We start from the raw sequence: 57671 nt of genomic DNA on the forward strand, positions 1-57671 counted from the left end.
CTTGACAGCTTTGGCCTCTGTTCCGGCAAACCTGTCACAATAACTATGCTTTCTTGACAGCTTTGGCCTCTGCACCTTCAAACCTGTCACAATAACTATGCTTTCTTGACAGCTTTGGCCTCTGCACCTTCAAACCTGTCACAATAACTATGCTTTCTTGACAGCTTTGGCCTCTGTCCGGCAAACCTGTCACAATAATGTGCTTTTCTTGACAGCTTTAGCCTCTGTTCAGACAAACCTGTCACAATCAGGCCTTATTGCCCTTTCAATGGAAAGTATAAAATGTATCTTCACTTTTTCGACCCGTACTAAAACATTTTGGTCAAAAGGATTATGACAAACTTCATTCTTCAGTTCACATCTCGTTCGCTTTTCCTATTTTGTATACCTGTTCGCATAACTGGAGGCCACAAATGAATCAGGCTTGATTTGTGCTTCGAGCCCGACTGATTCAATTCGCTTAATCATTTCATTCACATAAATTCTGGTTTTGTTTTTCGTTCCCCGGCCCAGGTCCAAATGCCCCACCATCTTGAAACTGGCCCCTTTTTCGACATATGGAATCAATAGATCGATTATTTGTTTTTGCTTTTGCGGAGTGAACATGCAGGCAACTTCCTGAGTGAAGTTAGTTTCCAACGAAATCTTCTCCTGTAAGGTTTCAATTCTCCTTGCTATATCAACGGACCGGTAACATGCCCATACACCTTTGCATTCTCGTTGTATCACAACTCCAGTGATGAATCGCGTGTACGAACTATGTACTTGAGAGTCCGTGCCAATGATCAATCTGTGATTGCCATTTGGCTGCACTTTGATGAATGACAGGATATGCTGGAAGACCTCCTCAAAATTCATATTCCGCTTTGACAAATTCTGAAAACCTTTTTGAAGTTTCATTTCATCCACCTGCCATTTGCAGAATAGTTGTACTCATTTATATGCTACAACAGAGGTGGTTATCAGCATTTCTGCTTCTTTCTAACGTGATTCATTAATCAAGCATGTGTTTCATGCCTTTCAGGATTAAAATTGAGTATTATAAATACAGCGGCCATATGTTGAATAAGAAATGATCTACTCAAACATTGGTGGTGCAGGGTAGGTCATTTCTTTTTTAATTACAGAAATACCCTATCTGACTGCCGAAAATGATCATCTTATCGCGGCAGGTTAAAGCCATAATATTTACTTTCCGCTTTAAAAATGTTTATAATATAACTATATAGTCCATATATTAAAAAAGAGCTTCCGGCGGCAACCGGAAACTCAATGTACAGCAAGCTGCTTGAAGTGCAGCGGCCATAGGTTGAATAAGAAATGATCTACTCAAACAATGGGCTTTTCTTTTTGTTTGCAGAAATACCTAATGCGATTACGGCAATGATTAAAGTTGCAAAACTAATCATCATGTTCATTGCTTCGTACGTAACCATCAGCGTCACCCTCTTTCCTAAGAAAGTGAGTAATGACCGCTGCCCACCCCGCATTTGCTGTACAAATATAAGCATATAACGAGAATGTATGTTTGTATATCTATTAGGGCTTTTCGCAGAGGTTGTAAGTGATTTGAACAGCCTTCTGCTTTTTCCGCTGATCTTGTCTGAAGTTTCACCTGCTTCGGATAATTTCTAGCACTTGTACCTTCCTGTCTCCTACATCCTGCTGCTCAACTGCTTCCCAATAAACTCCTTAAATGCCTTTATCGGTTTTCTTTGCAAAGAACTCCTCCACTTTACATATTCCAACGCAAGGATACAGAGGATGAGCCAAATGCCTCCTGCCAGGTAGCCGGCGATGACGTCGCTTGGATAGTGAGCTCCTAGATAAATCCTGCTGATCCCGATGAACATAATCAACACACCATATATGCACAGTACCATCCACTTAATTGTTTTTCGGAGGCTGGAACGGAACAGTAAATAACTCAGGAATCCGTAAAAAATCAAAGACCCCATAGAGTGGCCGCTTGGAAAGCTGTAGCCGATTGCGTCAATGGTTTCATCGATTGAAGGTCGTTCCCTTCCATAATAGTATTTCAAAAGTTTGGTCAGGAGGCCTCCACCGCCTATGCCGATAATGAAAAAAAGAATGCTCCATTTATCTCTCTTTTTAAACCATAGGAATGAAATGATTATGATCGAGAAAATGGTCAGGAACCAGACGGAACCCAACTCGGTGAAAATAAACAAAATCATATCTAACACATCATTTTCTATATAATAAAAGAATTGAATAATGCTTTCATCAAATCTTTTAACCTCGGATTCCAGCAATTCTTCCGCCAGCTCAGCAAATAAGTAGAGAAAGGTAATCGATGTTCCTAAGCCAGCAGCTACCATAAGGATTGGAAGGATCGCGTTTTTTGCCTTTGTTTTATTTTCAACCATATTGTACGTATTTCTCCCCCTCTCATTCTTCATAATAGACGTTTTCCCATCTATAAAATTCGCAAACAATATACACGGGTTTTTGAATGCATAGAAAAAACTGCACATCCGGGATTAGAAGGTACTTCTAACTCCAGAGTGCAGTTCAATTAGCTTACATTAATTAATTTAGTTACTCAACTTTTCAGACAATCCATCATCATTCAAGTATTGAATACTAGTGATTTTCCCTTCATTGTTGAATTTAGCTCTGCCTGTAACCTCAGCAGAATTTTCTCCGCTATCTCCCTTGCCGTACAATACGTTCACTTTAAAGGTGTAAGTATCTTCATCCTTTTCAACCTTTACTTTATCCATCTTTATTTCCTTATCATTATTAAGAGCAACAAGGACATATTGGTAAGCTGAGGTAGAAATGAAGCTATTGTACCTTTCTTCTGTAAAATAAGGCTTATACCTTTTTTCATAATATTGTTCAAGTTTTTCGATATTGTCCGCCCCCTCAATAAATTCAGGATCCGGTCCCGTGAACTGATGCTCTAAAACTGTCTGAAGGGCCGTGATGTTCGGATCCTTAGATAATGGCTTATCAGTTGCAAAGCAGCCGGTGACAAACAAAAGAACGCATGATAAAAGCAGAGACAATGACAATGTTAGTCTATAATTCAATAATTATCACCTCATTATCCTATTACGAACAAATATGTAAAAAAGTTCCGTTTAGATATTTTTTTCAGAAGTATGTGATAGACCAATACTTTCGTTCAATGGTTTTTTCAGCATGGACTCTCCCGCATTTCCCCAAAAAAAGCAATGGGTCACACAACCCTTTGCTTCTAATCGTCATCCTTTTTTTCTTCTTTCTCCCGCTTTTTCTCCACTTCCTTCTCTCTCTTCTCCAGTTCCTCCTCTCTCTTCTCCTCTTCTTCCTCGGGCTTCTTCCCCTCTTCTTCTCTCTTCTTTTCTTCTCTCTTCTTTTCTTCCTCGTCTCGCTTCTTCTCTTTCTTTTCTTGTTCTTTCTCTCTCTTTTCCTCCTCTTTCTCTCTCTTCTTATCTTCTTCCCTTCTCTCCTCTTCCTGTTTCTTATGGTCATTTATCTGCTTTTCGATCGAAGACAAATTAAATTGGTTTTGTGAAAATTGATTAATAGACTTGGAGAAAATTTCTCGGAATATGATTGTAACGGTGGCGCTGCTTGATTCTGTTAAATAGTGGTTTTCATCTGTCTTGTCATAACCCATCCAGACTGCTCCGACAATTTCGGGTGAGTATCCCACGAACCAGTGATCCTTGGTTCCGTCGTTATTCCCAAAAGGAGCTTCTGTTGTTCCAGTTTTACCGGCAATTTCCCAGCCATCGACTCTTGCATTTTTGCCAGTACCTTCCTGAACCGCCCCTCGAAGCATGTAAGTTACTTTATCAGCAACCTTCTCATCCGTTACTCTGATTGCGTTATTATTCCATCTGCCAATGAGGTTTCCTTCTGCATCCTCTATCCGTTTAATGGAATGGGCCTGCACCATCGTCCCCCTATTAGGATAAGCAGAAAAAGCTTGGGCCATTGATAATGGAGATACTCCTTCATCCATTCCGCCCAGTGCCAAGCCGAGATTATGGTCCTTTTCCTCTAATTTAATCCCAAAACGTTCCACTGCATTGATTCCATATTTTATCCCCATTTTATCAAGCAGCCAGACGGGCGGTACATTATAGGAGTTCACCACCGCCTCGTACATGGTCACCTCTCCGCGGAACTGCTTATCATAATTCATTGGCTGATATCCATCTATATTAATAGGCGAATCCTTCAGCATATCAAACATATCGTAGCCTTGCTCCAGAGCAGGCGTATATACGGCCAATGGCTTCATGGCAGAACCTGGCTGCCGCTTCAGCTGTGTTGCACGATTAAACCCGCGAAAGGTATGTTCTCCTCTGCCGCCAACAATCGCTGCTATCCCGCCTGTCTTTGGAGTGATAAAAACGGCCCCACTCTGGACCAGCTGATCAGACTGGCTACCTGGAAACATACTCTTATCCTTGTAGACTTCTTCAACTGCTGTCTGAATTTCAGGATTCATTTCAGTATAAATTCGCAGGCCGCCAGATAGAATTTCATTTTCTGTAAGGCCATATTTCTTTATTGCTTCTTCAATAATATGGTCAACATAATAAGGGTATTTTCCTTTATACTCATCAATCTTCTTGCCTTGCAGGACAATTTGCTGTTCCTTCGCTTCTTCCAGCTCCTTTTGACTGATATATCCTTCACTTTCCATTAGCGACAAAACTAAATCTCTCCGCTCAACAGACTTATCCATGTCTTTAAAAGGAGATAAAAGCGAGGGGGCTTTTATAAGTCCTGCAATCATCGCCGATTCACTTATTGTCAGTTCACTGACATCCTTGCCAAAGTACGTTTGTGCGGCCCGCTGTATGCCCCATGCGCCTTCGCCAAAATAAATCTGGTTTAAGTACCTTTCGATTATTTCTTCTTTAGAGTATTTTCGTTCGATTTTCTTCGTAAAAATCAGTTCTTTAAATTTCCTTGTATAAGTGCGTTCCTGTGTTAAAAAAGCATTTTTCGCCAGCTGCTGGGTCAGAGTGCTGCCCCCAGCAACAATTTCTCCTTCTAACGTATTTTGCATGAAGGCTTTAGCGATCGCAAAATAGTTAATTCCATCATGCTTATAAAATCTTTGGTCCTCCGTTGAAATGACAGCATGTATCAGATGTTCCGGAATTTGGTCGATGCTTACTCCTTCAATGTTTGAAACGGCCAACTTGCTTGCTATAGCATCATTTTGATCATAAATGATCGTCGGCTGCGGAGCCGGATCTTCAAGCTTGCTGACGTCACTGGTCCAAATCATAATATTTAGCACAAGAAGACCCAAAAGGAACAAACCGATACCAATACCAATAATTTTAGACTTCGTACTTTTTGTATTAAATTCGCTCCATATCCTGCTTGACGACTGTCGTTGCCGCCTTCTCTCCACTCTACCCACTGTTGTTAACCACCTTATCTACTAATGTTCATTAAACATGCTGCAAAAGTGAGTTTATTCCTTTCCAGTTCATTGCTATATATCCAAGAGCGCTATAGCGTTTTATTTTTTTATCCAATATAACAAAGACTTATTAGCCAAAATGAAAAAATGGGATTAGTATTTCTCGAATGACTAACATCACAAAAAAGCACGGCAGTAATCAAGTCAAACTGCCGTGTTTCTCTGTCTTATTTATTTTTCATGAGCCAATATCGCCTGCTGGACGGTTCCATATGTGTTCAATTTAGAGAAGTCAATACCAGTGTTGATCACGTCGACTGCGAGTTCAGGCCGAATGCCTGTCAGCATCGTCTCAATCCCGATCAATCTCAGGACTTTATTGATATTGAAGATGCGCGCTGCAATTTCTGCATCAATCATAGCGATACCAGAAAAGTCGATAATTAGGTTCTTGATTCTGAGTTCACTGATTTTTGGGATTACATGGGTCATGATATGGTCGCTGCGTTCGTAATCGAATTCGCCGATCAATGGCAGGATGGCCATGTCCTCTGCGAGCGGAACGATTGGGGATGATAGCTCTGTAATCATTTTTTGATTCCTTTTGTTCTCTTCATTAGCAAGCATTTCCCGTTCCATCATTGTTTCCGTAATGCTCAAATCCAGCAAGTAGCTAATTCGGTTATTGACGAAAACAACTTCTTCAGTGGAAAGCCCCTCTCCGATTGAAAATTTTGTCATCATTTCAATTAGCTGAAGCCGGGTTTCTGCATATGGCTTGAGGATACTCGCAAGCTCTTCATGGCTGAATTGATATTCGCGTCTGTTTGCTTGTCGAACTTTATACCACTTGATAAATTTCTCAGCCACTGTTTCCTTTGATAGGTTCAGTGTTTCACCGAGAAATTCCATAAGAGCTTTGTTTGTTTTTACTGATTGCTGGATGATTTCTTCAGGCAGAGTGATTTCAAGCTTTTTCACATTATAATCTGTAATTTCCTTACTGATCGTCTCTGCATGATCGATGAGGTATTTAGAAAATCTTTCGATGGAATTCACAAATTCAGCTCCTATAAAAAGTTCCTTTTTTCTTTTTAAGATTATACCATGTTTAGGTGGTTATATATAATTTCAACCACACCGAACATAAAAAAACGGCAGTTAGCGAGCTGCCGCGAAAGATTTCCCCTTATGATAAATCTGCTTTTTGATTCAGCTTGGAAGCGACAGCATCAACTTTTTCTTCGCTGCCTTCGCTCCATTTAAAGACAATGGCTCCTGCTATGATTACAAGTACTCCAAGGAATTGCTGCCATGTAAAAGGCACCTTCTCCAATCCCATCCAGCCTAACGAATCCAATAATACGGCGAACCCAAGCTGAGAAGTCAACACAATTGAAATTGCAAGGGTCGGTCCGAGAAATTTTATGGCCTGTACGATGCCTGCAACAACCCCGATTCCGAGCAAGCCACTGAACCAGTACCATCCTTTCATTTGCTGCAGATCGAACATTTGGCCGCCTTCAAAGAGCAAGCCAAGTAAAAAGGATGCCAGGAAACCCAGCCCCAGTACTAATGTCGTAGTCGTCCATGAGCCCGCTTTTTCATTGACCTTGCTGTTAAAAATATTCTGCATGCCAACAAGCGTGCCGGCAATTATCGCGAATAGTAAGCCTAATAGCATAGTGTGTCCTCCAGATTTTTACTCATAAAGATCTTCTTTAGCCAGGGACTTTAATCCCTCCAGATCCTTGATTACAATTGCTCCGTTATCCCGCTCCACCATTCCTTTTATACAGAAATCTTTAATGACTCTATTAAGATGCCGGTAGCTGGTTCCAATTAAATTGGCAATGTCCGTCAGGTTAGATGTATTAACCTTCCCATTGATGAGCGCTTCATTTTCGTCATAGGCCACAGACACGAGATAGCTCGCTAACCGGGTTTCAACCGGATAGAGGATGTTATGGCGCATGAACTGGGACTTGATATAGAATTTCCTTGTAATGATTTTCAGCAAAAATTGCAGGAACGGTGAGTGGTCTTTTAAAAATCTTCGCACCACCGTTTGGCGTACTCCGATCATGACGACCGAAGAAACAGCCTCAACAGTATTGATCGTGTCGATTTCCTGTACATATTCAATATCACCAATGACTTCTATTGGAGTTTTAAAGGAAAGGATCAATGTCTTGCCCTCTTCTGAAGTGGTGAAAATCTTCACTTTCCCCTTAACCAGTATATATAGGTACTCAACAGGCTCACCTTGTGAACAAATCTGTTCCCCTTTCTCAAATTCGAATAATGTTAAGTATGGAATGATTTCCTTAGTAAATAAGGTTTCAACCTTGTAAGACCGCAAATACCTTTCTATCTGTTCAGTTCCATTGATTTCTTTCATACAGCTTTCCCTGCCTTTTTTCGATTACCAGCCGAGGATGACCACGCCGACTATCATCATTGTAATACCAACCAGCTGAGGCACCCTCATTTTTTGTTTCTTTAGCTCGAACCATCCGTTGCGGTCAATCAGGAAGGTTATTCCCAGCTGGGCAATCAACATCGCAGAAACCGTTAATGTGACGCCAATGTAATGGATCGCTGTAACATTTCCAAAGACAACAATTGCTCCAAACATACCGCCAATTAAGTAAAGAGGCTTTACTTTCCTTAATCCCTGCCATTGTCCCTTTGTATAAAAGACCAAGACGAACAATGCAACCATAAATCCGGTAAGCTGTGTAAGCGAAGCTGTCTGCCATGTACCAATATCCTGACTGATTTTCGCATTGGCCACACCCTGCAGCGTTATAAAAGCTCCCCCTAAAAGTGCAAAAATCAAACCTTTCATTTCTCTCTCCCCAAACCTTATGTTTGTATTAATTAAATGACAGAACGAGCCAGCTCGGGAAGGACATATGTCCTAATACCAAAAAAGTTTCATTCCAGCAAAAAGCTGGACCAGTAATTTGCCGGTCCAGCTGGTAAAAATTATTGCTTTCTAACCAATTCATATCCATTCTGCTGAATGGCATATTCCACACCCTGCTGCAGGCTGGAAAAGGATTGAATGTGCTCAAGATTCACGTTTGAACTTAAGATTTGGATGCTCAGTTCCGCGGATACTCCGACGATAAAGCATTGGCCACCAATCAATCGTACAGATTGGATCAACTTTTGAATACCATGGATAGTGTAAGGATCGACATGCTTAATACCAGTTAAGTCGATCAATAAATATTTGGCCTTCAGCCTCGTGAGTTCAACTAAGGCTTTTTCCATCATGCTGCTGATCCGCTCTTCATTATATTGTCCAATCAGCGGGATGACCAGAATCCCATTCAAGACTGGGATGACTGGAGAGCTGAGCTCCTGAACGAGAGAGTTAAGCTCTTTCGTTCGTGCTTCTACTTTCTGCTCCAATTCCATGATGCTTTCCTGTTCTTTTTTTCGGGCTAGCTCATGGATATTTTGCGAAATTGTCACGGATGACGGGAAAATCTCCACCTCATCATATTCATGGCCCTCCTGCTGGCTTTTCACCATTTTATACCACATGTCCTGCTTGAAAAGCCCGCTGAAAATGCCTGCCCAGTGACTTGGAAGCAGGACACCCGCCTCATTTTTACCAGTCATTTTGAAAATTCGATGTTCCCAGCTGTTCCTTATTCTTACGACGGCACGTTTCTCTTCAAATGAATACTCTTGAATCTCAGCGACTCCCCAGCCTGCGCTTTTGTATATATCACTATATTCACTCAACAGCTGAACCACGTCTGTCCTGCCTTCATAATAGGAGCTTACAAGATGCCCCATGCGGAATCCGGTAACTTCATAGACGGTCTTCGATACATCACTCCCGGAAATTTCCTCAATCGTATTTAAAAACAGCTCGATCGCTGAATCCCAGAAAAGCAAAGCAGGAGCACCATCGAATGTCAGCTCCCCCTCCTGGCTATTCCACACAAACTCATTTTTGTTCACTTTTATCTGATGGTTAGAATTGACCATTATAAGACTCCCTTAATATTGTGAATTAGTTCAATTCTATCTGAAATAAATATGGAATTCCAATGTAATGGTCTAAAATCTGGGGCAAAGGAACTTTTCTTTACTTCAATTGCCTAACTTAGGTTTAAATTCGCTTAACAGCGCGACAACATTTAAGTAAATCATTGTTATTTCAAAAAACTAGCACCCATCTGCTAAGAGTTAATCTTGTCTCCTTCCGTTTTCAGTTTCATCATGGCTCCGAAATATTGTGAAGCTGTAGTAAAGGAAATAAAGGCCACGAGTTCGCTAATTTCCTCCTCGGTCAAGCTTTCCTGCAATACACTAAAGATAGAATCCGGTATATCACCTTTCTGCATTAAAAAAACTTCAGCAAAACCAACAGCGATCGATGTTTTTTCATCGAACTTTTCCGGATCCGGTTTGCCTTTCGCTTTACAATACTCACATCCATTACGCTGAGCCAGTGTTCTTCTCACCTGTTCTTTTAATTCAGCAGTAATGTGTCCATCTTTCTCCAATACATTCCCAAGCTGCACCCATCCAAGCATTACCTCTGGGTTGTGCCCTAAAAGCCGTTGAAATGGTGTGTCTCCGATACCTGATTCCTTTACTCTTGCCATTTAAATTCCCCCTTTGTTATATTTAATTATAAAAAACTAAATTCGCCATTCCCATTAAATCAGGAATCTAAAACAAAGTTATTCTTACTATTTTTAATTAATTAGAGGGGGAATTCATTAAATATGAAAATTGATGATACTGACAGGAAAATTTTAGATGAATTGAGCAAAAATAGCCGACTTTCCATGAGTGAACTGGGAAGAAGAGTGAATTTATCTTCTCCATCGGTAACAGAACGGGTCAGGCAAATGGAGTCTTTTGGAATTATTAAAAACTATACAGTAGAAATCGATTTTGAAAAATTAGGACTGCCTATCCAATGTATTGTTGAAGCTACCATTAAAAACGGCGATTACAAGTCATTTAAGAATTATATCCAAACCCTTCCTAACGTCCAGTTTTGTTATCGAATAGCAGGTAATGCCTGCTTTATGCTTAAGCTTCATTTCGAAACGTTCTCACAAGCTGAGAAATTCATTGAAGAAGTTAACCCTTATGCCCAGACGGTTACACATTTTATCTTCTCACAAGTACCAACACTCCCAAGAAATTATACTCCTTAGATTAATACTTACTGCATTCGAAGCTTTCCTAACTTGCAGACAATAAAAAAGCTGCCGGCAGAATTGCCCGACAGCATGTTTATCTATTTTCGCAAAAGCAAATACACAAAATAAGGTGCCCCAATTAATGCGGTCATGATTCCAGCCGGAATTCCTTCTGGTTCAAGGACATTGCGGCCGATGGTGTCTGCAAACAGCAACAGCCATCCCCCAATTAGTACCGCAATTGGCAGGAATAATTGGTTTCTTGGTCCAATCATTGCTTTTGCAAGGTGCGGAGCCATCAACCCGATGAAGGCGATTCCGCCTGTTACTGACACGGCCGAAGCTGCCAGGGCAACGGCTGTCAAAAGCAGAATGACTCTTTCTTTTTCAATTGAAAGTCCTACCCCAATGGCGACTGGATCGCTTAAGCTCAAAAGGTTCAAGCGATTGGCTTTATACAGTGTGAATGGAATCAAGATTAATAACCAAGGCAAAAGCGCCCAAATAAACGGCCAGTCTGTTCCCCATATATTGCCAGCAAGCCAGCGGGCGATGAAATCAACTTTTTGTCTTTCTGCTGCGGAAATAATGACAATCATCGCTCCGGATAGTGCCATCGAAAACCCGATTCCTACAAGAATCAGTCTTACAGGCTGAAGCCCGATTCCCTTTTTATAAGAAAATAAATAAATGAGAACAGCCGTCAGCAAAGCACCAGCAAACGCGACCAGTGGCAGGATATAGGCAAAGGAAGCAGCATCGATTGGGAAGAAGAGAAAGAACACGGCGATTCCCAGGCCTGCTCCGGAATTGATGCCGATGATTCCCGGATCTGCCAGATCATTGCGGGTCAATCCTTGTAAAATCGCCCCTGAAATTGCCAGCGCCATCCCGGCAAGGAGCGTTACAATGATCCTAGGAAGCCTAATCTTAAACAAGACAAACTCTTCTTTAAACGTGCCATTTCCGAATATCGTCGGCAAAATCCGGTCATACGAAACAGAAGAATAACCAAGGCCAAGACTCGCTATCATGGTTAATACAATCAAAACGGATAAAGTCGCAACTATGATTCTTTGTTTTTTAATAATGGATGGATGAATCATGTGAAGCTCTTCCCTCCTTTACGGACAATGAACAGGAAGAACGGCAGTCCGAGCATGGAAATGATCGCATAGATTGGTGTTTCATAAGGAGCGTTGATTGTCCGGCCTAGTGTATCCGCAATCAGCATGAACGAGGCTCCGAATAAAGCAGACATCGGCAGGACGAATCGATAATCGGTACCGACAATCATCCTGACAATATGCGGAACCATCAGCCCGATAAAGGCCATGTTCCCGACTAGCGCGACAGCTGACCCTGCCAGCAAGACAATAACAATGAATAATACCAATTTAATTAAGTTAGTCTTCTGGCCAAGTCCCACCGCTACTTCTTCACTCAAGCTCAAAATCGTCAATTGCCTCGACAAATAAAAAGCAACCAGCATACCAATCAGGATGAAAGGCACGATGATTTTCAGCTGCGTCCATGAAGTTCCCATCAGGCCGCCAGCTGTCCACATCGAAACATCTTTTGATATTTTAAAATACAGACCAATTCCCTCGGCTACTGCGAACAAAAAAGCCGAGACCGCAGCTCCGGCCAATACGATCCGTAATGGGGAGAATCCGCCTTTTTTTAACGCGCCAATCCCAAAAACAAGGATGACACCAACTGATGCCCCGATAAAACAAGCAATCGTGATGGCAAGGTAACCGGCTCCAGGACTGAGCGCCATAATCAAAGCAAGTGCAGCATTGGCACCAGCCGTGAGCCCAAGCAGCCCCGGATCAGCGAGCGGGTTTCTCGTCAAGCCCTGCATGATTGCACCCGCTGCCGAAAGGGCAGCCCCGACGAAAATGGCGCCAACCTCCCTCGGCAGGCGGATTTCCCTGATCATGGTGATGGTATCTGTTTTAACAGTTGAAGTAAGTGCCAGCCAAATCTCTTTGATGGTCGTGTCAGCCGCCCCGAAAACCATTGCCGTCATGAAACTGACAGCCAGGACGAGTACACCTGCAATGAACTTTATGAGCATGGGAAGCGAGCTGTTTTGGTTTATCATATGCATCTCATCTTTCTGATAGCAAGAAGAGGAATTCCTAAAAGAATTCCTCCTGCTGCTTTATTATTGTTCCAAGAATGATTTTTTAAAGAATTCAAGTTGGTATTCAAGTGTTAGAGGATCGTTGAAATAGAATTCCTTGGCATTTACTTCGAATACACGGTTATTCTTAACGGCAGGAATATTTTTATAAGTCTCTGTTTGCTGGAAGGAAGTATCTCCCTCACCATTCTTGCTGAAAACCACATAATCACCAGCATATTCGGAAAGTACTTCCGGCGAAATTGCATAATAACCAGGCTCAAGTGCAGCTTCCTTCACTTTTCCAGGCATATTCAAACCCATCTCCTGATACAGGATTTCTGTTCCTCTCGCCCAGTTATCACCGAATACGTATAGCTCTTTGTCGAAGTTTTCGATGACAGATACAGTTGCGTCTGCACCGATTTTCGCCTTAATTTCTTCTCCTGCAGCTTTTGAGTCGGCCTTGAAGTTATCAATCCACTCCTGGGCTTCTTTTTCTTTATTTAAAACCTTGCCGATTTCCAGGTGCTGTGCCAGGTAATCCAGCTTTCCGTATGTGAAGGTCACAGTTGGAGCAATTTCCTTCAGCTTATCGACATTTTTGATGTTAGATAGACCAATGATCAGATCTGGATTCAGTTCAATAATCTTCTCCAGGTTTTCATCTGTCACTTCTTCAACACCCTGCAATTTTTCAAAGCGCGGATTCATTTTTGACCAAGAGTCAACTCCCACGATTGGCACATCAAGAGCCATGACATTTCCGGCAAAGGAAGAAAGGACGATGACTCTTTCTGGATCTGCAGGTACTTCTACTGGGCCACTTTCAGATTCATAAGTTATGGTTTGAGGCTTATCTTCTTCCTTTTTCTCACCTGTATTTTCTTGCTTTTCTTCTCCTCCGCAAGCACTAAGAACAAGCACCAGCATAAGCAGGAATGGCATAAGTAATTTCTTCATTGTCTTCTTCTCCTTTTAGTAAGTTGTACGTGATGCAGATTGGTTTATTCGTACGCGGATCTCTCCCGATCTCAGCGTCAATCTGGAAAACTTCCCTGAGTACTTCTTTTTTGATGACCTCTTCACTTGAACCCGTTTTCACGATGCTCCCCGCTTTCAAGGCAACCAGGTGATCGGCAAATCTTGCGGCATGGTTTAAATCATGAAGCACCATCACGATTGTCCGGCCCTGCTCTTTGTTCAGCTTTTGCAGGAGCTCAAGGATTTCAAGCTGATGTGCCATGTCCAGATAGGTGGTCGGTTCATCGAGGAAAATCATTTCTGTTTCCTGTGCGAGGGCAAGGGCGATCCAGACACGCTGCCGCTGTCCGCCGGATAACGAATCGACAGGCTCGTATTTGTAACTAGCCGTTCCCGTCACCTCAAGGGCCCAATCAATGGTCTCGATATCCTTTTTCGTCAGCCTTCCGAATCCTTTTTGATAAGGAAAGCGTCCATAAGAGACTAATTCCCCTACCGTCAGACCTGCAGCACTTTCCGGTGTCTGTGGAAGTATCGCCATCTTTCTTGCCAGGGTTTTTGTATCTTCTTTTGAGATACTCGACCCATCCAGGAATATAGAGCCAGACTGATGGGGAATGATTCGTGACATCGATTTCAGCAAAGTCGATTTCCCGCACCCATTTGGGCCGATGATAATCGTGATTTTCTGATCAGGAATTTCTAATGTCAGGTTATTCACGATTGTCCGTTCCCCATATCCCACTTTTAATTGGTCTGTGTATAAGCGGACCATCATCATTCCTCCAAAGTTTTTCAATTTCTCGTTGATAATGATTATCAATGTCGTTTACAATGTATACTATAAAGCTATTACTTTTTTCAGTCAATGACAGATTTGTGAAAATTTCATTTTTGTTGATTTTGATACCGTTACATTTGGGAGTTCTACCATACATTTGAGGAGTGTTACCAATGGAAAACAATGAAATCTATGATATTACGATTATTGGCGGCGGGCCTGCCGGATTATATTCAGCCTTTTATGCTGGCTTGCGTGAAATGAAGACAAAGATTATTGAGGCCCAGCCAGACCTTGGCGGGAAGATTCATGTTTATCCGGAAAAAGTAATTTGGGATGTTGGCGGCATCGGCCCTATTACAGGCGCTAATTTGATTAAACAGTTGAAAGAACAAGCGATGACGTTTAACCCAGAAGTTATCTTGAATGAAAAAATTGTATCTATCAACAAGGAACAGGATTTATTTTTGCTAAAAGCCGCTTCTGGAAAAGTGCATTATTCAAAATCAGTCATCGTTTCTATCGGAAGTGGAATTTTAAAGCCGCAAAAGCTGAAGCTTGAAGGGGCGGAAAAATTCGAGGTATCAAACCTCCACTATATGGTTAATTCTCTTAAGTATTTCAAAGATCGCACAGTTGTCATTTCTGGCGGAGGCAATTCAGCCATTGACTGGGCCAATGCGTTAGAACCGGTTGCAAAAAAGATCTATCTGGTACATAGGAGAGAATGCTTCTCAGGGCATGAATCACAGGTAACACAGTTGATGAACAGCTCAGTGGAATGTTTATTCGATTCATGTATCAGCAGTTTAACTGCTGATGAGAGCAGGACATCCATTGCCGAAGTCGAAATAAAAAACCAGACTACAGGTGAAGTTCTTCGCCTTCCTGTTGATGATGTTCTGGTCAATCATGGATTTGACCAGGATGCTTCCTTGCTTGAGAATAGCGAACTGGAACCGAGGATGATTGATGATTTTTACATTGATGGGACTCCGACGAGCGAAACGTCAGTACCTGGCATGTTTGCTGCAGGAGATATTTTAAAGCATGAAGGGAAATTGAATTTGATTGTCGGCACATTCCAGGATGCAGCCAATGCCGTCAATAAGGCCAAACAGTTTATTGAACCGGCTGCCTCCCAATCTGCAATGGTGTCATCCCACAATAAAGTATTTTCAGAGAGAAACAAGGAAATGATTCTTGAGTTAATCAATTGAGAAAAAATACGTTAGTTTAGTTTCAAAGAAATCTCGGTACGACTTCTTGTTCTGGCAATTTATCTTCAATGTCTTTGAAGGACAATCTTTTAAAGGGTAAAATAGGGATACGATGACGAGAATGAGGAGTTCGTTATGTCTAAATATAAAAAACAACGCCCACAGGAACGATGGGACCATAAGTACGATTCGCTGGACCTGAAAAAGCTGCTGACAATCCTTAAGGAGAATCGCCGCGACATTCAGAACAATCAGCAGCTATATTATGACCATGATCAGGATGAGCTGGACATCAAGAAGTATTTTCGCGGTGCGCAGGATCTGGATTTATCCGGTCTGGCCCTGTTTTACAAATTCCATACAATCATTTTCCAGTCTCATAAGAACCAGCTCCCCTACTTCCTGGCAAAGGATTTGTATCTGTACACATGGGTCGATTTATATCCAGATGGATCTGCTAAGAGTATCTATTCCAGCCAGATGAAGGATCCTGAGTCATTGCTTATTGAGGATAATAAAACTCTAAGAGAGAAATACGATGAGTTTAGGAGGCGTTCTCGTAAGATTCAGGTGAATGGCTTTGATTCGATCAAGGAACTTAAGGTGTTTGAGGATCATTTTAAAATGAACACCGAGCACATTGTCCCCCAGTCCTGGTTTGAGGGAGCTGAACCGATGAAGGGCGACCTGCATCACCTGTTTGTCTGCGAACCTGATTGCAACATTACCCGTTCCAATTACCCGTTTACCGACTTTGATTTTTATAATCCGGAATCGGAAAATGAACCGATTCAGAACAACTGCGGTGTCACGACAGGGTTCGAGTTCGAACCTGAGCACGGCAAAGGAGCTTCCGCCCGGGCGATGCTTTATTTTTTCCTCAGGTATCCCAAAAGAGTGAAAAAAGAATTCAAAAAGAAGGTCGACATCGCGCTGCTCGCCCGTTGGAATGAAGAATTCCCTCCCACCCTTTATGAAAAGCACCGGAACCAGGCCATCTACTATATTCAGGGAAACCGCAATCCGTTTATTGATTTTCCGGAGTTAGCAAAGAAAATTGACTTTACGTGGTAAAGCTGAACCTGTTCTGGTTCAGCTTTTTGTATGGATTCGTTTCGTATCAAGTTACTGCTGACTTTCAATAACCTCAAAGATTTTCCTCGTGGTCACGATCGAGGCTGGAAAGAGAATGACGATGGAGAAAAAAATCTGTAAGATAAAAAGGAGTAAACCATATGGAAGAAGACTTGCTTCGATTAACAAGAAAATATAATCAAAGATTTTTATATAGATAAAGAAGAAGATTACTGATAAAACAAAAAACACGATTTGCTTCGCCATTGATTTCCCCTTCCGTAACTTTAGGTTATTACTATTTTAACAAAAAATGACAAACCGTTATAGTCTTTATGTGCAGGAACTGCTTGCTTGTTACCGTAAATTTCGGTAAATACACCAATTGGGATCACGTTGGTCATCTTGTTACCGTGAAACCTATTTCCGGTCTTTCACGGGCACAAGTTTCTGAACCTTGTTACCGTGATTCCTGATTTTCCTCTTTCACGGTCACAAGTTTACCCATCTTGTTACCGTGATTCCTGATTTTCCTCTTTCACGGTCACAAGTTTACCCATCTTGTTACCGTGATTCCTGATTTCCCTCTTTCACGGGCACAAGTTTACCCATCTTGTTACCGTGATTCCTAATTCCAATCCTTCACGGGCACATGTTCACCTATCTTGTTACCGTGATTCCTAATTCCAATCCTTCACGGGCACATGTTCACCTGTCTTGTTACCGTGATTCCTAATTCCAATCCTTCACGGGCAAAAGTTCACCTATCTTGTTACCGTGATTCCTGATTCCAATCCTTCACGGGCACATGTTCCTTCAACTAAAAAGGTAACAAAAAAACGTCAATCCTTCCTGGATCAACGCATCATCTTGTTTATTAATGAATTAAGAGGTTAACAGGAAAAAGGCTCCTGCTATAAAACCTAATCCCAAAATGAATATCATTATTCTCTTTACTATTGATGGGAATAGCATGAAAATTATCTGGAAGAAAAACTCGAAAACATTTGTTGGTACACCTGGACCCACCTCTTTAAGGTCCTTTTTTTTAATGAAGATTGCCGTCAATATACAAACTATACCCAATACTATTAAAAAAACTGAAAGGAAAACTAATTCCATTTAAACTCATCATTCCTAAGATGTTAATCTGTTCGCAAGATTAATTATTATGCTTAATAGATTTTTAATAAAGTGGTAAATTCTCCCGCTTTTAATTCGAGTTTTATATTTAATTCAAGGGTCCATAAAGCTCTATCAATTTACCAGTGGAGGCATCGAAAACAACTGTTGGTTGTTGACCTTTAAATTTTAAGGTGACCTCCCATTGCTTTCTATTTAAGAGTTTATACCAAAGCCCCTGCCTTCTATTTAGTGTTGCTTCAACGTTTTCAGGTGGCAGTCCTTTTAACTCGCTCAAATCCAGCGTGGGATTAGAATCTCCCCAATCTTCCGATGACTTTTCCAAAAGTTCAACTGAGTGGACGATCGCTTGCCCTGTAACCATAGGATTCTGTTGATAGATATAAACCATTGCAAAAAAAATGATTAAAATTGGGACAACCCACTTCTTCATAAAACAATCTCCCACCTAACCCACCATAAAAGTACAATAACCGAAAAGAAAAATTAAACTTCTAGTGCCACTTTTCCGCCATTTTTTGAAATGATAAAAAAACCACAAGCGTTTTATAACTTGTGGGAGTTTCATTCGGAACTTGCTTTATTATCTGGGTTGTCAAGTACATTCTCCATATAACTCTTGCCCCATTGGTACATTGAATCAAGGATAGGCATCAAGCTTTCCCCCTGCTTTGTCAAAGAGTATTCAACTTTCGGAGGAACAACCGGATATACCTTTCTTTCGACGATCATGTCGTCTTCAAGCTCTCTCAGCTGGTTCACCAGCATTCGTTGAGTGATGCCTGGTATCAGTGCCTTCAACTCTCCGAATCGCTTTGTCCCTTCTTTTCCAAGATGCCAAAGAATCAGCATCTTCCATTTTCCGCCAATAACTGCAAGTGTCAACTCTTTTTCACAGTTGAAAGTCTTTGCATCCATTCTCGCCATCTGGCAACACCTCCACTTCCACATAGAATATCACTTAGTATACTTTTTGTCACTATGTATGAAAAAAGTGCGTACTTTCATTTGAAAAACATACCCAGTATACTTACATCTATGCCAAGAAAGAAATTGGTTACACTTGGTACGGTAGCGAACAAGTACAGTGGGGTAGCTTACAACTGTGCACCATCTTAAAAAATTCAAGGAGTGAATTATATTGGAATTACAATTAGCGTTAGATTTAGTTAACATCCCAGAAGCAATTCAATTGGTAAAAGAAGTTGAGGAGCATATCGACATCGTTGAAATCGGTACTCCAGTTGTCATCAATGAAGGGCTCCACGCTGTAAAAGCAGTAAAGGAAGCATTTCCTAACCTTAAAGTTTTAGCAGACCTTAAAATCATGGACGCTGCTGGATACGAAGTTATGAAGGCATCTGAAGCAGGAGCAGATATCGTTACAATTCTTGGTGCTGCTGAGGATATGTCGATAAAAGGCGCTGTCGAAGAAGCGCAAAAACAAGGCAAAAAAATCCTTGTCGACATGATCGCGGTTAAGGACCTTGCTGGCCGTGCAAAGCAGTTGGACGAAATGGGTGTCGATTATATTTGTGTTCACACTGGTTATGATCTTCAGGCAGTGGGTAAAAATTCATTTGAAGACCTTCAAACTATCAAAAGCGTTGTGAAGAATGCAAAGACAGCAATCGCAGGAGGAATCAAGCTGGATACACTTCCAGAAGTGGTAAAAGCTCAGCCAGACCTCGTCATTGTCGGCGGCGGTATCACTGGACAAGATGATAAAAAAGCAGCTGCAGAAAAAATGCAACAAATGATGCAGCAAGGGTAATCAGAGAAATGCAAACCACACAGTATCTTTCTAAGATTTTAAACGAGCTTACCTCTTCACCTGATTTAATCTCCGACGAGGATGCAGAAGCCCTTGTCCAAGGCATCCTGGAATCAAAAAAGGTATTTGTCGCAGGTGCCGGTAGGTCTGGTTTCATGGCAAAATCCTTTGCTATGCGCATGATGCATATGGGAATTGATGCCCATGTCATTGGCGAAACGGTAACTCCTGGCTACGAAACAGGTGACATTCTGATCATCGGTTCGGGCTCTGGAGAAACAAAAAGCTTGGTGTCAATGGCTGAAAAAGCGAAAAGCATTGGCGGTACCATTGCAGCCATCACGATTTTTCCAGAATCCACGATTGGCCAGATGGCTGATATCATCGTGAAGCTGCCCGGCTCTCCCAAAGATCAATCAGAGGGCGACTACAAAACCATCCAGCCAATGGGATCTTTGTTTGAGCAAACACTGTTGCTTTTTTACGATGCAATTATCCTAAGATTTATGGAGAAAAAGGGACTGGATACTAACAAGATGTATGGCAAGCATGCTAATCTGGAGTAATTACCGGATGCTGCCTCATTATGGTCAGTCTTTCTGTAAATATCGAAGGCTTGAAGATAAGCAAAAAACAGGAACGGTATCTGTTCCTGTTTTTGCTATGGTTGCTTTGAGACCGGTGGTAAATCGGATTAAGATTAACATTAAGATTAGCATTTACTCTTCAAAAAGTTTTTAATGAGGTTTATTAACTTTCCCTAAGTTCCCGTCTTAAAGGTAAAATCAATCAAAGACAAAGAAAATGTCTTTTGTCTTACCCTTCAAGTAACTGTATATAATACAAGGCCTCGCCATTCTCCGTTTCTACATAAATCGTCCCTTTATTTCCATCATTGGTATCATACAAAACGGTTCCTTTTGGTAACTTTGCAGCTGAAAAATTGGTGAAAAACAGGCTCTATGTCGTGACTTTTTTGATCTTCCCGATTTCCTCCCCTTTTTTAATCTGATCCTTTTCATTTTCAAACCATTCCAGGTTCGTGACATTGCTGTAGATAAAGCCATCATATTTAAGAATATCCGCTTTATCATTCTGCTTTAGAACACCTCTCGCAGTGACCTTGCCGCCATCTGCGCTGCAGCCAGCCAGGAACAACATTGGAATCAGTAGTAGAAGTACCATGATTTTCAATTTAACCATTTGTTCTCTCCTTTTAAAACAGTAATTAAGCCCTTCCTAAACGCACGGCATACTAGTGCCTTACTCGGGGTATACTCAAAGAGATGCTCATATATGGGAGGTTTTACTAGTGAAAGAAAGCTCTTCAACCGAACGTTATATGCCTATGACTTCAACAATGAGCGGGATGATTCAGAATGGTGCGGCTGGTGTATACAGCCTTACTGTTCAGATTGTAAATGTTTGTTTTGTGCGCATTTCCGAAGAACCAGGAGACTGGGTGCTGATCGATGCCGGAATGCCAAAGTCCGCTGATAAAATCATCGATGCTGCTGAAGAGATTTTTGGTGAAGGAGCAAGACCGAACGCAATCATTTTAACTCACGGTCATTTTGATCATGTAGGCGCCATTATTGACTTAGTCGAGCGCTGGCAGGTACCTGTCTATGCCCACCAGCTTGAGCTTCCATTTTTAACAGGACAACAAGATTACCCTAAGCCAGATGCCAGTGTTGAGGGCGGCCTGGTTGCAAAGATATCCCCTACTTTTCCGCATGAGGGAATTGATCTTGGAACCCATGTACAAGCTCTGAACGAAGATGGAACGATACCGCATATGACCGGATGGACATGGCTGCATACCCCGGGACATACTCCTGGGCATGTGTCACTGTTTAGGGAATCCGACCGCGTCCTGATTGCAGGCGATGCTTTTGTAACGGTCAAACAAGAATCTCTTTACAGCGTGCTGACTCAGGACCAGGAAATAAGCGGCCCTCCCCGTTATCTGACGACGGATTGGGAAGCTGCCCGCATCTCCGTTCAGAAGCTGGAGGCACTGCAACCCACTTACGCCATCACTGGGCACGGAATCCCGATGGCAGCCGAGACTTTAAGAGAAAACCTCAGAATGCTAGTTAATGAATTTGACGACATCGCCATCCCAGACTATGGGAAATATGTGGATGGCGAAAAATAGATGGTTAACAAGGCTTGCCTACATTAAGGCAAGCCTTTTTCTTTGGTCCAACTCATTATCAAGTTCCATTGCTCATTTCAGAAAAATCCTTAATCATTTCTTTGAAATTTCCCTTTTCCTCCAGGAAGGGTGAATGATTGCTTTTTTCAAAGAAATAAAATTTAGAAGCAGGGATCAGATGATGTATTTCTTCTGAAAAAACAAAAGGACATTGCGAGTCATGCCTGCCGCAATAAACAATAGTTGGCATATCGATTTTTGAAATGGCCTGTCTAATATCGAAAGATGGCAGTTCTTTATACGAAAAATAATCCAATCGCTGCTGAACCACTTTTCCGCTGCTTGGCTTAGAAAAATACTCATCAAAGCGGCTTGGATCAAATAATGACATTTCGGTCCATTCTCTGCCAGCCTGCATTCTTGCTTCCCTTGTTGATTCACTGGATTTTAGGATGGAGAAGATTTTCTTCAACCTTTTATTAGCAGGGTTTTTAATACTGTAAATGCTATCTCTATGCTCCATATATTGATTTGTAGCTGATGCCCCGCCTACCATCAGACTTTTTAATGAACCAGGATTTTGAGCAGCATACACCAGGCCTAACATCCCCCCGGTGGAATGTCCGCCAAAATTCCACTTCTTAAAACCTAGCGCCTTCCGAATCGCTTCCAAGTCCTCAACTGACTGACTCATGCTCAGCTCATCTTCCTCTTGTACTCTCGCTGACTTCCCCGCTTCCTTCAAATTCACAAGATAGACTGTGAAATTGTCGGCGAACAAATCGGCAAAATAATTTCCTAGATGATTAAATTCGCTATACAGGTGAGTCACACAGAGCGGCTCCCCTTCACCTGCCACAAATACCTCAAAATGACCTCTTTCTGTCTGAACCAGTCGTTGTTGCCACATATCCTTCTCCTTCTTGATTAAGTTCTATAAGTAAAATAATTCCACAAAAACAGCGTTAATCCTTCATGGGACTAACGCTTTTGTCGGTTATTCTTTTGGCTTTAAAAAGATTGGCCCTTCTTCGATGTTCTCGATCCATTTGTACTCCTTGCCATCCAGTCCATGTTTCACCCATACATCAATCTTTTTGCCATTCTGACGCAGCCAGGTAATATTAGTTCCGACAACTTGTGGCTGACGATCGAATTCGTTTTTCTTTGGATTAGAAATTTGTCTTTGTTCATCCGCTTTTATATCGATGGCATACAGTGCGGTGAACATCGTTGGAATCGGACCTTCATCCCACTCCTTGTTTTCTTTCGAACGAGCTACAATTACTTTTTCGGGAGAATACCAATCCAAATCGAGATCAACATAGCCTTCAGGCGTGTATTGCTTTTGCTGTATTACGGCAGGCATATCCGCAATGGTGGTTTTCTTGTTTTCTACAAAAAAGCGACCTTCTCCAGAAATATAGGCAAGTTGATTGGCAGATGGCGCCCACTTCATCCAGTCTTTAAAGCCCAGCATATTCCCCACCGACTGAAAGTGTTTGCCTTCGTTGGAAAGGACACATAAAGTATTGCTATCCATCGACCATGAAGCCGTTGGAACCAAAATAAAAGCAACCCATTTTCCATCATGACTCCACTTGAAAAAGTCAGCATCAATCCCGAACAAATCGGGTTCACGTGTTTTAATGGTATAAAATGATTCCATCTTATTTTTATCCAAGTTTGCGTTCATCGGTATTTTATACAGCGGCACGGGCCCCCACCCGGTTGGCCGCAAACTGGATTGAGAGGAAACGATGAATTCCCTTCCATTTGGAAACCATTCGAAGCCACTCACACCCAGGGCCACATTCTCAAAGCCCTTTGGCCTTCCATCTTTCATTTTTGTTACATTTAATACACCATGAGAATTATAGGCTAATTGGTTTTTAATCGGTGACCATTTATAATCAGACGTCTCAATCTGATATGGCTGAAAGCTCTCTTTTTCCTTTGTATCATAAATGAACAAATCCGATTTTTCACCGTGTTCATCTCCGTTAATATAGGCAATAAACCGTCCATCATAAGACCATTTGGGCGATTGCACATAACGCCCCTTCGTCACCTGAACCTCTTGTTCTCCCGTTTTGATCCATAACTGATGGTCACGGACAAAAGCAGCAGTCATTGGTGTTTCAGCGCTTACTCCCATTGGTAAAAGAAACACCAGCACACCGTACAATAATATCCTCAGTCTCAAGAACATCCCTCCTGTTAATAGAGTGTCCTGTCCCACGGAGGGGATTCTTATTTAGCTGGTTATTTTAATTCAAAAAAGGGTAAAGAAAATCTATACTAACCGACTTGCTTGCTAAGTACTTTCTGCTGAGCTTTCCTTTTTAGATGGGAAGGAGGGTTTTGCTGGAGGTGGTTAGGTGAGCAAAATCTATGGTATTCCCAATCTGGTCGCATACCTGGCCTCGGCAGGCTATCCGGCTTCCGAGGAACAAATCCAGCAATTCATTGCTGAGAAAGACATCCCGCATCTTAGACCTACTAAAAATCTATTTGTCTTTAACTCAGACCATATTGATTGGTGGATCCAGACGAAGCGGCTGGACCATAGTTAAAACCCTGCATTTGCAGGGTTTTATACTTCCTTACTAGTGGAACAAATGTGAAATAAATCAATCCTCCTATTTTAACAGAGCTACTTTCATATTCAGAAAGCAGCATTGTACAGAGCTTAAATGTTTTCTGAACTTATCTCCGGTTGTATCAAATTTATCTCCAGTTGCAGCAATTTTTTCTCCAGTTGCAGAAGTTTTATCTCAGATTGTAGTTCTATATCCGGTTGCCCCAGTTTTATCTCTAGTTTCGACAGGTTTATCAACGGTTTGGTGCAGTTTTAAACTCGGTTCCTCCAGATTTGTTCCCGGTTCCTCCAGTTTTATTCCCGGTTGCCCCAGTTTTAATCGCGGTTGCAGGATTTCATTTGTTTAAGTGCCTTCAACCTGCTTGCACAAAAAAGCTGAACCGTCATCAACCTGGTTCAGCTTCTAATCATTTTCTACAAACGCGGATCTACGGCATCTTGTTCCATAGCCAGGGTGGCAAGGACGCACTCGTGAACTCGTTCGATCGATTCCCCGTTCACGAATCGGCGGATCCCTTCGATTCCAAGCGCGAATTCCTTCAATGCAAGCTTCTGTTTTTTGCCTGTATTGCGTTTCTTAAGCCTTTTTAAATTTTCCGGCTGCAAATAGTCCATACCGTAGATAATTTTAAGGTATTTGCTGCCTCTGACCTTGATTGCCGCCTGTAGCAGCTGCCCTCTGTTTCTCGCAATATAACGCTCCGGCTTGATGACGATTCCTTCATGACCATTTTTCGTCATCTCTTCCCACCACTCAATCACTTCTGCCTCACTGGCCGGGCTATCGATGATTTTGTATTCTGTGGCGACAAACAAGCTTGAAAAGAGAGCAAACTGGTGATTCATTTTCATATGCCATTCATGCGTTTCATCAAAAAACGTCCTATTGCTGTGGGCGAGCACATGGAATGGAGCGATCTGGATATCATCAAGTGTGACGACATCCCAGCAGTACCCCTGGAAAACTTCAGCGAACTCTTTTGCATTGCTTAATTTCCCCTTGTATTCCTCAAGCCAATCTGTCAGCTCCTGTTTATCTCTTGCCGCTTCCGTTAATTTTTCAAGCATCATCGACCGATCCATGATCGCATTTTCGGCGACATGTGCATACTGCTTGCTGATCAGTTCCTTTGCTTTCAGGTTCCAGGGCATGATTTCAGCATCAAGCAGGACATAATCCGTCTGATTACTGGAAAAATAATCGTGACTATTCAGATCCTCGTTCAGTTTGCGAATAATTTTTTCCTCAAGATCTTTTTCAAAAAACCTTCTGCCCGTCCTTGTATAAATCACTCCAAGTGTTTCGGATCCAACGTGTTGTTTCGCAGCTTCAAGACTTCTGAACAGCAGCAGGATTCCACGGCTTCCCATATGCTTTTTCTCCGCAACCATTTTTTCGATTCCGTTGCTTCGATAGTAATTGATCGCTTCCTGAGGATGTTCCAGGAATTGTTCCAAATTTGAAGGCACCGGTGTCGGGCTCATCGTTGGCGGAATATAGAGCAGCTGCTCAATCGGGATGGTGTGGTGTGAAACTGCATCGATCGCGGGTTTGACCGTTTCAGCCGGAACAGCCACCTCACCAAATTCTTCGGTCAGCACGGAATAACCATTCAGGAATTTGCCGATATTCGGCTGGTTCAGCCGGTTTCTTTCCCATTCACGCAGCGGATTATCAGGGACTCCCGAATAATCCTCTTTCGCCTGTACGGATACAATCTGCTTATCCGGATAACGGAAGGCCGTAAGCTTTCCTCCAAACACAACACCCTGGTCAATATTGAGACTATTATTGATTTTCAGCGGCTGAGGCTTCGGGTCATGTCCCCATATGATCAGCTGGCTTGTGCTGTGTCCGATGAACCAGTCTTTCCGCACCGGTTTGCCTTTTTCATTAAAACCATCAGTATCTCCATAACGGCAAAAATCACTCACTTCATGCGATTGCTTGCCAATATACTCATCTTTGATACCTGCGTGCGCACAAACGACTGTTGGAATGCCGTTCTTTTTCAGAATATAATGCGATGGCGCCTGCAGGAGGAAATCCTTTAGCTTGCTTTTCCACTCTTCTGCCGCTTCTGCTCCATACGTATCCTCATACTGCAAAAATTCCTGTTCCACCTTTTCATCACCATGCGACAGGGTGACTTTTCTTCCGTCAAGCCACCTGGCAATCTTCCAGCCATGATTGCTGTCGATCATATAGGCCAGCCCTTGTTGTACATGGCGGTAAAAGAACATCATACTCTTAAGCGATTCTGGACCGCGGCTCATGACATCCCCGATCGAAAGGAACTTCCTGCCATCAGGGTGCAAGTAAAAATCCTCTTCATCTTTTTTATAGCCGAGTTTTTCAAGAAGTTGTATCAACTCATCATAACAGCCGTGGACGTCTCCAATGATATCAATCCCAGCATCCGTTTCCAGCTCGAGTGGATGGCTGCGCCTTGTCAGTTCAAGCAGTTCGATTTCTTTCACAAAGTATACGGACCTGATTCCTTCCTTCTTCATAAAACGTTTTTCTCGCGTGAAGACCTGATATTGCTGTTTGACCCGACGCTTGCCACGGGGATTTTCCCGCTGCTCGTCCCTTTCAAGCAAAACTTTTTCAGGTACATCGAGAACGATGGAAATAATCGGGACATGATTCTCCATGGCCATCGCGATATATCTTTTCCGATCACCAGGCTGAAGATGAGTCGCGTCCACAAAGGTTAGTTTATTCAGCCTGCACCTGGTGCGGATCATACTGTCCATCATCGTAAAAGCTTCTTTTGAGATCAAACTGTATTCGTCAAACAGGATGTCTGCTTCTTCCTTCGGCATATTCCGCCAGTCCATAAACTCCTTGTCACTGACAAGCGCGCGGAATTGATCGGAACTGACTACTTCAGATGGCGAGATGATTCCTTCGTGCTGCCATTTTTCAAGCAATGTCGTCTTGCCGCTGTTAGATGGTCCAACAAGCAAAACGATTCCTGCGTGCGGCACTGAAATTCTCATTCTGTAACCTCCTTTCTTTTGAAAATACACATTTGAGTAGGAAAGCCGAATTGTTCGTCCATCTCGCCGATTCCGTCGAAAATCAACTCGTAATTTCCTTCGTCGTTCCTGGCGTTGCACCAATCCTCAAATTCTTCTCTTGACCACTCAAAACGATGGTCACCATGCCTGAATTCCGTATCCATTTCAAACAATGCATTATATTCCTTGTTCGGAGTAGTCACCAAGAGGTTCTTTGGACGATAGTCTTGAAGAATGGTCTGAAACACTTTCGGAAGCCGTTCCTCATCGATATGCTCAATCACTTCACATAAGATAATGACATCTTTCCCTTTTAACCGCTCATCATAGTAAAATAGCGAACCCCAAAGCTGTGTTGGCTTGATGAAATGTTCTTTCCCCTCTGCCTGAGCAAATCGCTCCATCGCTCGAATTGATGCTTCTTCAGAAGGTTCAACAGCGAGAATTTCCTTCACACCAGGGATAAAGCCCAGCCTTGTGCTCAGCTTGCCTTCTCCCGAACCGAGGTCGACGATACTGTCCTTATCCTCAAAACCCTTCACAGTGTCGACGATTTTTTCATAACGCATATCATTTAGACGGATTTTTTTCGTCTCCAGAGCCGCTTCTTTTTCCTGTCCTTGAACCAGCTCATACACATTTTTGAATCGCAATGCCTTCTTTAAAATAAAGGATTTTTGCGGGTGGTTATCAAGCCAGCCTTCACCATAACGTTCAAGTTTCTCAATCTCTTTTTCATCGATAAAATAATGCTTGTAATTGTCCAATACAGGAATGAGCACAAAAATTTGCCGCAAAGCCATTTGCAGGGTTGTCATACCTTTAAGAGTAATAAACCTGACAGCGCTTTTAGATTTCAGATTAAAATTATACTCAATTTGCGGCCGGTTGATGCTCACATCAAATCCGAGTGGTTCGAACAAGTCAACAATCTGCTGATCCGACAAACCGGAAGCCACCGGGCCAAAACTTAGTTCAAAATCAAATGGATGCTTCACCCACTGAATGTAATCTTCCTTTGGCTGTCCATTAAGCGCAGTCCCAAGTGCATTCCTGATTAGTGATATGAAAATGCTGCTGACCGCAAACTCCCGGTCATTTATGTAATGAGTTATATCATATTGATTTCCCTGGTTTTTTACCAGTTCAAGAGAGTCCGGCGCAACAAACACGGTTGCTTCAACCTCCCGATCCGTAAAAGTGCTGAAAAACAACCTTACAGAATGGCCTTTCTGATTCCGCTCATATAAATTATTTGGATTTTTCGCCAACAAGTGAGAAATCACCTGGACATCCTCGCCAACAGCCCGAATCGTTAACTGCATAATGCACCTCTTTTCGTCCATTTCTTTATTTTAATATAACTGCGTTGCTCCAAAATAGAAAGAGAGTGAACATGAAAAAATAAAATCTCAGCCAAAGCTGAAATTCTCATTTTCTCCTATGAGCTTGAGGGTTAACATTAAAAAATGGCGTGTATACTTAACTCGGATTTACTCGCCGTTTTTCCATGTATTCAGTATTTAGAAGTAATCTTCCCCGGATTCACTTCCAGTTAGTTTCCATTAATCTTTTTCAATCTAGACAGTCTACGTTCTAAATATCCTAAATCAAATTTATATCTGTTTAAGGTATCCTCAATGGCATCCATAACTATACTTGGATAGTCACCTTTTAACTCCTTCTCCAATTCCTCCATATCAACTTTTATCAGTCGAATAACTTCCAATATTTCGTTCCTATTAATCATCCGGTAGATTGGTCTAATCCTTTGCGAAGGTCTAAAGTTCACTTTTTGCACATCCCCATATCTTTTATACATTTATCTTTAATATAAATTTTCTTGTTAAACTCACCCTGGTTCGTCACATATAAAAAAAGAGCTGCAATCCACTAGTCCTGGTTGCTCCTTTAGATTATTGCGATATCTTTTTATCGATCAATTCCACAAGACTTTGTACATCTTTTTTGCTAAGAAAGTACATTGGACCAGTGTAATTTTCTCTTTGAATTCTCCCTGAATTTCTGTCAGGATAAAGCCACAAAAGTATTGTATCTGAGGTCCCATCTTTGTAGGAAAGTATAATCTGGAAATTTTCACCTTCATCTGTCATTGGACCTGAATGAGACGAGGCACCCTTTAGTGCTTTTAAAATAACTTCGATTTCTTCGGTTTGTTCAAAAACTACTTTTTCCTCCTTTAACTGGCCCTCAGTTTCTGAAAAATATCCCAAACCGTTTCCTGTTACTGTTAACAAATTGACAGCCTTTGTCAAATCAATTCTTTCTTTTTCTTTGCTATTTTCAATGTCATTGAAAATATTTTCTTTGGATGAACAAGCAGCTAAAATCATGATGATTGCGAATAATATAATTGCACTTTTCTTCATTCTATCCCCCAAAAATTTATTTTGAATATCTCTTACCTGGCATGTTCTATATCAAGCATCCACAGAACCAACATTCTGATGATTGCTATCCTGCATGCTAAAAAAATCATTCTTTCCTGTTATTGTTAAACATAAGTCAAAATAGACATCAGCTTTTGTGAATCTTCCTCACTTAACTTTGCATATTTTTCACTATCCGAAAGAATTCCTAACTTATTATCATTAGGTTCTGCGTAAAGTTCGTAAACTGCTGACGGAGCTTGTTTTCCTTCAGTTTCGTCTTTATCCAAGAAAAAATAGATTATATAAGCAGGATCTCTTGTCGTTGCCCAATTACCATCCTGCCACTTTACTTCATTTAGTATGTTTTTGACTTCCGTTACTTTGTCTGAATCCATAATTGTTTTTACGGTTTTATATTGATTATTTTCCTTATTTCGCATATCTACCCTGATAATTTCTCCAGGTTCACTTACGCAGCCAGTTAGCAATAAGGTCAGAAACAGTATTCCATACACAACTTTTTTGAGGTTCATTGTTATTCCTCCTCCGTTATATATAAACAGACGGATTTTTCTGTACTAAGTTACCATATCAACCTTTTAGCCGTGGTTTCCTTCTCAATTATAGCTCCTCTACGACTTTTCCTTCTTTAGATATCCCTAGTATGGCAGCACCTCACAGTTCTTCGCCTTTAGAGATCAAGTACCACAGCCGCTCCCCGTTATATTCAATGATTTTTGCTTCGTAATCATTACCTTCTTTTGTTACAACCTTTACTTTCTCAATATCAGGTGATAAAATCTTACCCCTTATAAAATCGGTATAATCGGCAAACTCATTTTGTTCCAAATTAGAGTATCCCCAATCTAATTTCCTGTCTTTAGGTATCTGGCTGGAAAACGAACCCAAAATTTCCCATCCTAATATTCCTTTCTTTAAAATAGCTGTTCCAAAATATAATTCACCTGTGGGAACTGATTCATAAAAGACAATGGCATGGTTTTTATCTAAAAATTCCACATGTGCCATACTCAATAAAGGTTCATTGATCGTATGAACAATCCTTTCTATTTCTTTACTATCATCTTTTAAGAGTATGTTTAAAAAATATCCTCCAAATAATGCAATACCAATAATCATAAGAAGACGAATTCTTTTAATCATCGTAAACTCCTTCTCCCTTAATACTCACCATTTCGTCAGTTTCGTAGAGTTCCTAGAATCTATCAAGATTTAAAGGAAACTGCCTAAGAAAAGTTATAGTTTTATTTAACCATATATTGTAAGTCTGGGTGAAGTCAAGGTTCTATAAGCACATCACGAAAACCTCTAATAACCATTTCATGCCCCCATAAGGCGAATGGATGGCGCTTTTTTCTACATTCCCGCATTTTCGCGCCTGCATAAGGCGAATGGATGGCGCTTTTTCTGCATATCGACAGTTTCACGTCTCCATAAGAATAAGATGGATGGATAACGCTTTTTCTGGACATACCCCTCTATATGGCGGCTGGATATCATTTTTTTCTAATCAACCTCAATTCGAGCCTCGATAAGAGTGATGGATACCACTTTTTTTGGCTCAAAAACAGTAAAAAGCTGAACCATTTCTAATTACTTGGTTCAGCCTTTTTGTGTTTTACCTTCATTCTTATGTAATTTAACGGTTGGCGCATATATTTTAACGGTTAGCTCCATTAATTATACGGTTGACTCGATTAATTTAACGGTTGCAGAAGATTTTTTAACGGTTGGGCTAACTTTAATTCCCATTGATACAATTTTAATCCCGGTTGAACATGATATATTCCCGGTTAACCCAATTTTATTCCCGGTTGAGCACGTTTTATTCCCGGTTGACCCTATTTTATTTCCGGTTGAGCTCGTTTTATTTCCGGTTGACCTAATTATATTCACGGTTGATTAAAATTTGATACAAGTTAGCCAATTCAGGTCTCTATTTCAACGAACATATTTTCGAACAATCACACACAAAAAGCCGAGCCGGCAACCACCGGACTCAGCCCTATTCAATTCGCCTTCTTCTCATATTTCAAAACAAAAAGCGGTTCATTCTCCATCCATTCGGCAAATAGTACATCTTCAACATGATGGATTTTCTGTTTCTCTAACTCATTTTTCAGCCATTGCTCATCGACGCCTGCTTCTTTAAGATTATCGCTGACCACTTCTCCATCAAGGATCATGTTGACTGGAAGGCTTGGATCGTCTGCTTTAATTTTCATATCGCTATTTTTAGGCGTGTCATAATCCGCTTTTGGCAGGACACTGACCATTCCATTCGTTTCGATGATTGCATATTCCACTTCGCGTAGTGAAAAGTAGCCTTGCTGTCTGACAAGACTCTGGAGCTGGTTGATATCCAGCTTTGCTTTTTTCAAGGCCTCGAATTTAATCTTTCCTTTACGGACTACAATGTTCGGCTCACCCTCAAGCAGCTTCCGCGATGACATGAATTTTTGAGTAATAGTCTCTGTAACATAAACGAGTACTCCCCACAAGGTTACAGCAAAAGCAATTTCGCCAATCTTCACTTCGTGATCATAAATCGCATTTCCTACAAGTTCACCAAGGATAATGGCAGAAATAAAATCAAAGGGCGTTATCTGGGAGAACTGCGTCTTCCCCTGCAATTTCGTCATGATAAATAAAAACACAAACCCGCTGGTTAATTCTACTGCGATTGATAAGTAATGATTCAACACTCCCACTCCTTCCTTCCCATTATGGGAAGATTTCCTGAAGTTGAACCATTATTTTTTAAAAAGCCTCCAAAAAACGACAAATGACTCGATTTTTTTGTCAAACAATTTAAATTCCATATAACGGGAAAATATGTAACTTTTATGAGAAAAAACCGTTTATAAGTTTGTAAATATCTTTACTAATACAGCAGGGCAATAGACTTTTATGTAGATAGGCCTGCAAATGAAACAAGGGGGATGGGGAATGAAAAAGTGGCTTGTATCAATGATGCTTCTTGTATCAATGATGTTCTTTGAGGTACCTGCAGAGGCTGCCGGCGGGGATTTGATTATTATCAATAAGTCTATCAATCAACTAGCTTATTATAAAAATAATAAACTGGTAAAAACGTTTAAGGTGGGAACTGGGCGAAAAGCGTCCTACACGCCTGAGGGCAAGTTCAAAATCGTTAACAAAATCAAGAATCGTCCATATTACAGTGGAAAGATCCCTGGCGGTGACCCAAGGAATCCGCTTGGCGACAGATGGCTAGGCATAAATGCGAGAGGAACATGGGGAACAACGTATGCGATCCATGGCAACAATAACCCTAAATCAATCGGCGGATATGTAAGTGCCGGCTGCATCAGGATGTACGACAACGAAGTGCAATGGCTTTATGACCAAGTTAAGGTAAACACTCCGGTTGTCATCACATCATCCAAAAAATCCTTCAATGCGATCGCATCTGCTAATGGTTATAAGGTTACCGGCCAGGCTTCCGTACCAGTGACAGCTGTACCATCAAGTAATGTCCTTAAAAAAGGGATGCGAGGTCCTGAAGTGAAGCAGCTCCAGCAGGCCCTGACAAACAAAGGCTACAGTACAAAAGGAATCGACGGCGTATTCGGACCAGCAACAGAAGCCGCCGTGAAAAAATTCCAAAAGGCGAAGAAGCTCAAGGTAGACGGTGTCGCTGGACCTGCCACCAAAAAAGCACTCGGAATGAAATAGCATCAGCCCAAAAAGAGACGGTCCCTCCTAAAAAGGAAGGACCGTCTTCATCTTTACACGCCTTTAACAAGTTCCCTCATCGAGTTCAGCTTTTCGGAAAGCTCCAAGAACCATTCTTCATCGCCAGTAGCAAGCGCTAGATCAATTAGGTATTGAATTTGTTCTTTGTTTTTCACCTTCGGATTAGGCAGTTTTTTCACTCCGTTTGTGGCCATTGGAATCGTTTTGCCTACCATTGATTCATCATCACTTGATGTGATCGTTGCATTTACTTTATCATCCAAAATATCAAGTGACTCTATATATCCGATGAATAATTCTCCATCTCTGGATTTCCCCTTGATCCAATCGCCTACTCTTAAAATCGTGTCATTATTGGAAAACATATATGTCACCTCATTTAATATAATCTGTAATATTTTTCATTACATTTACCAGCTAAGAAAGCTGGCGCGCTCTTAGTCACAGCAGTTTGTTTCTTTGACCAGGTCGACTACTTCCTTGATGGAATAGTGCTTTAAATATTCCCCCAAATGTTCTTCAGCACCCAGGAAAATGGCAAACAGCACTTTGTGCATATTTGCTCCGACAACGCATTTTTCGTTAGAGTCCGGACACTTAGGCTGCAGTGCCCCTTCGGAGGTCAATCTATAGATATCCCAGAGGTTCACCTCATTTAAATCCAGTGCAAAAATGAATCCGCCGCCGGTTCCCTCTTTTGATTTGATAAATCCATGTTTTTTTAACAGGCCCAGCACTTTGCGGATCCGCACAGGATGAACTCCAGCACTCTCCGAGATCGCTTCGCTTGTCGACATTCTGTCCGGCTGCAGAGCAAGTAAGGTTAAACTGTGAATGGCAAGGGTAAAATCGCTGTTCATTGCCTGCCTCCTAACAGATTTGTTATGCTATATACTACATTTTATCCAGTTAAATTCAAAGCAAAAAGTATTTTGAGCACTAATTCGCGATGTTTTCCCACTCAAAGCCGGAGAATGTACGCAGCTTGCGAGGCAAGAAACTGCGAATTTCTTCTTCATTATACCCAACCTGCAGGCGTTTATGGTCCTGGATAATCGGACGGCGCAGCATTTGCGGATTTTTGATGATTAAATCATATAACTGATTCAGCGGAAGATAGTCAACATCCACATCCAGCTGCTTATAGGTTTTTGAGTTCGTCGAGATAATGTCTTCGGTTCCATCCTCTGTCAGCCGAAGAATGGATTTGATTTCATCAACGGTGAGTGGCTCTGATACGATATTTCTCTCAATAAAATCAATGTGATGTTCCTGAAGCCACGCTTTTGCTTTCCGGCAGGAAGCACAGCTTGATGTGATATATAAAGTTACCATAATCCTCAGCTCCTTCGTTCAACTGTAAGAATAAAAATTACAGATTAACGGCAATAGGTTCTTTTTTTATCTAAAATACCAATACTGTAATATTAAACTTTACAGTTCACAAAGTCAATAGTCGTTTCATTGTCCCAACCCATTTTCTCAACCTTTTAAAAATAGGCTTATCCCTTCGAAACTCTGCTGTAATCCTCTCGTCAAACTATTTGAGGTGATAAATAATGATGAAGATAAAACGTTTCGTACAGCTCGGCTTGAGTCTCTTATTGATCGGTTCCTTATTCTTTTTTACCAACGGATCTGGCTATGCAGATGATCATGCAGCCACTGTTAAAAAAGGCGATACATTATATAGCCTATCTAAGAAATACAACCTGACTGTCGAGGAGTTAAAGGATTTCAATGGCTTGAAGAACAATACTATTTATATTGGCCAAAAACTTCTCCTTCCCGGTCTGGCTAAATCAGAATCTATGTATGCAGTAGTCGGGGGTTCTTTTTCCAAGAAAGAAAATGCAACGAAGCAAATCGCTGTTCTGAAGAAGAAAGGAATTGAAGCCACAGTCATCACAAAGGCCATTAAAGATAAAACCTTTTACCGTATACAGGCTGGAGTTTTTGCAGATAAAGCAAATGCAGAGAAACAAAAGACTTTGTTGATCAAAAATGGCATTAAAGATGCTTACATCGATACGGCTAAGAACCTCGATGTTCATGGTGTTTATATTGGTTCCACCTACAGCCAGCTTCTACAGCAATTAGGGAAACCAATAAAAACCGAGGACCAGCTGAATATCAGATCACTGTACTATAATAGCGAAGGAGCCGGAGTCCGTGTGAATTTTAACATGAAGAATGGCTCGGTGTTCGGTCTGCAAGTCTATCCGGAATATTTAAAACTCAGTTCCCTTCCGAAAGACAAAAGCCAGGTTATCAAGATATATGGATACCCTAATGAAGCAAAAAACGTCTCCTGCTACGAAAGCGCGACTTGCGGGCAATTCATCTATCAATTTAATAAGAACGAATTGATCATCCAGTTCGACCGCGATGGAAAGACTGTACAGTATTATGATTTAAGCAAATTACAATAACTTGTCGGCCGCCTTATGGCGGTCTTTATTATGCCTTCAGCAGAATAGTTTTGGATAAAAAAATGCGTTTTATAAATAATAATGAGGATGTTATTAACCGCAGAAGGAGAATATGTACAATGAAAAAATTATTGTTGATGGGTTTTATTCTATTAATGCCGCTAAATATGATGGCTGGATCAACACCTGCCTACGCTAAACCACAGCACAAATGTATCACCCAATCTGAGGTGAAATTCGAGAATACTTTCCGGAGACTGTGGGTTGATCATGTTTTGTGGACAAGCAACTATATAACAAGTGCCACAACAGCTGGTGCTGAGGACCAAAAAGAGGTGCTCGAGAGACTCCTGAAAAACCAGGAGGATATCGGAAATGCCATCAAACCGGTGTACGGCGAGGATGCTGGCAAGAAGCTTACGGATTTGCTTAAAGAGCATATCGTCATAGCTGGAGGTATTGTCGAAGCAGCCAAAAGTGGAGATAAAGCAAAGCTGGATCAGCTTAACAAAGAATGGTATCGAAATGCTGATGATATCTCGGCCTTCCTTAGCAGTGCCAACCCGAACTTAAAAAATGCAGAAGTTAAAAAGCTGCTTTATGCGCATCTTGAATTGGTGGCAGATGACCTTGCTGCAAGTCTGGAAAAAGATTGGGCGGCACGAATCGTTTCGATTGATGACGGAATGACTCATATCATTATGATGGCCGATGCCATTTCTGAAGCTGTCGTCAAGCAATTCCCTGAGAAGTTTAAGAAATAAGGCACAATAAATCCCTGGAGTCTAAACAGACACCAGGGATTTTTTTCACAGAAAAAGGCTATTGAAACGTTGGGCTGAATTCAAGTAAAAGCTGTAAGCATCACTTCGGGCATATTTAACCTTCTGAATTAACATTCATCCCCTCGGTTATAATCCTTCCTGGACAGGCATAAGGTTTAATGTAACTTGAACAAAAGGAGCAATTAAATTGATACGAATATTAGGATTATCCGCACTCTTGCTATTCTGTATATACCTGGTTTATACCTATCCGCAAAATGCCCAGAAAAACGCTGAGCTCGAATATTTGGAGACCGACGCCAGTGTCCAGGATGACGATGACATTTTAGAAACCATCTTACCTGAATTTGAATACCTGCACATAGAATCACTGGACAAGGAAGTAGACGGATATATCGTTGAAACCTACAGAGAGTACGAAATCCATCGTGACAAGGACGGCAAAATCTTAAAACAAATTCCTACTTCAAACTATGAGTATGTACGATATAAAAACTATTAACACTTAGACTTTGCTTCCATTAAAAGATAGCCTGGCATAATGTCCAGGCTACTCTAGTTTTTCTTTGATTACGATGCAGCTTTTGTCTTCAGCAAGCTTATGCCCATTCCGATAAAAACAATGCCAGTCAAGCGGTTTAAGACGCTACCGGCTTTTTCATTTTTCCTGAGCCTTGATGTTGCCATCGAGGAGAAATAGGCAGTCAGCAAACTCCAGGCTCCCCCGGTCAAGGTGAACGTCAATCCCAGAATGATGAATGGAATCGGGCTAGCAGCACCTCCATCAGCGTGAATGAATTGAGGAAGAAATGCCAGGAAAAACAAAGCCACCTTTGGATTCGTCACGTTCGTGATCATGCCTTGAAAAAAGATTTTTTTGTTGCTCTGGATTGGCAAAGCTTTCTGTTCATGTGCCCTGCTTTTGGCTGTTAACATCTGAATCCCCAGATAAGCCAGATAAATGGCTCCAGCAATTTTAACAGTTTGAAATAAAAAAGCTGACTGCGTCAATATGACGGATAATCCGAAAGCTGCAAGAAGAGTATGGACAATGATTCCGGTAGAAATTCCAAAGGCTGAGAAAATCCCGGCTGTCCTGCCTTGCGAGATACTTCTGCTCACTATGTACATTGTATCTGTCCCAGGTGTCAAATTGAGCAGGATCGCTGTTGCCAAAAATACTTCAAAATTACTTATCCCAAACATCGTTCATCTTCCCCTACTGTAAAATTCACTTTCTTTTAAACAACATTTTGCTGATGCTGTTGGATGAAAGCTGCCAATGCTTTTTTAAATTGCTGGATTTCTTCCAATGTATTATAAGGTGCCAGCCCAATCCGCACCCAGCCGCCAGTTGAGTAGACATCGAGTACCTCAGCCATCGTGGAGGCATAGAAGTCCCCATCTGCGACACACATATTGAATTTTTCGGCAAGCCATGCCGTGACCTCACGTGAATTATGACCTTCAATTGTAAAAGCAAATGTTGGTGTCCTTTGTCCAGATGCTGCACGATACAGCGTCACTTCCGGGAGACTGCGCAAAAAGCTTTCCACTTCTGCTGCAAGTTCACTTTCATATTCATCTATTGCTTGCATTCCGGACAACAGTCGCTCTCTTCTCGTCTCACCATTTCCTAACTCTTCGATGAACCGGATGGCTCCCATCACCCCAGCGATACCTTCATGATTCTGAGTCCCTGTTTCAAGCTTGTAAGGTATTTCCTCAGGCGCTGGCTTTAGCTTGTAGACTGGAAGTTTTTCAAATAATCTCTGCCTTACCACAGCTATGCCGACATGCGGCCCGAAAAACTTGTATGCAGAACATAGCAGGATGTCACACCCTAGATCCTGGACATCAATCGATAAATGCGGCACTCCATGGACCGCATCGACAACTGCCAGGGCGCCAACTTCTCTCGCACGTTCAATTATTGGCTTTAAATCCGTCACAGTCCCTGTCACATTCGATGACATCCCGGCGGCCACCAGCTTTGTTTTATCAGTGATGGTATCTTCTAAGTCTTCTAAATTTAAGGTGAAAGTTTCAGAATCCAGTTTAATAAACTTAATCTTCGCGCCGCAATCCCTCGCAAGGGTAATCCAAGGATCCACATTGGCCCGATGGTCGAGCTCGGTGACCACAATCTCGTCACCCTCCTTGATAAACCCAGCCAGACTCCGTGCAATCGCAAAAGCATGTGTCGTCATATTCGCTCCAAACGCAACTTCATTCGCCTGGCATCCAAGCAAATCAGCGACTGCCTCCCGTGCTTTGTCCAGCATTGCATCCGTGTCAGCACTGGTGTTGAAGGTACCATGAAGATTTGCCATGCCATTTCTTATGTACCGATACATTGATTCCATTGCATAATCGACCATTTGAGTACCGCCAGGCCCGTCAAAGTAAATCACCTGCCGACCATCATCCTTTCGACTTAAAGCAGGAAACCTCTCTCTCACCTCATTGATTGGAAACATATTAGTCAATCCTCATCACTCCCTCTGCCAAACTGATATCAATTTTATTATGTCATAATTTTCTAATAATTGCAGTTTTAATCTTTCGACAAACGAAAGAGGAACCCTTTTAAACGGCTCCTCTCTCGAGATAATCATTATTCTTCTTCGGGAAAATATGGGCAAACAATGTAGCATTGGCCGCTCTCAGTACAAGCAATCTGGCAATCGTCAAATGGCTCTTCGCCAACTCCATAGCATGCTAAATAACAAATTGGACCTACACAAACCAAAACACAGTCATCCGGCACTTCACGTCCAGGAATGATCCTTAGATTGGGAAAAGGCACGCTATTCACGTTATGGTTGCAAAACAAATCAGCTAAATCACCCTTCTGATCTTTTCTTTCCATCTTTTCACCTCCATACTATCAATGTATTCATGGAGGGAGACGAGGGTATGGATGTTCGCTCTTGAAAGAAGGAATTAGGCGCACTCCATCACTGCTTATTAATTACAATCGAAAGCTTATAGCTCACATAATTGCTCAAGATTGTCAAAAATTCATCTAAAATCTCGTTGGACGGAAATCTGCATTCTAAGAGGTAACAGCTTTCCCCACTGACTTTATAGTGGTTCATAACGTATGATTCTTGTTTTTTTAAGAACGAAAGATAAGGCTGATGATTCGTGCTTTTCGTAAAAATATGTATGATTGCATGAACTGAACGCCCCATTTTCATTTGGTTCACTTTAATGGTATACCCTTCAATGATTCCGAGATCCTCTAACTTGGTGACTCTAGATGAAGCAGCCTGGCCTGTCAAATGCACTTTTTCACCCAGTTCCTTCATCGTAATCCGGCTGTTAAGGGTCAGTTCCTCTATAATTTTCAAATCGGTGGTATCCAACATTTTTTCAAATCCTTTCAATAATCAAGTGAAAGAGCAAAAAGACTTGATTTAAGCTATGTAAGTCAAAAGCGGTCTTATTATAAACTATATATACATTATAGAAAAGGAGCTAATAAATATGAATATACAACAAATTCGAAATGCAACATTAGTTGTAAAATATGCTGGCAAGAAGTTTTTAATCGATCCATTTTTGGCTGAAAAAGGATCATATCCTCCCTTCCCGAATTCATTAAGGCAGGACCAGAACAATCCTCTGGTCATCTTGCCGTCCTCTATTGATGACATTATTAATGATGTGGATGCGGTCATTGTAACTCATTTACACTTGGACCACTATGATGATGCTGCCAAAGAGGCACTTCCGAAGGATATAAAAATGTTTGTACAAAATGAGGAAGATGTCAATTCTGTCAAAAATGACGGATTTAAAAATGTTGAAGTTTTACAGGAAGATACCGTTTTCAAAGGCGTTCAGTTAATTAAGACCAAAGGCGAGCACGGCAGAGGGGAAATATTAAAACTAGCCGGTCTGGTTTGTGGTGTCGTCTTTAAGCATGATTCCGAGAAAACCTTATATGTTGCAGGAGACACTGTCTGGTATGAAGGTGTACAAGAAGCAATAGACACCCACACACCAGAAGTTATTGTCGTTAATGCGGGGGACAATCAATTCCTTCAAGGCGGTTCACTTGTCATGGGGAAAGACGATGTTTTTGAAGTCCATAAAGCCGCTCCTTCTGCAAAAATAATCGCCAGCCATATGGAAGCCGTCAACCATTGGACACTATCAAGGGAAGAACTGAAAAGTTTTGCAGTTGAAAAAGGAATCTCCTCAAGTGTTCTCGTCCCAAATGACGGAGAGTCATACAGATTTTAATAACCACCAGGTCACGCAGAAAGCTCAGAGCCTTATTAAGGTCCTGATCTTTCACTGTAGTTAAACAAACTATAACCATAAATGTTCCAATACAAAGATTTTGTAAGTAAACACATATTAACATCCAAGTATGATACACTTTATTGATAATGTGTTTTATTTGATGGGGTGCTAATTTGGAAAGTATGCATTTAAAAGAAGTTAATGAACTTGCAGGCCTTACCAAGGGACATGGTCTATATTTCTTTGAGAATCAGGACCAGTATATTACTAAATTGGCTGACTTTGTCATTTCCGGTCTGGAACGTGATGAATATTCCATCATTATAGAAAATGACCGGATTATACCCTTGATTACTAAAAGACTTATGGAGTCACAGGAAGAAAGCAGTTTGGAAAAAGTAAAGTTCGTCAATAATTATGACTTTTATTATGCCAAGGGAGACTTTAGCGTAAATTCTATTTTTGATTTCCTCCCGAACTTAATCGAAGGTTATTCAGAGCTCGATTTAGTTATTCGCAGTTGGGCTCATGTAGAATGGCGGGATGATCAGGAAATCAACAGCAAATTATTGGTCTCTGAACAAGAAGCCGATAACATTGTGACCGAAACTGAACTTCTTTCTGTTTGTGCCTACGATTCCGAAAGGGTTAGCAAAGAATTAAAAGAAGGTCTTCTTAATTGCCATAACTTTCTTATTAATGATAAATAATGAAGGAATACAGGCTCTCCTACCCAGGCGAGCCTGTATCATTTTACTTTCTTGCCGGTACTTCAGTTTCTGCAGAAGATTGACGGCCGATATAGTCTCCCGTTATTACCTTTCCTGTTAATCTACTAAAAGAAAAGGTAGATCCTGGCCAAAGGGTGCTGTTCCTTCCCGTGTGGTCCAGATACCAGCTTTTACACCCCCCGCTTGTCCAAACAGTTCCTTTCATCGATTTTTCTGTATTTTCCACAAAACCGTTCTGGGCGTCCACACTCGGTTCGATGACGTCGAGCTGATTTTTCTGCATATGCTTCAAAACCTTCATCATCTGTTTAATTTGAGCCTCTATCATATAAATTACCGAGGTATGTCCAAGTCCGGTGTTCGGACCTTGCATAATGAATAAATTGGGGAATCCTGACACAGTTGTCCCCAGATATGCTTTGGGACTACCTGCCCAAACATCAGCTAAACAATCGCCATGCTTGCCAAAAATATAGTTAGCGAAAGGGATATCTGTTATTTGAAAACCTGTACCAAAGATGATTGTATCCACCTTTACTTCCGTACCGTCCGCTGCAATGATGGAATTCTCGGTTACCTCGACGACTCCTGTAGTAACAACATTTACGTTGGGTGCCGCCATTGCTGGATAGTATACATTTGATTGAAGAATTCTCTTACAACCTATTATATAATCTGGTGTGAGCTTCTCCCTTAGTACAGGATTCTTGATGGAACGGTACATATTGCTGAGGGCAGCTTTTTCTATAATTTTCATATACTTTGGATTCCTGAAAGCAATGCCAAGTAACTCACGCCTAATATAAATCCCTAACCGGGTTGCTTTTTGTAATAAAGGAAACATGCTGTACAGCTTCTGCTTAGTAGGGGATATTTTTTGATCAGGACGACCAACTACCCAGGCCGGGGTCCTCTGAAAAACTGTCATCAAGTCCACTTCAGGCTGTAATGCCGGGATAAACTGGATTGCCGATGCGCCAGTTCCGATGACGGCGACCCGCTTTCCTTTTGGTTCAAAGTTCTTTGGCCAATTGGAGGAATGGAATGCCTCCCCTGCAAAAGTATCTAAACCTTTAAGGTTTGGAATAGCCGGATTACTAAGTGCGCCAAATGCACCAACGACTATTTTAGCATTAAATTCTCCCTGACTTGTGGCAACATACCACTCACCAGTGTCTTCGTTCCACTCCATTCTCTTAACCTCATGCCGGAAGCGTACATGACTTATCAGGTCAAACTTTTTGGCACAATCCTGCAGGTAGGCAAAGATTTCGGATTGTGAAGAGAATTTGCGGCTCCAATTTGGATTAGGAGCAAAGGATAAGGAATATAGATGGGACTCCACATCACACGCACAGCCTGGATAACGGTTATCCCTCCATACTCCTCCTACGTCTTCACAGCGCTCAAGAATGATAAAGTCATTTTCCCCGGCTTGTTTTAGCCTGACAGCCGCTGCAATCCCGGCAAAACCGCTTCCTATAATGATGATTCTCGCTTTGTTTATAGGTTTCATCTCTCAACCCCCTGTCTTACATTTTATTCTCCTTAAACTTTCTGAATGTTATAAAATTTTATCACCTCTGTGTATTATATTCCAGAAAAACAAGAAGACGGTTCCCACGCTATCTTCACTTCAATAAACGAAGATAGCAGGAGTTCCGTCATCTGGCTTCCTGGTCAATAAACATTGCTTTTAGAAATGATTGTTTTTACTAAGAGAACTATTGAAATAAAAAGAAATAGAGCCGTTGCAAGAAAACTATAAATCGCAATAGACGTAATCGAGTCCATTTCATTCGACTTTTCAGCAAAGCCACCTGTTACCTGCCAGGTTATCAAACTAACAAAAAACAATATTAATGACACTATTAAATTTCTATGTTTCCCGAACAATAGAAATCCCTCCCCTTGGGTCTATTTAACTTCAATGAGGAGGCATCACCATATGAGAGATGCTCACCTTTTAGAACAGGATATCTTTTCTCGGCAGAACCAGAAGGCATATACACTCTAATTTTTCTATCCTCCCCAACAATGACACCAGGAAACTTTCAATCATTTTTTACACATACTTTCCTATTAATTTGAAGGATATTTACCATATCAACGAAATCCATCCTAGAAAAAGTTGTGCAAAAAGCATGAGATGTCAATGCTTAGTTGCTAATGACCTTCATCTTTTTCTGATCGCTGCTTGAAATGACAACCTGGTATTTTTCATCCTGGATGGAATTTAAAGCTTGTTCAGATTGGAGAAAGTCCTGGACTGTTTTTTCGATCGTTTCAGCTACTTGCTCAATATCAGGATCCGTTGACTTCAGAACCAACCGAATCGAAATGTAATAATGCTCTTTTTTATTATTAGAGAAACCTACAGAATCGATTTGGTATTCCGGCTTTGCCTTTAACCCTGTGGCAATCGAATCAAATATCTTCATGAACTTGCCGCCACGTTCTTCCAGCCCAGGTTCATATGTGTATACCTTTACTTCGATATCGCCAAGTTCTCTTTGTTTGAGCTTTTCTTTTATTTCGATTGGGATATTCTTGATGTTAGGTTCGGTCACCGGAAGCTCGAGATTGACTCGATTCACACTGATCCCGCTTGTGTGTCTTGGAGAATCAAAATTGTATTTACCCAGCACTTCATATACCGTTTTCTCTATTTCAGCAATCTTTTTATCAGATTCTACATCAATCTTGCTCCATTGTTCAAAAGCTTCCGGATCGTTTGCCACCCTGATATCGTAATCTTCTTCATTCCTCGACTTAAGAATTGAGCTGATCATATCCTTAATTGGTGTTTTCATTTCGTGATAATATTCCTCGGTATTAAAAACCATCGCTTCAATATATTTCTCTTTTCTATTAACATGCAGTGCAATATTTTTAAAATCCTTTTTCACGATTGCTTGATTTATTTCATTTTCAAGGGTTTTCACCTCGATTTTCTTTTCAAAAATAAGATTAATGTACGGAATCCGGGATGCCACTTGCGCTACGGCCGGTGAAACAAAGGCTGTGCTGATGAAAAGCCCTAGTGCTGCTGCAGCCGAAAGTGAAAATATTGCCATTCTCTTTCTAATGATGCCGTTTCTTTGACTTCTTGAATTGGTCTGAAATCTATTCCAATCTTCAGCAACTCGTTCTTCTGCTTCGGGGGTGATTGGTTTCTTTGGTATCTCGTCGATCAATTGAAAAATACTTTCAGGAACCTCCAGCTGTTCGACCGATTCCACCCGGTCCTTTTTATTAGATCCCATTTACCTTCACCTCCTGTACAAATTGCCTGGATTCCTGGAGGATTTTTGCCAGGCTTTGTTTCCCCCGCTTCATCCTTGCTTTTACCGTATTGATATTTTCATTGAGGATTAGCGAAATCTCCTTTACAGACATGTCTTCATAATAATAAAGGAATAGCGGCAAGCTCTGCTCCCTTTTCAACTTCATCAGGTGGCGAACCATTTCACTCTTGCTTTCTTTATGTATGGCGATTTGCTGAGCTGACTCAGAAGTAATTTTCAGCTGAGCTTCTCTATTATCATCAAAATCTATGTAAGCCAGGCGATTGTTTTTTCGGTATATATCTATAGACCGAGAATAAACAAGTCGATAAAACCACGCTTTAAAATTCGTGATATCCTTCTTTTTCATAATGCTGACATATGCACCCTCAAGGGCAATCTGCAATGCATCCTCAGCATGCTCTTTTGATCGCAGGATTATATACGCTGTCTTATAAGCCGAAGACAACAATGGCTTAACAAGGATACCGAATGCCTCATGGTCTCCTCCCCTGATCCTAACGATTAATTCCTGTTCCTTCTTCATTGAGGAAACCTCCTTTCATTTGCTACATAAGTATAACGAAATGAAGGAAAGATTTGGTTGCACTTTTTGAAAAATAAATCTTAACATTTAAAGCAGGAGGATTATGCACTAACGGCTCAAACAAGGAACAACTACTACTTACTAGGCGTATTTGGATACCGTAAAAATATATTTAAGTTGATTTAAAAATAGCTTAGGGCGCATTTTATAAAAAAAAACCAATCATGATTATGTTGATGATTATCAGTGTGGCTGTCGGGATCATTTGGACATTTCACTATGTCAGCAGTGATGGAGATTTTACTAAATGGAGCATACTACCACGGGTTCTGAGTATTATAAGGATGATAAGAAATTCTATCTGGGATATGATTTCACCTGGGAAGGCATCGGAAAACCAATCCTCGAGAAAGTCGAGTTCATCAAGAAAGACGGGATGATAGTCGCCAAGGATGATGATGAATTCATGATTGAACCCTTTATAGCAAGAAATCGAATTATTGGCGGGCTTGATGAAGAATCCGTACTAGAAGAAGGCATGCACGAGGATTTCATGACTATTAAAAATTATCAAGTAGACAAGGATTTTCATCTAATCTTAGCTGTCCAATACAATGGATCAACACCTGAAAATGATATTAATCAATTAAGGATCACCAATAAGCAATTTGGCGTCACCCAGCATCGAAACATTCCGTTTGATGCTGGAGTTATTACTGATCCGATGGAAAACTAAGAGATTCTGCAAAAGCTTGATTGCTAGAATAGCAAAACTATTTCACTTGATAATAACCTCTGTAAAAAACTGAGTTTTTCGGTTTAATTGCAATTAAAAATGAATTGTAAATATCTGAAGCAGAAATTATTGAGTTTATCCAACACACAAATAAAATGATCGATTTTATATCTCCTGATACATAGAAAGACATAGTGGCAGGGACTACCGATAATGCAATAAAGGGCAAGTTCATGAAAATCCAAAACCTTGTTTTGGATAGAATTGCATCTGTATTTAGCCAAAAAAATACCCCGCTAAATGTTAAGCTAATATTGCCTTTTTTGTTTACGACTAAAACGTGTAGACATTCGTGAATAAGAAAGACAAAAATACCTATTATAATGAGATAAAATACATTAATTTGAGTGAAACCTGTTCCAAAGAAATAGGGTACCATAAAAATAATGAACTGAAGTAAATATACAAACTTCATATAATGTTTTCGATACCACTTGTTCTGTATAAAAGGAGTCCATTCTGACAAGTCCATACTTATCTGTGGTAAGTGGCGAAAAAAAATCATGATAAGAGCTCCTCTCCCTCAAAAGATTAAGGAAAACTTAAAACATTTCATTTACTAACAAATATCATATGTAAAATTTTACAAATAGATTTCTTATAGTTTACCATAAGATTTTTCAAAAACCCAAAAAAATTCAGTAAACTACACAACTTAAAACGCACAGTAAATCATTTACTGTGCGTTTTCTGATATAAAATTTTCTTGCGCCCCGATTACTTTGGCATTTTTCTGCAGGAATAACGACCCTGTAAGACTGTTTCCCTTGCCTTTCATTTTCGCCTATTTCTGCATTCCTAGCTATGCAAACTTCCTTTTAACCATTGACGTGGTTGATATGAGCCGATTGGTATCTGGATTAAGCTAGTTTTTCCTTTCATTCGATAAAGATCGTCGGCCTTGCTTGCATCGAACCCAAGAAGGGGATGGCCCCCTAAGCCAAGTGCAGATGCTGTTAAAAGTAAACTTTGAACGAGCATTCCTGCTTCCATTTGTAAAATTCGATAGCCTCTGTACCCTAATTCTTCTCGTAAAAAATTCTTATTGCCTGCGACATGCAGGCAAATTGGTACTTGCTGCAGGTTGACATTATCAATCGACAACCCTGTTTGTAAACGAAGACGGTGGTCCCCTTGCTGGATTTCTTGTAATCTATGTTCTGCATGGTTGTAGTAGTAGGCTCCATTTGTGATGCCTTCTACATTATAGAAACAGCCATAGATTGAAACCCTTGGCTCCTGGCTGGAGTGAATTTCGTCCAAGTCATTCCGGTAGGCAAAAGCTGACATTGATTCCTTCAACAAGGAGGCCAGCTGCTGCTGACTCACCCTGGACAAAACAAAGTCCATCTCTGGAGAAGTACGTTTTTTACTTACCTCTGCCAAATCAAACGCTAATGATTCCGTATGTGGGAGAGTGATCTGCACACTGTCTTTAACTTCACAAGGCGTGTTACATACCCTGTAAAACGACTCGGTGGACTCCAGTTTCGAGGCTTCATTCAAAGCTATTAATTTCGGAAACTCTAATATTTTCTCCGACCTTTCATAACGCTCAAATTCCAACGGTTTCAGTTCCCTTTTCAATTCATCAGACGTTATGTTATATCGTGAAGATGCTCCGTTTGCAGACCAGTTGGTCATTTCCACTGACAGCGGAATAATTGAATACACACTCTCCTCCAGCTCACATAACCCGAGAAGATAATTGATTGCCGAATCCAAATACTGAAAGTAAACACCAGAAGCGAAACCAAAACGTTTTGCCGTTGCCAGAAGCTGCCCCACCAGTACCCCAGCATCTAATCCTTGCAGCCGGTAGGAAAAATTATTGTATTTAAAGAAGTTTTTCCAAAACATCGTAGAAACGAATGCAGTCCCAAAACATGAAGAGATATCGCAACGGTCACCAAGAGCGGAAGCAATATATGAATCGAAGTTTCCAGCCCGCAGCAAAACAAGGCGGTGATGAGCCGGGTCATAATGGTAGATCCCGTCAGGCAGATCCTCTAGCTTTAAATATAGATAAAGTTCGTTAGGATAAAGGCCCCCGCCGGAAGGAGCATGCCTCCTATAGGTATGGTCTGGATAAACCTCTTCTGAAAAATGCGACTCGCTTACTTGCGTAATTCCATAAACATACCAGAGGAAATGTGCGATCTCCTTGATACCCGGTGTGGCTGGCTGCCTGATTTCTGCCAGGGATAAAGGCACCTCCCCTGACAGAGGCACTACTGGCAATCCTCGATATAGTTTATAGGGTAGTGGAGCGTCTTCCCAGTTAGGTTCCCAGTTTTCTTGATTGGCACGTTCTATATCAAACTGAAGATCCATTAAAAATTGATCAAGATTCATTCTGCTGCCTCCTAAGGGAACGGATGCGGGAAGTGATTTAGTTCTTCAAATGATAACGGTTTATTCACATAACCAAGCTTCATTGGGACGTGGAGCACCCGATCAAGCCCTGTGAGGCGAGTCAGATGGTGCCCAAAAGTCATTGGCAGCATTCCCGGTATCAATACTTTCACACAATAAAGCCCATTCCTCCTTATCTCAGGGGGAGTCTGATCGACAACGATAACATTAAGCCCCAACTGTTGGAATTCCATGAGGATATCCTTTAGATCCTCCGTCAGGTCAGCGTGACGGGACTCCTTTTGAAAAGCGTCTTGAAAACTCTGTACTTGCCGGTCATCTTCGAGCAGGTAGCCTAAACGGTCCTCTGCCTGCGGTAATCCATATAGCATTCCATGATCATCCATTTCCCGCACTAGTGAATCATCATCAAGCATTTGCAAATATTTCTCCTTGTTTCCTTCCAATTTCCCATCTAGATTCATCATCATGCCGGCGAGCTCCTGAACAGCACTTTTCGCTGCCTTGACCGGATCAAGGTGGGCCCCTGCCGCACAAATAATATTTAATCCATTATCCTTTATATTTTTCGCCATAGCCCAGACACTTGGAATACCATGCTCCATGGTGGCATTATATAAATACAGATCATAGCCAGCTACAGCCCTCATCCGCTCCGCCATCAAGAGCAGTTCTTCATCATTGGCAGATTGAAGATCGAGGCGAGGCAGCTTCAGTTTTGAGTACCATGACAAAAGGAAGGAATCACGCTCCACCACTTCCATGATGCCGTAGAAAATCGCCTCTTCCCTGCTTCCGCCAAGCGCGCAGCCATTTGATGTTTCATAAACAAATCCGGCTGAACCGCACCCCAGACTATAATAGGAAAGCAGCTCGGGGACGAGAATCGGACGCTCTTCTATAAGTGAGTACCCCCAAACCCAATCCATCGGCCTTTCAGGGTCAAATTTTTGAAATGGAAAACCCGGCTTTTCATATTCTTTGTCGGCATGGACACCAACTTCCAATGGGTTCAATGCCTGCTCTTCCAGGTTCCGGTAACTATCATGGATGACGGTCCGCTTACCGCGGGGCTGAAGTCCACAGTGGCGCTCAAGTCCTTCCAGTATGGCAGTCAATTCGCTTTCTGCGTAGCATTGTGTCCTGCCGGCTGTGCCTTCGTTGCCGCCAGTAATCATTGGCAGATTGACGCTAGCATCAGCGAAAGGGGTGACTAAATCGTACATTTTACTGTTTAAAAGCCCTGTCCGATTGTCATAATAATCGGCAACGAGCACTTCCTTCATCTTATCCAGCGGTGTACATCGGTAGCTGCCGGCACTGATCTTCGGACTTGGATTTAATGCGATTTTTGCAAGCGAAGCTGAATCGTCTGGAATGGTACTGCATACACTGCACAGGGAATCTGCCTGGAACGAATGCCAGGATCCATTCAATGTTTTTAAGTCGGTAAAATGCATCCGTCCTGCCGAAAGGCTCTTCTTGCCCGCTAGAACCCTGTCTGCTTCAGTTACTATTAAATGAACCAGATGCAGAAGGCCATTTTTCGATGCCCAAGAATCCGAAGGTGTTTCTTTTTCGGCTTCCAGCTTTCGCTTCACCTCTCTCATTTCGCTTCGCTCCTGCCCCCCAAGCAGCTTCCTCAGGTCAGCACATTGCGAACATCCAGGTGTGCCAGGCCTGACGAGCGGCCCAATGATTCCCTCCCCAAACGAAACAAAGGCTCGGAGCCACGGACTGCCAGTCAGTTTTACCGCTTCTTCAGCTCTTTGATGCGCTATGGGGTTCCAATAATCATGAAGGACAAGCATCAACTCTGAATTTTCGGGCAGTCCATTCTCAAAATCAATCCTTCTGAACACTTGATATCGTGAAGATAATTCCTCAGCAACACAATCAGCCAGCCAGCCTTCTCCTATAATGACTACGAAGGAACTCACCTTGATCCCTCCCCTCGCAGCGAAACACCATATACTCCATCTAGTTGCTGTTTGAAAATTGGTTCAATGCTTAATTCATAAACGGACATTTTGGTTCTGTTCTGTTTAAGAACCTCAATGGCTGACAGCAGGAATTCACGCTGGATCCTTCCAGTATATTCCAGAATTTTCAAGCTTTGTTTACCTCTTTCAGAAAAATGAACCTCTGAATCTTGCAGAACTTGAGCTCCATCCCCAGCTAACTCATTTTGAAAATCGGATAAAGCATTCTGCAAAGCGCTTCTTAATGCCAAAGTTGTATTCAGACCAGCACTTCCATACCAGCCTTTATTTGTTCCGATCCAGATAACGGGGAAACCCCGAATTTCCTTTCCAATCCCCGCTCGCGGTGCTCCCTGTATCGTAGTGAGAGCCTTTAGATAAAAAGCACAACGTTGGTCTTCAATCCGCTCAAGGTCGAAAAGGGAAATCGACTCTTTTTCACTGATCTTTCGATGATCCAGTTCTTTTGAAAGACATTTTTGCAGACCTCGCCCAACAGCTTCCGCAAAGGTTTCACCGGCACCAACACCCAGAATGCCGCGGTTATCAATGATTTCTGCAAGGCGGGCAGTATATGATTCAATCCCCATCAACGCCGCCTCTATTCGTGCTTCTTCATGTGTGAACCCTGTACAAACCCTTGCCGTCAGTAATTCAGCCGGCCCATCTGACAGCGGATCGGCTGCCTGAACCCTGCATTGTGTCAATGGAAGCTGCTTAAGGTCTCCCTCTTCCCACTCATGTAATATCCCAGTCTCCTTTGAAGTCAATAGACTGAAATACTGCAAAAATTTTTCTGGTTCAGCTATCCTAAAATCATGATTAAGCCTATTTTCAAGATCTCCTACCTTTATGGATGAAAAAACTCCAGTTACTAGTGGATGTGCTAAAACCGAATGCCATCTTCCTTCAAAAGTTTCTAAATCGAGCAAATAGATTCGGTTTCTTTGTTCAGATTTCGTGACGCCAGCAAGTTCTTTGTATAATTCAAATGTCATAACGTTAGCCAGCAATGCTCCAGTCGTAAAAGATACGGCAGAGTCTATAGGCTCTTTTTCCAAAACAGTAGAATGCAATCGCCTCCACGCAGACTCCCAGCAAATTTCCGAATCAGGAGCAATCAATGGACCGGCTATGCCTGTTTGGTTGAAAAGGATGGCAGGTATGAAGGTTTTCCTCTCCTCCCTGCAGATCGATTGCAAAACCTTCAATTCTTCAACATTGCCATTTTGTGAAACATACAGGACCGAGTCGAAAGGTCTCAGCAGCTCGCTCCAATCCTTATTGTTAAACTCCTCGTACTCCACCTCACAATCAGTTTTACGCGCATGATTCATAAGCTCTGCCAATCTTTTTCTATTGGTTGGGATTTCATCTGTAATAGCGACATTCACTTTCTGCAGACCGGATTCCAGCAAAGTAGAAACGACCGAATTCAACATGGGACCAGAGCCGATGGCCAGTATCTTTGCCTTGCGGAATGACTGGAATCTTGATGCACCTGAACCAGCCAAATTATCGACAAACTCTATTTGCGAAGCGAACTTTTTCAGGACTTGCTCAGATAATTGATGCGGTTCATCCTGGCTCACATCCCTTACAAAACCATTTTCAAAAAGTGCCTCAGCAATTTGATAAACACGCTCCCTGTATGGTTCAGGCAGGCCATCGGTCAATTTCCCCAGCGAATACTCCCCGTTAAACATTGGCAAAAGCTTTTCAACCCACTGATCAATACCATTCCCTTCAAGACGGAATGAACATGAATTATTCCTTAAATAAACTCCCCGGTTCGGTTCTGCGAGATAAAACGTATCTCTTTTCACCTTCAATATCATAGAAGGTTCCAGCTTCACCATCTCACTCCTCCTCAGGCACTAAAGCCTTTACTCTCCTTCATTGACTGTCATTATCATCGTATGTAGCGCAATTTGTCCCTTATGTCTCGGAATGAAATAAGAAAAGCCCCTGCAAAGAACTACCGCAGGGGCTGAATTCTGGATTGATTAACTTAACCACGATGGCAGCGGCCACAACCGCCACAGCGTCCGCACCCGCCGCAACGAGCACATCTTCCACAGCCGCCGCATCCACCGCAGCGGAAACACCCGCCGCAACCAAAGCAGCTAAAGAAACAAGAAAAACCGAAACAACCGCCAAAGCCACCCAGTCCTAAAAAAATACGTTCATCCCCTGAATGGTACTGGTTTTGATCCCAGCTAACCGGCTGAGTTGCCTGGAAATCACCAACATTCAGCATTTGCAGTTCATTTTGAAAATTATTCATCATTTGTTTACCTCCTCGAAAAATTGACAGGGCTCCACTAAACAAGAAACCAAGTGAGCAATATGCAAATATTTCTGTATATAAGGATAAGACACTAATTAATAAGGATACTCTTCAACAATTTATGTAGACGAAGTAGGCATTGTCACATATGCAAAAGCCTATTTTTGGGTGGTGAGGATTTTCTAAATGAAACTGAACATCTTCTAGTGGCAGAAATCTTAACTGTTTCAGCCTTAAATCAAGGGCAGAAACAGGGAAAGCAAAGGCATACCATTAAATTAAAATACTTGACGCATAACAGCTAAAATCATTCATGTTTCCCGAAGACTGATGTCCTTTCAAAAATTCTGCAACTTTCGACGCAAAGTTGTACAATGAACATGTAAAGGTGATTTTATTGGAGGGAATAGTATTGAGAAACCATGAAATTGATTATAAAATTTACGGCGATGACATGCAGTTTGTCGAGGTTGAACTGGATCCGAATGAAACGGTTGTAGCTGAGGCTGGCAGTCTGATGATGATGGATCAACAAATTGAAATGGAGACGATTTTTGGCGACGGCTCAGGGAGCGGAGGCGGCTTGGTTGGGAAGCTGTTTGGTGCCGGAAAGCGATTATTGACGGGCGAGAGCCTTTTCATGACCACATTCACGAACACTGGCCACGAAAAGAAGCATGTATCCTTCGCGTCACCATACCCTGGTAAAATCATTCCAATGGATCTAAGTCAGAATGGCGGCAAAATCATCTGCCAAAAAGACGCTTTCCTCGCTGCGGCTAAAGGCGTTTCTGTCGGGGTTGAATTCCAAAGGAAGCTTGGAGCAGGTTTCTTCGGCGGAGAAGGCTTCATCATGCAGAAGCTTGAAGGAGACGGAATGGCATTTGTCCACGCGGGCGGAACAATACATAAGAGAGAGCTTCAAGCGGGAGAAGTAATCAAAGTCGACACCGGATGCCTTGTTGCAATGACAAGCAACGTGAATTACGACATCGAAATGGTGAAAGGAATTAAAACAGCATTATTTGGCGGAGAAGGTCTTTTCTTTGCAACACTTAGAGGACCAGGCACTGTTTGGATCCAATCACTTCCATTCAGCCGCCTCGCCAGCAGAGTATTCGCCGCCGCTCCACAAGCTGGAGGGCAGAACAAAGGCGAAGGCAGCGTCCTTGGCGGCGTCTTCAGAATGCTTGATGGTGATTAATGATGAACAAATGGGGATGGTTTCCGAGTCGGGACCACCCTCTTTTTTTCATTAGAGAAAGTTAGGATATAAACACATTCCTGCAATATCTGAAACTTTTATAATCCCTTAGTCGTATTAGAGTTAGCAAACACTATTTGTTAGCGAGGTGTTGACAATGTTTTTCAGAATATTTCATAAGTCAAATCGTTCTGCGAAAATAGCTTTATTAGCAGGTTCAATTCTTCTATTGGTAGGCGGAATAGCCAGCCTTTATCTTTAAAGTTGTTACTCATTTTATCAAAATCAATCGTTTATAAAATAAAGGCTAAACCAAGAATTTTTTCAGGTTTAGCCTTTGTGATTTTGATCTACCTTGTCCTATCCTACAATGGAATGTAACCAATCCCTTTAATCAGCTTCTGCCCCTCGGGTCCCTGCATCCATTCAAGCATCGGTTGCACCGATTTTTTCGGGTTATCCTTTACAGTAATTGCATACAGGTTGACGACAAATGGATATTTACCTGACGCGATATTCTCTGGTGATGGTTCAACACCATCCAGTGAAACCAGCTTGATTTTTGCATTGGGATTCATGCCAGTTGTGAAAAAGCGGAATGAGTAACCAAGGGAGTTATTGTAGTTGCGGTAGCTGGCGACCTCCTCCATCAAATCGCCCATTCCCGCCACCTCTTCTTTCAAAGCGGGCATCAACGGCGTGTCACCCATGAATTTTTCCATGATCGTCTGGCTGCCAGAGTCTGCCGGCCGCTGGAAAGCCATAATCCTGTTTTCCTTTCCACCCACTTCACTCCAATTGGTTATTTTAGCTGAGTAAATCGATTTAATTTCCTCTGAAGTCAGGTTTTCAACTGGATTTTTTTCATTTACAAAAAACACAAATGCTTCCTTCCCAATTGGAGTAAGGACGAGTTCCTTCCCCTTACTCTCTGCCAGGCTTTGTTGCGATGCCGAGGGCTGGGCACCGAAAAATATATCTACTTCCCCTGATACAAGTCTCTCAAAGGCATAGATCGTATTCGTAAAACTAACGACCTCTTCACCAGTCGGAAGCGTGTTGTTACTTCTTATCTCTTTATATGTCGCGTTTGCGAAGGCCGCATATACTGGATAAGCTGCCTCTGCTCCATCCAAAATTGGCATTTCACTTTGAGTTTCCACACTAAAACTTGCCGGGCCTTCCAGCTTAGGCAATTTATTATTTGGGTTCGTCACATAGTATGGTTCAAGGTCAACACTCGAGAAGCCATTGCCATAATCAAATCCATATGAAGGTGGAAGAACATGCTTGCTCCGCTCAATATAGATTGTTCCAATCACAGCCAAGAGCAGCACAATGATACCGACGCCTGCGAACAGATTTCCCTTTTTTAAGATGACTTTCGTCTGAGTCCTCCGTTCAGAAGCGAAAAAGCCGATCAAAAAGAATAAATAATAAGAAAACGGCACAGCGAATGTAAGAATGAATTCACCCATCAATGCTGAAATAAAAGAATTCGGTAAAAAAGGGAATGGCGCGAATACAAAGATTTCCCAAACCTGGTGCCCGAAAAAGCCTTTGGAAATAATCATCCCTATGGCAGCAAGAAGCACCGTAATTAAAAGAGGGGCAAAAACCGGAAGATACCGACTATTAAACGTGGCAGCCTTTGGCCTTTTCCCAAAACGGTACCCTATAATCAGAGCCAGAATCGAGATGGTCAATACCATTATTAGCGGCCCATAGTTCTCAATTGGCATAATCCCAATCCCTAAAAATGATAGAAAAAGAGGCATAAGTATTAAGTAAATAATTAAAAACCCGGCATCCTTCTTCACTCCAAAAACCTCCAATACTATATATTATTTAGTGTAATTTTACACTAAATGAATATTTTAGTAAATGTGTTATTTTAAAAGTAATCATAAAATTTGGAAGCAAAATGATAGGGTCGAGATTGGAATCTATTGTTGACCTAAATATCCAGATTTTGAGAAAACAGGGCACCAAGGAGCCCGATTGGTGACCTAAATATCCAGTTTTTGAGAAAACAGGGCACCAAAGAGCCCTATTGGTGACCTAAATATCCAGATTTTGAAAAAACAGGGCACCAAGGAGCCCGATTGGTGACCTAAATATCCAGTTTTTGAGAAAACAGGGCACCAAGGAGCCCTATTGGTGACCTGATTATCCAGATTTTGAGAAAACAGGGCACCAAGGAACCCGATTGGCGACCTAAATATCCAGTTTTTGAGAAAACAGGGCACCAATCACCCCTATTGGTGACCTAATTATCCAGATTTTGAAAAAACAGGGCACCAATAACCCCTATTGGTGACCTAATTATCCAGGTTATGAAAAAACAGGGCACTAATGAAAATAATTGGTAGCCTAAAATATTTTCCCTCCACAAAAATAAAAGAGGAACCATAATGAATACAGTTCCTCCCCCATCATCATCAAGCAGTTTTATTTAAAATAAAATCTTTCCTCCGATAGACACTCAATACAACCCCCATTATAAATGCGTTAAAAATCATCGGGGTCAATCCATAACTGATGAATGGAAGAGACATGGACGTCAGTGGGAGCAGGCCAATCAGCATTCCGATATTATAGATGAATTGGACAAGGAACAATGTCACCCCGCCAACAAGCAGCAAGATTCCAAACCGGGAGTTAATTTGAATGGAAATCATTATAATCCTGGCTGCAAATAGCGAAAGGATCACGAATAGTCCAATCGCAAATAAATACCCGTAATGATAGGTTAGATTGACAAAAGCGTAATCTGTATGTTCGAATGGCATCGCATTGCTTTTGGCTGCAGAACCGAACCATCCTGCTGATGTCAACCGTTCTTTCAGCTGCAAGTACGAATACCCCCAGCTGTCTGGATATTTTTCAGGATTGAGGAAACCTAATATCCTGGCAAGCTGATATTCTTTCACTGTAAACCAAGCAAGTGCTCCAAATGCGACAGCTCCCACAATCGACACGATCGAAATGATCGCAGCAACTTTCCTGCCGATCGTGCTCCACCACATCATAATAAATACCATTGCTATATATATGAAACTGACAGCCATGTTTGGTATTGCCATATATAAAAACAGGGGCAACGCAAATAAGATAAAATGATGCCATAGTTTAATTTTCTGGTTATTGAAAAATGACGCCCACCCCAGGAAAAAGAAAGGCAGTGCCATAAAGCTTTCAATTGGGAACGATCCAATCATAAAATATGGAATTCCATTTACCATCGTATTTGGGACTGTTAGCAATAATAATAAAAGTGAAACTCCAACTGAGTAAAAAAACCAACCTTTTCCTTCAAACTTTCGATAATCGATAAACATCATGATCACTGCCAACAATATTCCA

60 protein-coding genes (1 of these 60 running past the window's edge) are annotated in these 57671 nt (G+C 41.6%); 15 read left to right on the forward strand and 45 right to left on the reverse strand.

The features are described from left to right. Positions 1-375: 375 nt before the first annotated feature. The 11 genes from J7I80_RS22395 to J7I80_RS22440 form a co-directional block, all read right to left on the reverse strand. On the reverse strand, positions 376-900 hold the full coding sequence (locus J7I80_RS22395) for a ribonuclease H-like YkuK family protein (RefSeq protein WP_214741559.1): 525 nt from the start codon (positions 898-900) through the stop codon (positions 376-378). A gap of 425 nt (positions 901-1325) precedes the next feature. Continuing rightward, positions 1326-1436, reverse strand: a complete 111-nt coding sequence (locus J7I80_RS23405) for a putative holin-like toxin (RefSeq protein ID WP_251027920.1) — start codon at positions 1434-1436, stop codon at positions 1326-1328. A 219-nt stretch (positions 1437-1655) separates the two neighbouring features. Then, positions 1656-2423 carry a phosphatase PAP2 family protein gene (locus J7I80_RS22400; RefSeq protein WP_251027921.1) on the reverse strand — a complete coding sequence of 256 codons (768 nt, stop codon included), beginning with the start codon at positions 2421-2423 and terminating at the stop codon, positions 1656-1658. Positions 2424-2558: 135 nt separating this feature from the next. After that, positions 2559-3059: a hypothetical protein gene (locus J7I80_RS22405; RefSeq protein ID WP_214741561.1), complete on the reverse strand. Its 501-nt coding sequence runs from the start codon at positions 3057-3059 to the stop codon at positions 2559-2561. A gap of 167 nt (positions 3060-3226) precedes the next feature. Further along, positions 3227-5401, reverse strand: coding sequence for a transglycosylase domain-containing protein (locus J7I80_RS22410; RefSeq protein WP_214741562.1), 2175 nt, complete (start codon positions 5399-5401; stop codon positions 3227-3229). Between the two features lie 234 nt (positions 5402-5635). Further along, positions 5636-6463 (reverse strand): STAS domain-containing protein, encoded by an 828-nt coding sequence (locus J7I80_RS23700; protein ID WP_214741564.1) that lies wholly within the window; start codon positions 6461-6463, stop codon positions 5636-5638. A gap of 130 nt (positions 6464-6593) precedes the next feature. Further along, positions 6594-7088 (reverse strand): DMT family transporter, encoded by a 495-nt coding sequence (locus J7I80_RS22420; RefSeq protein WP_214741566.1) that lies wholly within the window; start codon positions 7086-7088, stop codon positions 6594-6596. A gap of 18 nt (positions 7089-7106) precedes the next feature. Beyond that, a complete protein-coding gene (locus J7I80_RS22425; protein ID WP_214741568.1) occupies positions 7107-7805 on the reverse strand; it encodes a Crp/Fnr family transcriptional regulator in 699 nt (232 codons plus the stop codon). Positions 7806-7829: 24 nt separating this feature from the next. Next, positions 7830-8255: a DMT family transporter gene (locus J7I80_RS22430; RefSeq protein WP_214741570.1), complete on the reverse strand. Its 426-nt coding sequence runs from the start codon at positions 8253-8255 to the stop codon at positions 7830-7832. A gap of 140 nt (positions 8256-8395) precedes the next feature. Continuing rightward, entirely contained in the window at positions 8396-9415 is a 1020-nt protein-coding gene (locus J7I80_RS22435; RefSeq protein WP_214741572.1) for an STAS domain-containing protein, read from the reverse strand. A 194-nt stretch (positions 9416-9609) separates the two neighbouring features. Then, a complete protein-coding gene (locus tag J7I80_RS22440) occupies positions 9610-10038 on the reverse strand; it encodes a carboxymuconolactone decarboxylase family protein (protein WP_214741574.1) in 429 nt (142 codons plus the stop codon). A 123-nt stretch (positions 10039-10161) separates the two neighbouring features. Between J7I80_RS22440 and J7I80_RS22445 the strand changes: the two genes are divergently transcribed. Next, on the forward strand, positions 10162-10602 hold the full coding sequence (locus tag J7I80_RS22445) for an Lrp/AsnC family transcriptional regulator (RefSeq protein ID WP_214741576.1): 441 nt from the start codon (positions 10162-10164) through the stop codon (positions 10600-10602). Positions 10603-10685: 83 nt separating this feature from the next. Here the strand turns inward: J7I80_RS22445 and J7I80_RS22450 are convergent, their stop codons facing one another. The 4 genes from J7I80_RS22450 to J7I80_RS22465 all read right to left on the reverse strand — a co-directional run bounded on the left by J7I80_RS22450 (position 10686) and on the right by J7I80_RS22465 (position 14477). Beyond that, positions 10686-11693, reverse strand: a complete 1008-nt coding sequence (locus J7I80_RS22450) for a FecCD family ABC transporter permease (protein WP_214741578.1) — start codon at positions 11691-11693, stop codon at positions 10686-10688. Beyond that, entirely contained in the window at positions 11690-12670 is a 981-nt protein-coding gene (locus J7I80_RS22455; RefSeq protein ID WP_483297719.1) for a FecCD family ABC transporter permease, read from the reverse strand. Before J7I80_RS22455 ends, J7I80_RS22450 begins: the two co-directional genes overlap by 4 nt. Before the next feature lie 90 nt (positions 12671-12760). Next, positions 12761-13681, reverse strand: coding sequence for an iron-hydroxamate ABC transporter substrate-binding protein (locus tag J7I80_RS22460; RefSeq protein ID WP_214741585.1), 921 nt, complete (start codon positions 13679-13681; stop codon positions 12761-12763). Continuing rightward, complete coding sequence (locus J7I80_RS22465; RefSeq protein WP_214741587.1) at positions 13632-14477, reverse strand: ABC transporter ATP-binding protein; 846 nt, start codon at positions 14475-14477, stop codon at positions 13632-13634. Before J7I80_RS22465 ends, J7I80_RS22460 begins: the two co-directional genes overlap by 50 nt. Before the next feature lie 179 nt (positions 14478-14656). On the opposite strand from J7I80_RS22465, the gene J7I80_RS22470 reads away from it, so the two are divergent. Next, entirely contained in the window at positions 14657-15703 is a 1047-nt protein-coding gene (locus tag J7I80_RS22470) for an NAD(P)/FAD-dependent oxidoreductase (RefSeq protein ID WP_214741589.1), read from the forward strand. 135 nt (positions 15704-15838) lie between these two features. Continuing rightward, positions 15839-16777 carry an endonuclease I family protein gene (locus J7I80_RS22475; protein ID WP_214741591.1) on the forward strand — a complete coding sequence of 313 codons (939 nt, stop codon included), beginning with the start codon at positions 15839-15841 and terminating at the stop codon, positions 16775-16777. A gap of 51 nt (positions 16778-16828) precedes the next feature. Here J7I80_RS22475 and J7I80_RS22480 read toward each other — a convergent pair whose 3' ends face one another. The 3 genes from J7I80_RS22480 to J7I80_RS22490 form a co-directional block, all read right to left on the reverse strand. Beyond that, positions 16829-17044 (reverse strand): hypothetical protein, encoded by a 216-nt coding sequence (locus J7I80_RS22480; protein WP_214741593.1) that lies wholly within the window; start codon positions 17042-17044, stop codon positions 16829-16831. Between the two features lie 964 nt (positions 17045-18008). Further along, on the reverse strand, positions 18009-18353 hold the full coding sequence (locus tag J7I80_RS22485; RefSeq protein ID WP_214741595.1) for a hypothetical protein: 345 nt from the start codon (positions 18351-18353) through the stop codon (positions 18009-18011). A gap of 131 nt (positions 18354-18484) precedes the next feature. Continuing rightward, positions 18485-18847, reverse strand: a complete 363-nt coding sequence (locus J7I80_RS22490) for a winged helix-turn-helix transcriptional regulator (RefSeq protein WP_214741597.1) — start codon at positions 18845-18847, stop codon at positions 18485-18487. Positions 18848-19061: 214 nt separating this feature from the next. Between J7I80_RS22490 and hxlA the strand changes: the two genes are divergently transcribed. Then, complete coding sequence (gene hxlA, locus J7I80_RS22495; protein WP_214741599.1) at positions 19062-19694, forward strand: 3-hexulose-6-phosphate synthase; 633 nt, start codon at positions 19062-19064, stop codon at positions 19692-19694. A gap of 8 nt (positions 19695-19702) precedes the next feature. Next, on the forward strand, positions 19703-20260 hold the full coding sequence (gene hxlB / locus J7I80_RS22500) for a 6-phospho-3-hexuloisomerase (RefSeq protein WP_214741602.1): 558 nt from the start codon (positions 19703-19705) through the stop codon (positions 20258-20260). A gap of 394 nt (positions 20261-20654) precedes the next feature. Here the strand turns inward: hxlB and J7I80_RS22505 are convergent, their stop codons facing one another. Continuing rightward, a complete protein-coding gene (locus J7I80_RS22505) occupies positions 20655-20897 on the reverse strand; it encodes a hypothetical protein (RefSeq protein ID WP_214741604.1) in 243 nt (80 codons plus the stop codon). 139 nt (positions 20898-21036) lie between these two features. Between J7I80_RS22505 and J7I80_RS22510 the strand changes: the two genes are divergently transcribed. Then, the gene (locus J7I80_RS22510) at positions 21037-21855 is read left to right on the forward strand and encodes an MBL fold metallo-hydrolase (RefSeq protein WP_214741733.1); all 819 of its coding nucleotides are present in this window, start codon (positions 21037-21039) and stop codon (positions 21853-21855) included. Positions 21856-21913: 58 nt separating this feature from the next. On the opposite strand, the gene J7I80_RS22515 is transcribed toward J7I80_RS22510, so the two are convergent. Further along, positions 21914-22765 carry an alpha/beta fold hydrolase gene (locus tag J7I80_RS22515; RefSeq protein WP_214741606.1) on the reverse strand — a complete coding sequence of 284 codons (852 nt, stop codon included), beginning with the start codon at positions 22763-22765 and terminating at the stop codon, positions 21914-21916. Between the two features lie 87 nt (positions 22766-22852). Further along, positions 22853-24061 carry a translocation protein TolB gene (locus J7I80_RS22520; RefSeq protein ID WP_214741608.1) on the reverse strand — a complete coding sequence of 403 codons (1209 nt, stop codon included), beginning with the start codon at positions 24059-24061 and terminating at the stop codon, positions 22853-22855. A gap of 175 nt (positions 24062-24236) precedes the next feature. Between J7I80_RS22520 and J7I80_RS22525 the strand changes: the two genes are divergently transcribed. Then, positions 24237-24431 carry a hypothetical protein gene (locus J7I80_RS22525; protein WP_214741616.1) on the forward strand — a complete coding sequence of 65 codons (195 nt, stop codon included), beginning with the start codon at positions 24237-24239 and terminating at the stop codon, positions 24429-24431. A gap of 440 nt (positions 24432-24871) precedes the next feature. Here J7I80_RS22525 and J7I80_RS22530 read toward each other — a convergent pair whose 3' ends face one another. From J7I80_RS22530 to J7I80_RS22560, 7 genes are all read right to left on the reverse strand, one after another. Then, positions 24872-27463, reverse strand: a complete 2592-nt coding sequence (locus tag J7I80_RS22530) for a polynucleotide kinase-phosphatase (RefSeq protein WP_214741618.1) — start codon at positions 27461-27463, stop codon at positions 24872-24874. Then, positions 27460-28809 carry a 3' terminal RNA ribose 2'-O-methyltransferase Hen1 gene (locus J7I80_RS22535; protein WP_214741620.1) on the reverse strand — a complete coding sequence of 450 codons (1350 nt, stop codon included), beginning with the start codon at positions 28807-28809 and terminating at the stop codon, positions 27460-27462. Before J7I80_RS22535 ends, J7I80_RS22530 begins: the two co-directional genes overlap by 4 nt. A 230-nt stretch (positions 28810-29039) precedes the next feature. Next, on the reverse strand, positions 29040-29276 hold the full coding sequence (locus tag J7I80_RS22540; protein WP_214741622.1) for a hypothetical protein: 237 nt from the start codon (positions 29274-29276) through the stop codon (positions 29040-29042). Between the two features lie 124 nt (positions 29277-29400). Continuing rightward, positions 29401-29874, reverse strand: a complete 474-nt coding sequence (locus tag J7I80_RS22545) for a YhfM domain-containing protein (RefSeq protein ID WP_214741624.1) — start codon at positions 29872-29874, stop codon at positions 29401-29403. Between the two features lie 125 nt (positions 29875-29999). After that, entirely contained in the window at positions 30000-30410 is a 411-nt protein-coding gene (locus J7I80_RS22550) for a YhfM domain-containing protein (RefSeq protein ID WP_214741626.1), read from the reverse strand. Between the two features lie 142 nt (positions 30411-30552). Further along, complete coding sequence (locus J7I80_RS22555) at positions 30553-31041, reverse strand: hypothetical protein (RefSeq protein WP_214741628.1); 489 nt, start codon at positions 31039-31041, stop codon at positions 30553-30555. Positions 31042-31907: 866 nt separating this feature from the next. Beyond that, positions 31908-32600, reverse strand: coding sequence for a DUF421 domain-containing protein (locus tag J7I80_RS22560; protein ID WP_214741630.1), 693 nt, complete (start codon positions 32598-32600; stop codon positions 31908-31910). 247 nt (positions 32601-32847) lie between these two features. Here J7I80_RS22560 and J7I80_RS22565 point away from each other — a divergent pair, with 247 nt between their 5' ends. Further along, positions 32848-33597: a L,D-transpeptidase family protein gene (locus J7I80_RS22565; RefSeq protein ID WP_214741632.1), complete on the forward strand. Its 750-nt coding sequence runs from the start codon at positions 32848-32850 to the stop codon at positions 33595-33597. Positions 33598-33650: 53 nt separating this feature from the next. Here J7I80_RS22565 and J7I80_RS22570 read toward each other — a convergent pair whose 3' ends face one another. The 3 genes from J7I80_RS22570 to spxA all read right to left on the reverse strand — a co-directional run bounded on the left by J7I80_RS22570 (position 33651) and on the right by spxA (position 34953). Further along, positions 33651-33983 (reverse strand): IDEAL domain-containing protein, encoded by a 333-nt coding sequence (locus J7I80_RS22570; protein ID WP_214741634.1) that lies wholly within the window; start codon positions 33981-33983, stop codon positions 33651-33653. Between the two features lie 72 nt (positions 33984-34055). Next, positions 34056-34478 (reverse strand): RrF2 family transcriptional regulator, encoded by a 423-nt coding sequence (locus J7I80_RS22575; protein WP_214741637.1) that lies wholly within the window; start codon positions 34476-34478, stop codon positions 34056-34058. A gap of 79 nt (positions 34479-34557) precedes the next feature. Further along, positions 34558-34953 (reverse strand): transcriptional regulator SpxA, encoded by a 396-nt coding sequence (gene spxA, locus J7I80_RS22580; protein WP_214741639.1) that lies wholly within the window; start codon positions 34951-34953, stop codon positions 34558-34560. Positions 34954-35177: 224 nt separating this feature from the next. Here spxA and J7I80_RS22585 point away from each other — a divergent pair, with 224 nt between their 5' ends. The 3 genes from J7I80_RS22585 (at position 35178) to J7I80_RS22595 (ending at position 37337) form a co-directional block, all read left to right on the forward strand. Further along, the gene (locus J7I80_RS22585; RefSeq protein ID WP_214741641.1) at positions 35178-36050 is read left to right on the forward strand and encodes a LysM peptidoglycan-binding domain-containing protein; all 873 of its coding nucleotides are present in this window, start codon (positions 35178-35180) and stop codon (positions 36048-36050) included. A gap of 119 nt (positions 36051-36169) precedes the next feature. Next, positions 36170-36814, forward strand: coding sequence for a glycosyltransferase (locus tag J7I80_RS22590; protein ID WP_214741643.1), 645 nt, complete (start codon positions 36170-36172; stop codon positions 36812-36814). A 208-nt stretch (positions 36815-37022) separates the two neighbouring features. Then, positions 37023-37337, forward strand: coding sequence for a hypothetical protein (locus tag J7I80_RS22595; RefSeq protein ID WP_214741645.1), 315 nt, complete (start codon positions 37023-37025; stop codon positions 37335-37337). 68 nt (positions 37338-37405) lie between these two features. Here J7I80_RS22595 and J7I80_RS22600 read toward each other — a convergent pair whose 3' ends face one another. The 4 genes from J7I80_RS22600 to J7I80_RS22615 all read right to left on the reverse strand — a co-directional run bounded on the left by J7I80_RS22600 (position 37406) and on the right by J7I80_RS22615 (position 40209). Further along, the gene (locus J7I80_RS22600) at positions 37406-38041 is read right to left on the reverse strand and encodes a LysE family translocator (protein ID WP_214741646.1); all 636 of its coding nucleotides are present in this window, start codon (positions 38039-38041) and stop codon (positions 37406-37408) included. Between the two features lie 35 nt (positions 38042-38076). Beyond that, positions 38077-39315, reverse strand: coding sequence for a cysteine desulfurase-like protein (locus J7I80_RS22605; protein WP_214741736.1), 1239 nt, complete (start codon positions 39313-39315; stop codon positions 38077-38079). A gap of 137 nt (positions 39316-39452) precedes the next feature. Next, on the reverse strand, positions 39453-39707 hold the full coding sequence (locus J7I80_RS22610) for a hypothetical protein (protein WP_214741648.1): 255 nt from the start codon (positions 39705-39707) through the stop codon (positions 39453-39455). 88 nt (positions 39708-39795) lie between these two features. Beyond that, positions 39796-40209 carry an Lrp/AsnC family transcriptional regulator gene (locus tag J7I80_RS22615; protein WP_214741650.1) on the reverse strand — a complete coding sequence of 138 codons (414 nt, stop codon included), beginning with the start codon at positions 40207-40209 and terminating at the stop codon, positions 39796-39798. A 118-nt stretch (positions 40210-40327) separates the two neighbouring features. On the opposite strand from J7I80_RS22615, the gene J7I80_RS22620 reads away from it, so the two are divergent. Next, positions 40328-41089: an MBL fold metallo-hydrolase gene (locus tag J7I80_RS22620; protein WP_214741652.1), complete on the forward strand. Its 762-nt coding sequence runs from the start codon at positions 40328-40330 to the stop codon at positions 41087-41089. A gap of 185 nt (positions 41090-41274) precedes the next feature. Then, complete coding sequence (locus J7I80_RS22625) at positions 41275-41802, forward strand: MEDS domain-containing protein (protein ID WP_251027931.1); 528 nt, start codon at positions 41275-41277, stop codon at positions 41800-41802. A gap of 43 nt (positions 41803-41845) precedes the next feature. Here J7I80_RS22625 and J7I80_RS22630 read toward each other — a convergent pair whose 3' ends face one another. The 3 genes from J7I80_RS22630 to J7I80_RS22640 form a co-directional block, all read right to left on the reverse strand. After that, a complete protein-coding gene (locus J7I80_RS22630; RefSeq protein WP_214741655.1) occupies positions 41846-43339 on the reverse strand; it encodes a flavin-containing monooxygenase in 1494 nt (497 codons plus the stop codon). A 643-nt stretch (positions 43340-43982) separates the two neighbouring features. Then, on the reverse strand, positions 43983-45089 hold the full coding sequence (locus tag J7I80_RS22635) for a DUF4179 domain-containing protein (protein WP_214741657.1): 1107 nt from the start codon (positions 45087-45089) through the stop codon (positions 43983-43985). Continuing rightward, the gene (locus J7I80_RS22640; RefSeq protein ID WP_214741659.1) at positions 45079-45657 is read right to left on the reverse strand and encodes an RNA polymerase sigma factor; all 579 of its coding nucleotides are present in this window, start codon (positions 45655-45657) and stop codon (positions 45079-45081) included. Before J7I80_RS22640 ends, J7I80_RS22635 begins: the two co-directional genes overlap by 11 nt. A 307-nt stretch (positions 45658-45964) precedes the next feature. On the opposite strand from J7I80_RS22640, the gene J7I80_RS22645 reads away from it, so the two are divergent. Further along, entirely contained in the window at positions 45965-46393 is a 429-nt protein-coding gene (locus J7I80_RS22645; RefSeq protein WP_214741661.1) for a hypothetical protein, read from the forward strand. 37 nt (positions 46394-46430) lie between these two features. On the opposite strand, the gene J7I80_RS22650 is transcribed toward J7I80_RS22645, so the two are convergent. The 5 genes from J7I80_RS22650 to J7I80_RS22670 all read right to left on the reverse strand — a co-directional run bounded on the left by J7I80_RS22650 (position 46431) and on the right by J7I80_RS22670 (position 53101). Then, the gene (locus J7I80_RS22650; protein WP_214741738.1) at positions 46431-46925 is read right to left on the reverse strand and encodes a DUF3267 domain-containing protein; all 495 of its coding nucleotides are present in this window, start codon (positions 46923-46925) and stop codon (positions 46431-46433) included. Positions 46926-47251: 326 nt separating this feature from the next. Continuing rightward, positions 47252-48808 carry a SagB family peptide dehydrogenase gene (locus J7I80_RS22655; RefSeq protein WP_214741663.1) on the reverse strand — a complete coding sequence of 519 codons (1557 nt, stop codon included), beginning with the start codon at positions 48806-48808 and terminating at the stop codon, positions 47252-47254. A gap of 11 nt (positions 48809-48819) precedes the next feature. Then, positions 48820-50769 (reverse strand): TOMM precursor leader peptide-binding protein, encoded by a 1950-nt coding sequence (locus tag J7I80_RS22660; protein ID WP_214741665.1) that lies wholly within the window; start codon positions 50767-50769, stop codon positions 48820-48822. After that, on the reverse strand, positions 50766-52670 hold the full coding sequence (locus J7I80_RS22665; protein ID WP_214741667.1) for a putative thiazole-containing bacteriocin maturation protein: 1905 nt from the start codon (positions 52668-52670) through the stop codon (positions 50766-50768). The genes J7I80_RS22660 and J7I80_RS22665 overlap by 4 nt, the downstream gene beginning before the upstream one ends. Before the next feature lie 152 nt (positions 52671-52822). Continuing rightward, the gene (locus J7I80_RS22670) at positions 52823-53101 is read right to left on the reverse strand and encodes a heterocycloanthracin/sonorensin family bacteriocin (protein WP_319004982.1); all 279 of its coding nucleotides are present in this window, start codon (positions 53099-53101) and stop codon (positions 52823-52825) included. Between the two features lie 412 nt (positions 53102-53513). Here J7I80_RS22670 and J7I80_RS22675 point away from each other — a divergent pair, with 412 nt between their 5' ends. Continuing rightward, complete coding sequence (locus J7I80_RS22675) at positions 53514-54305, forward strand: TIGR00266 family protein (RefSeq protein ID WP_214741669.1); 792 nt, start codon at positions 53514-53516, stop codon at positions 54303-54305. A 365-nt stretch (positions 54306-54670) separates the two neighbouring features. Here the strand turns inward: J7I80_RS22675 and J7I80_RS22680 are convergent, their stop codons facing one another. Both J7I80_RS22680 and J7I80_RS22685 read right to left on the reverse strand, forming a co-directional pair. Further along, positions 54671-56125 carry a PstS family phosphate ABC transporter substrate-binding protein gene (locus tag J7I80_RS22680; RefSeq protein ID WP_353050148.1) on the reverse strand — a complete coding sequence of 485 codons (1455 nt, stop codon included), beginning with the start codon at positions 56123-56125 and terminating at the stop codon, positions 54671-54673. Positions 56126-56746: 621 nt separating this feature from the next. Continuing rightward, positions 56747-57671, reverse strand: partial view of an FtsW/RodA/SpoVE family cell cycle protein gene (locus tag J7I80_RS22685; protein WP_214741670.1) — the 3' portion only. It continues 347 nt past the right edge of the window; only the last 925 of its 1272 coding nucleotides appear in the window; the start codon falls outside the window, past its right edge; its stop codon occupies positions 56747-56749.

Source organism: Bacillus sp. ISL-41 (genome assembly GCF_018613235.1).
Classification (GTDB): domain Bacteria; phylum Bacillota; class Bacilli; order Bacillales; family Cytobacillaceae; genus Mesobacillus.

Excerpts from the sequence above, each read along its gene's own strand:
- J7I80_RS22635 (WP_214741657.1), bottom strand. The coding sequence starts at position 45,089 with ATGGGATCTAATAAAAAGGACCGGGTGGAATCGGTCGAACAGCTGGAG.
- J7I80_RS22535 (WP_214741620.1), bottom strand. The coding sequence starts at position 28,809 with ATGCAGTTAACGATTCGGGCTGTTGGCGAGGATGTCCAGGTGATTTCT.
- J7I80_RS22570 (WP_214741634.1), bottom strand. The coding sequence starts at position 33,983 with ATGTTTTCCAATAATGACACGATTTTAAGAGTAGGCGATTGGATCAAG.
- J7I80_RS22585 (WP_214741641.1), top strand. The coding sequence starts at position 35,178 with ATGATGAAGATAAAACGTTTCGTACAGCTCGGCTTGAGTCTCTTATTG.
- J7I80_RS22420 (WP_214741566.1), bottom strand. The coding sequence starts at position 7,088 with ATGCTATTAGGCTTACTATTCGCGATAATTGCCGGCACGCTTGTTGGC.
- hxlB (WP_214741602.1), top strand. The coding sequence starts at position 19,703 with ATGCAAACCACACAGTATCTTTCTAAGATTTTAAACGAGCTTACCTCT.
- J7I80_RS22600 (WP_214741646.1), bottom strand. The coding sequence starts at position 38,041 with ATGTTTGGGATAAGTAATTTTGAAGTATTTTTGGCAACAGCGATCCTG.
- J7I80_RS22590 (WP_214741643.1), top strand. The coding sequence starts at position 36,170 with ATGAAAAAATTATTGTTGATGGGTTTTATTCTATTAATGCCGCTAAAT.
- J7I80_RS22480 (WP_214741593.1), bottom strand. The coding sequence starts at position 17,044 with ATGGCGAAGCAAATCGTGTTTTTTGTTTTATCAGTAATCTTCTTCTTT.
- J7I80_RS22460 (WP_214741585.1), bottom strand. The coding sequence starts at position 13,681 with ATGAAGAAATTACTTATGCCATTCCTGCTTATGCTGGTGCTTGTTCTT.
- J7I80_RS22670 (WP_319004982.1), bottom strand. The coding sequence starts at position 53,101 with ATGATGAATAATTTTCAAAATGAACTGCAAATGCTGAATGTTGGTGAT.
- J7I80_RS22565 (WP_214741632.1), top strand. The coding sequence starts at position 32,848 with ATGAAAAAGTGGCTTGTATCAATGATGCTTCTTGTATCAATGATGTTC.
- J7I80_RS22510 (WP_214741733.1), top strand. The coding sequence starts at position 21,037 with ATGCCTATGACTTCAACAATGAGCGGGATGATTCAGAATGGTGCGGCT.
- J7I80_RS22430 (WP_214741570.1), bottom strand. The coding sequence starts at position 8,255 with ATGAAAGGTTTGATTTTTGCACTTTTAGGGGGAGCTTTTATAACGCTG.
- J7I80_RS22505 (WP_214741604.1), bottom strand. The coding sequence starts at position 20,897 with ATGGTTAAATTGAAAATCATGGTACTTCTACTACTGATTCCAATGTTG.
- J7I80_RS22470 (WP_214741589.1), top strand. The coding sequence starts at position 14,657 with ATGGAAAACAATGAAATCTATGATATTACGATTATTGGCGGCGGGCCT.
- J7I80_RS22645 (WP_214741661.1), top strand. The coding sequence starts at position 45,965 with ATGGAGCATACTACCACGGGTTCTGAGTATTATAAGGATGATAAGAAA.
- J7I80_RS22665 (WP_214741667.1), bottom strand. The coding sequence starts at position 52,670 with ATGGTGAAGCTGGAACCTTCTATGATATTGAAGGTGAAAAGAGATACG.
- J7I80_RS22555 (WP_214741628.1), bottom strand. The coding sequence starts at position 31,041 with ATGATTAAAAGAATTCGTCTTCTTATGATTATTGGTATTGCATTATTT.
- J7I80_RS22425 (WP_214741568.1), bottom strand. The coding sequence starts at position 7,805 with ATGAAAGAAATCAATGGAACTGAACAGATAGAAAGGTATTTGCGGTCT.
- J7I80_RS23405 (WP_251027920.1), bottom strand. The coding sequence starts at position 1,436 with ATGGTTACGTACGAAGCAATGAACATGATGATTAGTTTTGCAACTTTA.
- J7I80_RS22400 (WP_251027921.1), bottom strand. The coding sequence starts at position 2,423 with ATGAAGAATGAGAGGGGGAGAAATACGTACAATATGGTTGAAAATAAA.
- J7I80_RS22545 (WP_214741624.1), bottom strand. The coding sequence starts at position 29,874 with ATGAAGAAAAGTGCAATTATATTATTCGCAATCATCATGATTTTAGCT.
- J7I80_RS22435 (WP_214741572.1), bottom strand. The coding sequence starts at position 9,415 with ATGGTCAATTCTAACCATCAGATAAAAGTGAACAAAAATGAGTTTGTG.
- J7I80_RS22620 (WP_214741652.1), top strand. The coding sequence starts at position 40,328 with ATGAATATACAACAAATTCGAAATGCAACATTAGTTGTAAAATATGCT.
- J7I80_RS22475 (WP_214741591.1), top strand. The coding sequence starts at position 15,839 with ATGTCTAAATATAAAAAACAACGCCCACAGGAACGATGGGACCATAAG.
- J7I80_RS22440 (WP_214741574.1), bottom strand. The coding sequence starts at position 10,038 with ATGGCAAGAGTAAAGGAATCAGGTATCGGAGACACACCATTTCAACGG.
- J7I80_RS22650 (WP_214741738.1), bottom strand. The coding sequence starts at position 46,925 with ATGGACTTGTCAGAATGGACTCCTTTTATACAGAACAAGTGGTATCGA.
- J7I80_RS22655 (WP_214741663.1), bottom strand. The coding sequence starts at position 48,808 with ATGAATCTTGATCAATTTTTAATGGATCTTCAGTTTGATATAGAACGT.
- J7I80_RS22615 (WP_214741650.1), bottom strand. The coding sequence starts at position 40,209 with ATGTTGGATACCACCGATTTGAAAATTATAGAGGAACTGACCCTTAAC.
- J7I80_RS22605 (WP_214741736.1), bottom strand. The coding sequence starts at position 39,315 with ATGTTTCCAATCAATGAGGTGAGAGAGAGGTTTCCTGCTTTAAGTCGA.
- J7I80_RS22610 (WP_214741648.1), bottom strand. The coding sequence starts at position 39,707 with ATGGAAAGAAAAGATCAGAAGGGTGATTTAGCTGATTTGTTTTGCAAC.
- J7I80_RS22485 (WP_214741595.1), bottom strand. The coding sequence starts at position 18,353 with ATGAAGAAGTGGGTTGTCCCAATTTTAATCATTTTTTTTGCAATGGTT.
- J7I80_RS22625 (WP_251027931.1), top strand. The coding sequence starts at position 41,275 with ATGCATTTAAAAGAAGTTAATGAACTTGCAGGCCTTACCAAGGGACAT.
- J7I80_RS22515 (WP_214741606.1), bottom strand. The coding sequence starts at position 22,765 with ATGTGGCAACAACGACTGGTTCAGACAGAAAGAGGTCATTTTGAGGTA.
- spxA (WP_214741639.1), bottom strand. The coding sequence starts at position 34,953 with ATGGTAACTTTATATATCACATCAAGCTGTGCTTCCTGCCGGAAAGCA.
- J7I80_RS22530 (WP_214741618.1), bottom strand. The coding sequence starts at position 27,463 with ATGAGAATTTCAGTGCCGCACGCAGGAATCGTTTTGCTTGTTGGACCA.
- J7I80_RS22395 (WP_214741559.1), bottom strand. The coding sequence starts at position 900 with ATGAAACTTCAAAAAGGTTTTCAGAATTTGTCAAAGCGGAATATGAAT.
- J7I80_RS22630 (WP_214741655.1), bottom strand. The coding sequence starts at position 43,339 with ATGAAACCTATAAACAAAGCGAGAATCATCATTATAGGAAGCGGTTTT.
- J7I80_RS22550 (WP_214741626.1), bottom strand. The coding sequence starts at position 30,410 with ATGAACCTCAAAAAAGTTGTGTATGGAATACTGTTTCTGACCTTATTG.
- J7I80_RS22490 (WP_214741597.1), bottom strand. The coding sequence starts at position 18,847 with ATGGCGAGAATGGATGCAAAGACTTTCAACTGTGAAAAAGAGTTGACA.
- J7I80_RS22640 (WP_214741659.1), bottom strand. The coding sequence starts at position 45,657 with ATGAAGAAGGAACAGGAATTAATCGTTAGGATCAGGGGAGGAGACCAT.
- J7I80_RS22445 (WP_214741576.1), top strand. The coding sequence starts at position 10,162 with ATGAAAATTGATGATACTGACAGGAAAATTTTAGATGAATTGAGCAAA.
- J7I80_RS22455 (WP_483297719.1), bottom strand. The coding sequence starts at position 12,670 with ATGCTCATAAAGTTCATTGCAGGTGTACTCGTCCTGGCTGTCAGTTTC.
- J7I80_RS22465 (WP_214741587.1), bottom strand. The coding sequence starts at position 14,477 with ATGGTCCGCTTATACACAGACCAATTAAAAGTGGGATATGGGGAACGG.
- J7I80_RS22575 (WP_214741637.1), bottom strand. The coding sequence starts at position 34,478 with ATGAACAGCGATTTTACCCTTGCCATTCACAGTTTAACCTTACTTGCT.
- J7I80_RS22450 (WP_214741578.1), bottom strand. The coding sequence starts at position 11,693 with ATGATTCATCCATCCATTATTAAAAAACAAAGAATCATAGTTGCGACT.